Origin of the sequence: Escherichia sp. MOD1-EC6300, assembly GCF_002965045.1 — a bacterium.
Lineage (GTDB): Bacteria > Pseudomonadota > Gammaproteobacteria > Enterobacterales > Enterobacteriaceae > Escherichia > Escherichia coli_F.
The window spans coordinates 1-57,671 of the sequence record NZ_PTRH01000022.1 but is presented as its reverse complement, the minus strand read 5'-3'; the positions used below and the strand labels follow the sequence as shown (position 1 = coordinate 57,671).

General features: G+C 49.8%; 45 protein-coding genes, 1 pseudogene and 1 riboswitch (1 of these 47 running past the window's edge). Of the genes and pseudogenes, 17 read left to right on the top strand and 29 right to left on the bottom strand.

The window, feature by feature from the left end:
* Both murI and btuB read right to left on the bottom strand, forming a co-directional pair.
* Positions 1 to 213 carry the 5' end (the start) of a glutamate racemase gene (murI, locus tag BGE37_RS22640; RefSeq protein WP_088542110.1) on the bottom strand. The gene continues 645 nt to the left of window position 1, outside the view, so only the first 213 of its 858 coding nucleotides appear in the window; it begins with the start codon at positions 211 to 213; the stop codon falls past the left edge of the window.
* Positions 158 to 1,996: a TonB-dependent vitamin B12 receptor BtuB gene (gene btuB, locus BGE37_RS22635; protein ID WP_088542111.1), complete on the bottom strand. Its 1,839-nt coding sequence runs from the start codon at positions 1,994 to 1,996 to the stop codon at positions 158 to 160. Before btuB ends, murI begins: the two co-directional genes overlap by 56 nt.
* 65 nt (positions 1,997 to 2,061) lie before the next feature.
* A riboswitch (cobalamin riboswitch) is annotated at positions 2,062 to 2,251 on the bottom strand.
* A gap of 113 nt (positions 2,252 to 2,364) precedes the next feature.
* On the opposite strand from btuB, the gene trmA reads away from it, so the two are divergent.
* The gene (gene trmA / locus BGE37_RS22630) at positions 2,365 to 3,465 is read left to right on the top strand and encodes a tRNA (uridine(54)-C5)-methyltransferase TrmA (RefSeq protein ID WP_088542112.1); all 1,101 of its coding nucleotides are present in this window, start codon (positions 2,365 to 2,367) and stop codon (positions 3,463 to 3,465) included.
* A 39-nt stretch (positions 3,466 to 3,504) separates the two neighbouring features.
* Here the strand turns inward: trmA and BGE37_RS22625 are convergent, their stop codons facing one another.
* Both BGE37_RS22625 and fabR read right to left on the bottom strand, forming a co-directional pair.
* Complete coding sequence (locus tag BGE37_RS22625; RefSeq protein ID WP_000806411.1) at positions 3,505 to 3,864, bottom strand: YijD family membrane protein; 360 nt, start codon at positions 3,862 to 3,864, stop codon at positions 3,505 to 3,507.
* A complete protein-coding gene (gene fabR / locus BGE37_RS22620) occupies positions 3,864 to 4,514 on the bottom strand; it encodes an HTH-type transcriptional repressor FabR (RefSeq protein ID WP_123057348.1) in 651 nt (216 codons plus the stop codon). The genes BGE37_RS22625 and fabR overlap by 1 nt, the downstream gene beginning before the upstream one ends.
* Positions 4,515 to 4,845: 331 nt before the next feature.
* Between fabR and sthA the strand changes: the two genes are divergently transcribed.
* Complete coding sequence (gene sthA / locus BGE37_RS22610; protein ID WP_001120810.1) at positions 4,846 to 6,246, top strand: Si-specific NAD(P)(+) transhydrogenase; 1,401 nt, start codon at positions 4,846 to 4,848, stop codon at positions 6,244 to 6,246.
* Here the strand turns inward: sthA and oxyR are convergent.
* From oxyR to BGE37_RS22560, 10 genes are all read right to left on the bottom strand, one after another.
* A complete protein-coding gene (oxyR, locus tag BGE37_RS22605) occupies positions 6,229 to 7,146 on the bottom strand; it encodes a DNA-binding transcriptional regulator OxyR (protein ID WP_001025939.1) in 918 nt (305 codons plus the stop codon). The genes sthA and oxyR overlap by 18 nt on opposite strands.
* Before the next feature lie 250 nt (positions 7,147 to 7,396).
* Complete coding sequence (locus BGE37_RS22600) at positions 7,397 to 8,680, bottom strand: MFS transporter (RefSeq protein ID WP_000382176.1); 1,284 nt, start codon at positions 8,678 to 8,680, stop codon at positions 7,397 to 7,399.
* A gap of 66 nt (positions 8,681 to 8,746) precedes the next feature.
* Complete coding sequence (gene manD, locus BGE37_RS22595; protein ID WP_105288469.1) at positions 8,747 to 9,961, bottom strand: D-mannonate dehydratase ManD; 1,215 nt, start codon at positions 9,959 to 9,961, stop codon at positions 8,747 to 8,749.
* A gap of 488 nt (positions 9,962 to 10,449) precedes the next feature.
* On the bottom strand, positions 10,450 to 11,928 hold the full coding sequence (locus BGE37_RS22590) for an FGGY-family carbohydrate kinase (RefSeq protein WP_088542114.1): 1,479 nt from the start codon (positions 11,926 to 11,928) through the stop codon (positions 10,450 to 10,452).
* 16 nt (positions 11,929 to 11,944) lie between these two features.
* Entirely contained in the window at positions 11,945 to 12,808 is an 864-nt protein-coding gene (locus tag BGE37_RS22585; protein WP_001550398.1) for an L-ribulose-5-phosphate 3-epimerase, read from the bottom strand.
* Positions 12,808 to 13,854, bottom strand: a complete 1,047-nt coding sequence (locus tag BGE37_RS22580; RefSeq protein WP_032304270.1) for an ABC transporter permease — start codon at positions 13,852 to 13,854, stop codon at positions 12,808 to 12,810. Before BGE37_RS22580 ends, BGE37_RS22585 begins: the two co-directional genes overlap by 1 nt.
* A 13-nt stretch (positions 13,855 to 13,867) precedes the next feature.
* Entirely contained in the window at positions 13,868 to 14,860 is a 993-nt protein-coding gene (locus BGE37_RS22575; RefSeq protein ID WP_032304259.1) for an ABC transporter permease, read from the bottom strand.
* Positions 14,853 to 16,370 carry a sugar ABC transporter ATP-binding protein gene (locus BGE37_RS22570; protein ID WP_032304258.1) on the bottom strand — a complete coding sequence of 506 codons (1,518 nt, stop codon included), beginning with the start codon at positions 16,368 to 16,370 and terminating at the stop codon, positions 14,853 to 14,855. The genes BGE37_RS22575 and BGE37_RS22570 overlap by 8 nt, the downstream gene beginning before the upstream one ends.
* A 63-nt stretch (positions 16,371 to 16,433) precedes the next feature.
* Positions 16,434 to 17,438, bottom strand: coding sequence for a substrate-binding domain-containing protein (locus tag BGE37_RS22565; protein ID WP_032304257.1), 1,005 nt, complete (start codon positions 17,436 to 17,438; stop codon positions 16,434 to 16,436).
* 122 nt (positions 17,439 to 17,560) lie between these two features.
* Positions 17,561 to 18,370 carry a DeoR/GlpR family DNA-binding transcription regulator gene (locus BGE37_RS22560; protein ID WP_032304256.1) on the bottom strand — a complete coding sequence of 270 codons (810 nt, stop codon included), beginning with the start codon at positions 18,368 to 18,370 and terminating at the stop codon, positions 17,561 to 17,563.
* 453 nt (positions 18,371 to 18,823) lie between these two features.
* Between BGE37_RS22560 and araD the strand changes: the two genes are divergently transcribed.
* A complete protein-coding gene (gene araD / locus BGE37_RS22555) occupies positions 18,824 to 19,516 on the top strand; it encodes an L-ribulose-5-phosphate 4-epimerase (protein WP_032304255.1) in 693 nt (230 codons plus the stop codon).
* Positions 19,517 to 19,565: 49 nt separating this feature from the next.
* Here the strand turns inward: araD and argH are convergent, their stop codons facing one another.
* Genes argH through argC form a run of 3 tightly spaced genes read right to left on the bottom strand, consistent with a single transcriptional unit; the run spans position 19,566 to position 22,788 of the window.
* Positions 19,566 to 20,939 (bottom strand): argininosuccinate lyase, encoded by a 1,374-nt coding sequence (gene argH, locus BGE37_RS22550; RefSeq protein WP_032304254.1) that lies wholly within the window; start codon positions 20,937 to 20,939, stop codon positions 19,566 to 19,568.
* A gap of 60 nt (positions 20,940 to 20,999) precedes the next feature.
* A complete protein-coding gene (argB, locus tag BGE37_RS22545; protein ID WP_105288468.1) occupies positions 21,000 to 21,776 on the bottom strand; it encodes an acetylglutamate kinase in 777 nt (258 codons plus the stop codon).
* A gap of 7 nt (positions 21,777 to 21,783) precedes the next feature.
* Positions 21,784 to 22,788: an N-acetyl-gamma-glutamyl-phosphate reductase gene (argC, locus tag BGE37_RS22540; RefSeq protein ID WP_105288467.1), complete on the bottom strand. Its 1,005-nt coding sequence runs from the start codon at positions 22,786 to 22,788 to the stop codon at positions 21,784 to 21,786.
* Between the two features lie 153 nt (positions 22,789 to 22,941).
* On the opposite strand from argC, the gene argE reads away from it, so the two are divergent.
* From argE to BGE37_RS22520, 4 genes are all read left to right on the top strand, one after another.
* Positions 22,942 to 24,093: an acetylornithine deacetylase gene (gene argE / locus BGE37_RS22535; RefSeq protein WP_105288466.1), complete on the top strand. Its 1,152-nt coding sequence runs from the start codon at positions 22,942 to 22,944 to the stop codon at positions 24,091 to 24,093.
* A gap of 351 nt (positions 24,094 to 24,444) precedes the next feature.
* Entirely contained in the window at positions 24,445 to 27,096 is a 2,652-nt protein-coding gene (ppc, locus tag BGE37_RS22530) for a phosphoenolpyruvate carboxylase (RefSeq protein ID WP_105288465.1), read from the top strand.
* Between the two features lie 183 nt (positions 27,097 to 27,279).
* Complete coding sequence (locus BGE37_RS22525) at positions 27,280 to 29,013, top strand: phosphoethanolamine transferase CptA (protein ID WP_000556307.1); 1,734 nt, start codon at positions 27,280 to 27,282, stop codon at positions 29,011 to 29,013.
* 148 nt (positions 29,014 to 29,161) lie between these two features.
* Entirely contained in the window at positions 29,162 to 30,013 is an 852-nt protein-coding gene (locus BGE37_RS22520) for an AraC family transcriptional regulator (protein WP_105277511.1), read from the top strand.
* Here the strand turns inward: BGE37_RS22520 and BGE37_RS22515 are convergent.
* From BGE37_RS22515 to BGE37_RS22495, 5 genes are read right to left on the bottom strand one after another with little or no spacing between them, the layout of a single operon-like run.
* Positions 30,000 to 30,341, bottom strand: coding sequence for a PTS fructose-like transporter subunit IIB (locus BGE37_RS22515; protein ID WP_000323849.1), 342 nt, complete (start codon positions 30,339 to 30,341; stop codon positions 30,000 to 30,002). The genes BGE37_RS22520 and BGE37_RS22515 overlap by 14 nt on opposite strands.
* A gap of 1 nt (position 30,342) precedes the next feature.
* Positions 30,343 to 31,221: a [formate-C-acetyltransferase]-activating enzyme gene (locus BGE37_RS22510; RefSeq protein ID WP_105277512.1), complete on the bottom strand. Its 879-nt coding sequence runs from the start codon at positions 31,219 to 31,221 to the stop codon at positions 30,343 to 30,345.
* The gene (locus tag BGE37_RS22505; RefSeq protein ID WP_105288464.1) at positions 31,187 to 33,484 is read right to left on the bottom strand and encodes a formate C-acetyltransferase; all 2,298 of its coding nucleotides are present in this window, start codon (positions 33,482 to 33,484) and stop codon (positions 31,187 to 31,189) included. The genes BGE37_RS22510 and BGE37_RS22505 overlap by 35 nt, the downstream gene beginning before the upstream one ends.
* A gap of 50 nt (positions 33,485 to 33,534) precedes the next feature.
* On the bottom strand, positions 33,535 to 33,855 hold the full coding sequence (locus BGE37_RS22500; RefSeq protein WP_000161265.1) for a PTS fructose-like transporter subunit IIB: 321 nt from the start codon (positions 33,853 to 33,855) through the stop codon (positions 33,535 to 33,537).
* A 14-nt stretch (positions 33,856 to 33,869) separates the two neighbouring features.
* Positions 33,870 to 34,949: a PTS fructose transporter subunit EIIC gene (locus BGE37_RS22495; protein WP_105288463.1), complete on the bottom strand. Its 1,080-nt coding sequence runs from the start codon at positions 34,947 to 34,949 to the stop codon at positions 33,870 to 33,872.
* 308 nt (positions 34,950 to 35,257) lie between these two features.
* On the opposite strand from BGE37_RS22495, the gene ptsP reads away from it, so the two are divergent.
* The 4 genes from ptsP (at position 35,258) to BGE37_RS22475 (ending at position 40,438) form a co-directional block, all read left to right on the top strand.
* Positions 35,258 to 37,759: a phosphoenolpyruvate--protein phosphotransferase gene (ptsP, locus tag BGE37_RS22490; protein ID WP_105288462.1), complete on the top strand. Its 2,502-nt coding sequence runs from the start codon at positions 35,258 to 35,260 to the stop codon at positions 37,757 to 37,759.
* 11 nt (positions 37,760 to 37,770) lie between these two features.
* Positions 37,771 to 38,433: a fructose-6-phosphate aldolase gene (gene fsa / locus BGE37_RS22485; RefSeq protein WP_000424845.1), complete on the top strand. Its 663-nt coding sequence runs from the start codon at positions 37,771 to 37,773 to the stop codon at positions 38,431 to 38,433.
* 10 nt (positions 38,434 to 38,443) lie between these two features.
* Positions 38,444 to 39,547 carry a bifunctional L-1,2-propanediol dehydrogenase/glycerol dehydrogenase gene (gene gldA / locus BGE37_RS22480; protein WP_105288461.1) on the top strand — a complete coding sequence of 368 codons (1,104 nt, stop codon included), beginning with the start codon at positions 38,444 to 38,446 and terminating at the stop codon, positions 39,545 to 39,547.
* A gap of 273 nt (positions 39,548 to 39,820) precedes the next feature.
* Entirely contained in the window at positions 39,821 to 40,438 is a 618-nt protein-coding gene (locus BGE37_RS22475; RefSeq protein ID WP_105288460.1) for a DUF1287 domain-containing protein, read from the top strand.
* A gap of 24 nt (positions 40,439 to 40,462) precedes the next feature.
* Here BGE37_RS22475 and yijE read toward each other — a convergent pair whose 3' ends face one another.
* The 4 genes from yijE to BGE37_RS22455 form a co-directional block, all read right to left on the bottom strand.
* Positions 40,463 to 41,368 carry a cystine transporter YijE gene (gene yijE, locus BGE37_RS22470; protein ID WP_105288459.1) on the bottom strand — a complete coding sequence of 302 codons (906 nt, stop codon included), beginning with the start codon at positions 41,366 to 41,368 and terminating at the stop codon, positions 40,463 to 40,465.
* 93 nt (positions 41,369 to 41,461) lie between these two features.
* On the bottom strand, positions 41,462 to 43,642 hold the full coding sequence (katG, locus tag BGE37_RS22465) for a catalase/peroxidase HPI (RefSeq protein ID WP_105288458.1): 2,181 nt from the start codon (positions 43,640 to 43,642) through the stop codon (positions 41,462 to 41,464).
* A gap of 327 nt (positions 43,643 to 43,969) precedes the next feature.
* Complete coding sequence (gene metF, locus BGE37_RS22460; RefSeq protein ID WP_000007523.1) at positions 43,970 to 44,860, bottom strand: methylenetetrahydrofolate reductase; 891 nt, start codon at positions 44,858 to 44,860, stop codon at positions 43,970 to 43,972.
* A 382-nt stretch (positions 44,861 to 45,242) separates the two neighbouring features.
* The gene (locus BGE37_RS22455) at positions 45,243 to 46,796 is read right to left on the bottom strand and encodes a bifunctional metallophosphatase/5'-nucleotidase (RefSeq protein WP_105288457.1); all 1,554 of its coding nucleotides are present in this window, start codon (positions 46,794 to 46,796) and stop codon (positions 45,243 to 45,245) included.
* A gap of 132 nt (positions 46,797 to 46,928) precedes the next feature.
* On the opposite strand from BGE37_RS22455, the gene BGE37_RS22450 reads away from it, so the two are divergent.
* The 4 genes and pseudogenes from BGE37_RS22450 to BGE37_RS22435 form a co-directional block, all read left to right on the top strand.
* Positions 46,929 to 48,056: a hypothetical protein gene (locus tag BGE37_RS22450; RefSeq protein WP_000067197.1), complete on the top strand. Its 1,128-nt coding sequence runs from the start codon at positions 46,929 to 46,931 to the stop codon at positions 48,054 to 48,056.
* A 232-nt stretch (positions 48,057 to 48,288) separates the two neighbouring features.
* Positions 48,289 to 49,839 carry a bifunctional metallophosphatase/5'-nucleotidase gene (locus tag BGE37_RS22445; RefSeq protein ID WP_105272051.1) on the top strand — a complete coding sequence of 517 codons (1,551 nt, stop codon included), beginning with the start codon at positions 48,289 to 48,291 and terminating at the stop codon, positions 49,837 to 49,839.
* 40 nt (positions 49,840 to 49,879) lie between these two features.
* A complete protein-coding gene (locus tag BGE37_RS22440; RefSeq protein ID WP_105272052.1) occupies positions 49,880 to 51,499 on the top strand; it encodes a bifunctional metallophosphatase/5'-nucleotidase in 1,620 nt (539 codons plus the stop codon).
* Positions 51,500 to 51,577: 78 nt separating this feature from the next.
* A pseudogene (locus BGE37_RS22435) lies at positions 51,578 to 52,423 on the top strand (nucleoside-specific channel-forming protein Tsx); the annotation flags it as partial.
* A gap of 231 nt (positions 52,424 to 52,654) precedes the next feature.
* Here the strand turns inward: BGE37_RS22435 and metL are convergent.
* The gene (metL, locus tag BGE37_RS22430) at positions 52,655 to 55,087 is read right to left on the bottom strand and encodes a bifunctional aspartate kinase/homoserine dehydrogenase II (protein WP_000110774.1); all 2,433 of its coding nucleotides are present in this window, start codon (positions 55,085 to 55,087) and stop codon (positions 52,655 to 52,657) included.
* A 2-nt stretch (positions 55,088 to 55,089) separates the two neighbouring features.
* Positions 55,090 to 56,250 (bottom strand): cystathionine gamma-synthase, encoded by a 1,161-nt coding sequence (gene metB / locus BGE37_RS22425; RefSeq protein ID WP_105277517.1) that lies wholly within the window; start codon positions 56,248 to 56,250, stop codon positions 55,090 to 55,092.
* Between the two features lie 276 nt (positions 56,251 to 56,526).
* Here metB and metJ point away from each other — a divergent pair, with 276 nt between their 5' ends.
* Positions 56,527 to 56,844 (top strand): met regulon transcriptional regulator MetJ, encoded by a 318-nt coding sequence (gene metJ / locus BGE37_RS22420; protein ID WP_000852812.1) that lies wholly within the window; start codon positions 56,527 to 56,529, stop codon positions 56,842 to 56,844.
* Positions 56,845 to 56,903: 59 nt separating this feature from the next.
* On the top strand, positions 56,904 to 57,512 hold the full coding sequence (locus tag BGE37_RS22415; protein WP_105288456.1) for a YiiX family permuted papain-like enzyme: 609 nt from the start codon (positions 56,904 to 56,906) through the stop codon (positions 57,510 to 57,512).
* A 92-nt stretch (positions 57,513 to 57,604) separates the two neighbouring features.
* Here the strand turns inward: BGE37_RS22415 and BGE37_RS25755 are convergent.
* A partial coding sequence (locus tag BGE37_RS25755; protein ID WP_231347632.1) for a hypothetical protein occupies positions 57,605 to 57,671 on the bottom strand: 67 nt, incomplete at its 5' end.

The following is a 57,671-nucleotide window of genomic DNA, read 5'->3' as shown; positions in this document are numbered from 1 at the left end:
TCGCTCAACAATAAACTCTTCGCTTTTTTCGCCATACGGGAAAGCGACGTTATCGAAAGCATAAATGTAATGGAGATCCGGTAAGAGATGCCGGATCTCGTCATAGACCGACAACCCACCAACGCCGGAGTCAAACACCAGCACGGTGGGACGTGGTTCAGAAGGTGTAGCTGCCAGACAAGGTGTATTCCCGTCCTGCAGTTTGGTAGCCATAGACTGTCTCATAATCTTTGTCGAACAGGTTGGCTATTTTACCACGAACTGTCAGGTGAGAGGTGACCGGATACGCAACCGCAAGATCCCACACACTCAGTCCCCCCATTTTCACCCTACGGGCATTGTCAAAGTCGTAATCGTATCGCTCACCGATGTACTGATACGTAACATCCCATCCAAGCTCATAAATCTCACCGCTCAACTCATATTTTACCTGCTGTTTTGCGCGACGATAGAGTTGCTGATCAGTTTCATCATCGCGGGGGTCAACATACTGCAACGTCAAACGATGATCGACTGGACCAGTTATGAGATTACCCGTCCATTCAAGGCCCTTAATTGTCGCGGATTTGACGTTAAAATAGGTATTTTTGTTGTAGTCAATCAGATTCTGGATTTTGTAGTGATAGGTCGACAAGCGCCAGTCAACTGGACCGGTTAGGCCTTCTAATCCAGCCTCCCATTGCTTAGATTCTTCTGGCTTCAAATTAGGGTTAGAAGCAATACCGAATCGCTCTGCGCCAAATTGTTGACCAAGCGAAGGAGCCAGGAAACCTGTTCCATAGGAAAGCGTTACTTTGTAATTATCAACAAACTGCCATCCTGCCGCCGTTTGCCAAGTACCATGCCAGCCGAACTGACCATCGTGATCCTCACGACCAGAGGCTTCCAGCGTGACGTTGTCAATTTGCTGCTGCCCGGTCAGATAAAGCCCGGTGTTGTTGCGCTTATAGTTATCTGTGCCATAAGCACCGAAGGACATCAGTTTTTCCTGTTTCCAGTCCGCTCCTGCGCTGATAGCACCATGTCCAACAATGACATTGTTACCCCACTGGATATAACGTTGCTCCATATCATCAAGAGTATAACCTGACGCGTAACGTCTAGCCTGACTGCTGTAGTTGTAGTCCTTAATGCGCTGATAATTTGCAACCAGCTGAGAAGAATAGATCCCCGAATTAAAACGCAACCCCGTATCCCACGACTGCGTATAATTTTGATGCTCGTCATTGCCGCCATCATATCCCCAGTTCCCCTGGTCGTAATCAGCATTACTGGCATAACCATAACCACGGAAGTAACCATCAAACTGATCGTTAAATTTGTGCTCAATTCCGCCCCAGAACAGCTTGTTGCGATAACCATCGCGATCGCTATCTCCGCTATAGCTTGAGTATGGCTGGATGTTGAAACCTTTGGTCGTTTGATAAGCCCCTGCAGCAGTCACGACCGTGTCACCAAAACGCTGACGGTAAGTACCATCGTATTGCTGGTAACCTTTCGAACCAATACCGATATTAATCTGCGAACGCTCTTCATTCGTCATAGTAATGATGTTGACAACACCACCAATCGCGCCAGAGCCATAAACTGCCGAGCGCGGACCGCGGATATATTCGATACGCTGGACCAGCGAGACCGGGATCTGGTCAATCTCTGAGTTATTCGAAATACCAGGGCGTGCTACTGGAATGCCATCGACTAACACCAGAACGTGTTTCGCTTCAGTTCCCCGGATAAAAAGAGAAGAACTCTGCCCCATACCACCATTCTGTGCGACATCAACGCCAGGCAAGCGGCGCATCACATCCAGAACAGTTCTGGATTGCCAGCGTTCGATATCCTCACGCGTGACAATATCCGTCGGAGCCAGAACCGTATTGACCGGTTGCTGAAAACGGTTAGCAGTAACGACGAGAGTATCCGGGCTGGTATCCTGTGCCCAAGCGGAAAATGCCGTGACGGAACACGCCGTCAGCAGCGAAGCTTTTTTAATCATTGTAAAGCATCCACAATAGAAGAAGGATGCCGCAGGCTTCATCAATATTACGCGATGATGAGAACCAGATGCGACGTTAGCCGGCAGGTCTTCGGGCTTGGAGGGGTATATAAAATACTAAGAGATGATGACTTCCCACCGGATGGCAGTGTCCGCATAACGCAATCATCGCACCTTTCCTTACCGCTGCGCGTCAGCTCCAGATTTGCACTGGATTCCCTATTAACTCACAGGACCGGCGAGTGGATGCTACAGGTTGTAACAAGTTGCTGTCCAGACGTAGCTCACAAATAGGAATACATCAAGATCTGGACATCTGATGAGCAATCCCTACAATCGCCGCGTACATTTCATTTTCAGGATACATCATGACCCCCGAACACCTTCCAACAGAACAGTATGAAGCGCAGTTAGCCGAAAAAGTGGTACGTTTGCAAAGTATGATGGCGCCGTTTTCTGACCTGGTTCCGGAAGTGTTTCGCTCGCCGGTCAGTCATTACCGGATGCGTGCGGAGTTCCGCATCTGGCACGATGGCGATGACCTGTACCACATCATTTTCGATCAACAAACCAAAAGCCGCATCCGTGTAGATAGCTTCCCCGCTGCCAGTGAACTCATCAACCAGTTGATGACGGCGATGATTACGGGTGTGCGTAATAATCCCGTTCTGCGCCACAAGCTATTCCAGATTGATTACCTCACTACGTTGAGTAATCAGGCGGTGGTTTCCCTGCTGTACCATAAAAAGCTGGATGACGAATGGCGTCAGCAGGCGGAAGCTCTGCGCGATGCGTTGCGCGCACAAAATTTAAATGTGCATCTGATTGGTCGGGCAACGAAAACCAAAATCGCGCTGGACCAGGATTACATCGACGAACGTCTGCCGGTCGCAGGGAAAGAGATGATCTACCGTCAGGTAGAAAACAGCTTTACCCAGCCGAACGCGGCGATGAATATTCAGATGCTGGAATGGGCGCTGGACGTCACCAAAGGCTCAAAAGGCGATTTACTGGAGCTGTACTGCGGCAACGGTAACTTCTCATTAGCCCTGGCGCGCAATTTTGATCGGGTATTAGCCACCGAAATCGCCAAGCCTTCAGTCGCTGCCGCGCAATACAACATTGCCGCTAACCATATTGATAACGTACAAATTATTCGTATGGCGGCAGAAGAATTTACTCAGGCGATGAAGGGTGTGCGCGAGTTTAACCGCTTGCAAGGGATCGATTTAAAGAGTTATCAATGCGAAACCATTTTTGTCGACCCGCCGCGCAGCGGTCTGGACAGTGAAACCGAGAAAATGGTGCAGGCGTATCCACGTATTCTGTATATCTCCTGCAATCCGGAAACGTTATGCAAGAATCTGGAAACATTAAGCCAGACGCACAAGGTTGAACGTCTGGCTCTATTTGATCAGTTCCCCTACACGCACCATATGGAGTGCGGCGTATTACTGACCGCGAAGTAAAACCTATGCCGGATGCGCCAGCATCCGGCATGATACCGATTACTCAGCAACTTCCTGCTTACGGTTACGCATCTTCGCGCCAATCCAGAACACCATAATGACGGACAGTACTGCCGGGAAGAAGTTAGAACCGATATCCGGATATTCCGCACGAACCACAGTGCTATACAGCAGAACGCCGAGAATAAAACAGGCAGCTGCCAGACCCGGCAAGCCTACCGGCATAGTGCGATTAAGATAACGTTGATGCAGGCAGTAAACCGTCAGCACCAGGGAAATAATCGGGAATACAGAAAATGGCACAATGGAGCTAAACAGCGCTGCGAAAGTACCATTAATCGATAAGCCAGCCACCAGCGCCAGCAGCAGCGTACCTCTATCTTGATTTGCTTGTTTCATTACTCGTCCTTCACATTTCCCGGAATAATTGCGGTTTTCTCTTGTTCACGGCGATACCAGTAATAAGCCCCTTTCGAAATCATTCGCAGTTGCAGTACCAGTCGCTCTTCTAATTGCCGACGTTGTTCGATGCCGACGTCCAACGCCTCGGCCCCCGCACTGAAGACAATCGTCACCATGGCTTCGGCTTGCGCTTCAGTAAACGCACGCGGCATATGGTTTTCGAGTTCCAGATAGTCCGCAAGTTCCGCAATGAAGTGCTGAATTTCACGCGCAACGGCGGCACGAAACGCAGCGGAGGTGCCGGAGCGTTCCCGCAATAATAACCGGAAGGCGTTAGGATTATTACCGATGAACTCCATAAATGTGGAGACCGAGGTGCGGATCACACTCCCGCCTTTGGCGATACGCTGACGCGCCTGGCGCATGAGTTGGCGTAGCATTAAACCGCTCTCATCAACCATGGTCAGACCCAGTTCGTCTACGTCGCGGAAATGCCGATAAAAAGAGGTGGGAGCAATGCCCGCTTCACGCGCCACTTCACGCAAACTCAGGCTGGCGAAGCTGCGTTCAGCACTTAATTGGCTAAATGCGGCTTCCACCAACGAACGGCGGGTTTTTTCTTTTTGTTGCGCTCTTACGCCCATCACGATGTCTGAATCCTTGCCAAAAGTACTGCTGGCACTATACCAGAGAATGAACATACTGGATTGCTCCAGTGTTGTGAATGAACCGTAACGCAATAAAACATATTTACTGCAATTCTTTGGCTGGTTCTTTTACGAACATCGGAAACCTGCCGCTTAAACGGTGAGTATTGGCGATAAAAATCCAATAAAACGTTCAAGGCAAAAGTAAGAAACAGACAAAGCAAAGGCCGCTCACGATATAGCCAGATAAATGACGGGGATCAATTGGCTTACCCGCGATAAAATGTTACCATTCTGTTGCTTTTATGTATAAGAACAGGTAAGCCCTACCATGCCACATTCCTACGATTACGATGCCATAGTAATAGGTTCCGGCCCCGGCGGCGAAGGCGCTGCAATGGGCCTGGTTAAGCAAGGTGCGCGCGTCGCAGTTATCGAGCGTTATCAAAATGTTGGCGGCGGTTGCACCCACTGGGGCACCATCCCGTCGAAAGCTCTCCGTCACGCCGTCAGCCGCATTATAGAATTTAATCAAAACCCACTTTACAGCGACCATTCCCGACTGCTCCGCTCTTCTTTTGCCGATATCCTTAACCATGCCGATAACGTGATTAATCAACAAACACGTATGCGTCAGGGATTTTACGAACGTAATCACTGTGAAATATTGCAGGGGAACGCTCGCTTTGTTGACGAGCATACGTTGGCGCTGGATTGCCCGGACGGCAGCGTCGAAACACTAACCGCTGAAAAATTTGTTATTGCCTGTGGTTCTCGCCCTTATCATCCAACAGATGTTGATTTCACCCATCCACGCATTTACGACAGCGACTCAATTCTTAGCATGCACCACGAACCGCGCCATGTACTTATCTATGGTGCTGGAGTGATCGGCTGTGAATATGCGTCGATCTTCCGCGGTATGGATGTAAAAGTGGATCTGATCAACACCCGCGATCGTCTGCTGGCGTTTCTCGATCAGGAGATGTCAGATTCTCTCTCCTATCACTTCTGGAACAGTGGCGTAGTGATTCGTCACAACGAAGAGTACGAAAAGATCGAAGGCTGTGACGACGGTGTGATTATGCATCTGAAGTCGGGCAAAAAGCTGAAAGCCGACTGTCTTCTCTATGCCAACGGTCGTACCGGTAATACCGATTCGCTGGCGTTACAGAACATTGGGCTGGAAACTGACAGTCGTGGACAGCTGAAGGTCAACAGCATGTATCAGACCGCACAGCCACACGTTTACGCGGTGGGCGACGTGATTGGTTATCCGAGCCTGGCGTCGGCGGCCTATGACCAGGGGCGCATTGCCGCGCAGGCGCTGGTGAAAGGCGAAGCCACCGCACATCTGATTGAAGATATCCCTACCGGTATTTACACCATCCCGGAAATCAGCTCTGTGGGCAAAACCGAACAGCAGCTGACCGCGATGAAAGTGCCATATGAAGTGGGCCGCGCCCAGTTCAAACATCTGGCACGCGCACAAATCGTCGGCATGAACGTGGGCACGCTGAAAATTTTGTTCCATCGGGAAACAAAAGAGATTCTGGGCATTCACTGCTTTGGCGAGCGCGCTGCCGAAATTATTCATATCGGTCAGGCGATTATGGAACAGAAAGGTGGCGGCAACACTATTGAGTACTTCGTCAACACCACCTTTAACTACCCGACGATGGCGGAAGCCTATCGGGTAGCCGCGTTAAACGGTTTAAACCGCCTGTTTTAACACTTTATCGAAATGGCCATCCATTCTTGCGCGGATGGCCTCTGCCAGCTGCTCATAGCGGCTGCGCAGCGGTGAGCCCGGACGATAAACCAGGCCAATAGTGCGGCGTGGTTCCGGCTTAATACACGGCAAATAAACAACCCCATCGCGTTTGCGCTCCGGCGGCACAGCCAGTGCAGGCAGTAAAGTGATCCCGCTACCTGCCGCCACCATGTTGCGCAGAGTTTCCAGGCTGGTCGCGCGGAAGTGTGTATCTTCATCCGCCCCGGCTTCAAAGCAGAAACCCATTGCCTGATCGCGCAAACAGTGACCATCTTCCAGCATCAGCAGTTTTTCCCCTGCCAGATCGGCCATCGGTACGCATTCGCGGTTCGCCCACGGGTGATCTTCATAGATAGCCAGCAACATTGGCTCATCAAACAACGGCACTTCAATGAATGCTTCGCTCTCTTTCACCAGCGCGAGGATCACGCAATCGAGTTTGCCGCTGTCCAGTTGCGCCAGTAACTGGTGGGTCTGTGCTTCATGCAGATACATTTCCAGCTTTGGAAAGGTCTGGTGCAGCATCGGGATAATATGCGGTAACAGGTAAGGCCCAACCGTTGGAATCAAACCAATATGCAGCGGTCCGGACATCGTCTCACCCTGCTGGCTTGCCATCTCTTTAAGGACTTTCACCTCACGCAGCACGGTACGCGCCTGATCCACCAGCAGCATTCCCGCCTGGGTGAACAACACTTTACGGCTGGTCCGCTCCAGCAACATCACGCCCAGCTCATCTTCCAGCTTACGAATTTGCCCGCTAAGCGTCGGCTGGCTAACGTGGCAGGAGTCTGCCGCACGCCGAAAATGGCGGTGTTCAGCCAATGCCACCAGGTACTCAAGATCACGAATATTCATTATCCATCCTCCATCGCCACGATAGTTCATGGCGATAGGTAGAATAGCAATGAACGATTATCCCTATCAAGCATTCTGACTGATAATTGCTCACAGAAACGGAGCGGCACCTCTTTAACCCTTGAAGTCACTGCCCGTTTCGAGAGTTTCTCAACTCGAATAACTAAAGCCAACGTGAACTTTTGCGGATCTCCAGGATCCGCTTTTTTTTATTCTACAGGCCCACAGCAAGAGAGCCTGATAGTAACAGTTACTCAATCCGATCTTTGACAATAAAGAAGTAACACAGCGCCCCGGTGAATGTCACACAGGCCGCGATAACCAGCGCCAGATTAAACGAGTGCGTGGTATCCACTACCCAACCGGTTACGATCGGAGCAAAGGAAGCAAAAACAAAACTGCCAAAGTTTTGAATCCCGGCGATGGAAGCCACTTTTGTTTCTGACACCATCACCTGCACCAGTCCCCATGCAGATGTTCCCGCGAAATGCACGCAGAACAGCGCCATTGAGATAAACGCTACAGCCTGGGCTGGCGAGGAGGATTGCACGACCAGCAACGTGCCTAATGCCGACATCATCAAACCGCAGACAATAGCCGTTTTACGCGTCTTCGCCAGGTCGTAGCCTTTTTTCGCCAGCCGATCGACAACAATACCGTTAACCCACATCCCGACCGCCGCCGCGAGGAAAGGAATCGCCGCCACCCAACCGGTTTTCGCCAGACTGAAGCCTTGCTCGGCTTGTAAATAACCGGGTAACCACGCGATGTAGAGCCAACCGGTATAATTGACGCCAGAGAAACCTAAAATCATCCCCCAGGTTGTCCGATGCTTAAACAGCGCCAGCCACTCGCTAAATTGTAATTGTGGACGCGGTTTAACCGGCGCGGAGAGATAGGTCCGTTCTTCGTCGGTCAGGACAAACTGCGCCCGGTTGCGATACCACGCGTACCAACAGATCCCAACCAGAATCCCCGCCACGCCGATGATGACGAACATTGCCCGCCAGCCCCATGCCAGCTGCATCAATACAAGAGCAGGAGGCGCAATAGCCTGACCGATAACGGTAGATGAGTTAAAAATCCCCAGCGCCGTGCCGCGTTCTTTTTGCGCATACCAGTCGGTGATCGACTTTACTCCCGCAGGCATAAATGGCGCTTCGCCAATACCCAGACCGATACGCATTAAAATAAAGTGGCTAAAAGAATTAACCATTCCTGTTAATGCCTGCATTAATGACCAGAATATTAAGCCTGCGCCTAAAACTATTCGTGGGCCAAAGCGGTCTAGCAAAATACCGGAAGGGAGTTGTGAAAAACCATAAGACAGAGAAAATGCAGAAAGCAAAACGCCAAATTCTGTCGCCGATAATCCTAACTCGCCACGAATCGCTTCGCCTGCCACGCTCAATGACGAACGGTCGAGGAAATTAACGATCCCCGCCATAAATAATAAAACCAGCGTTACTGTCTGAATACGACGAATCCGTTGCGGTTTATTACCCGCAACACTGGTTGACACATCAACGTCCATTTTTAGCTCCTTGAGCGGAATTAATCGATTTGCTGACTATTCAGAAAATAATTAAGCGAACCGTTATTACCAGTTCCACAATGTGCCATCTTCCAGTCGTGCGACGGGGAGATACGCCGGGTCATACGGATATTTCGCCGCCAGTTTCTCATCGAAAGAAATACCCAGCCCCGGTTCATCGCCTGGGTGCATATAACCTTCATCGAAGCGCCAGCTGTGCGGGAAGACTTCAAGCATTTGTTCGGAATAGCCCATGTACTCCTGAACACCAAAGTTTGGCACCCAGAGGTCAAAATGCAGCGCCGCCGCATGACAAACAGGCGATAAATCTGAAGGGCCATGCGAACCGGTACGTACCTGATAAAGCGATGCAAAATCGGCAATCCGTCGCATCCCGGTAATGCCGCCTGCATGGGTAATCGTCGTGCGAATATAGTCAATCAGCTGCTCTTCGATTAACTGCTTGCAGTCCCAGATACTGTTAAACACTTCACCGACCGCAATCGGCGTCACAGTATGCTGGCGAATCAGACGAAAACATTCCTGGTTCTCGGCAGGCGTCGGATCTTCCATCCACAACAGGCGGTAATCCTCAATGCTCTTCCCAAAGCGCGCCGCTTCGATAGGAGTCAGGCGATGGTGCATGTCATGCAACAGATGTTCGTTAAAACCGAACTTATTACGCACCGCTTCAAATAACTTCGGTGTAAAATCGAGATACTTTTCTGAAGACCACAACTGCTCTTCCGGCCACAGGCCTTTGGTTGCCGGTTCATACGCCAGTCCTTTGCCCTTCGCCAGGCCATAAGTGGTTTGCATACCCGGTACACCGCACTGCACACGAATCGCCTTAAAGCCCATCTGCTGGTGCTTTGCATAGTCTTCAAGGACTTCATCAATCGTGCGCCCGGTGGTGTGGCAATAAACCATCACGCCTTCACGAGAAGCCCCACCAAGCAGTTGATACAATGGCATATTTGCCGCTTTGGCTTTGATATCCCACAACGCCATATCAATGGCAGAAATGGCCGACATCGTGACGGGGCCACGTCGCCAGTAAGCACCTTTATAAAAGAATTGCCAGATATCTTCGATACGGCTGGCATCGCGGCCAATTAATTGTGGACAAAGATGATCTTTCAGATAAGAAGCGACCGACAATTCGCGACCATTTAATGTGGCATCTCCCAATCCACAAATTCCGCTTGCAGTGGTTATTTTAAGCGTAACGAAATTACGTCCTGGGCAAGTAACAAAAACATCTGCAGCAATAATTTTCATTATTGCAATCTCCTGTGTTGTAAATAGACGCTTCAAACTTAATTTTACGCCTACTACCATACAAGAGAGAAAGGGCGATTATTCAACCGTGATCACATTAAAAATAAAAATTTCCGCCGAGGAACAAAAATATCCTCAAATCTCACCTACACTATTAACTACCATCGTTAAAACAACGTGTTAAATAATCACATAACAAATTCCTTTAAGGAAAGGAGTTATAACAACAACAAAAGATAATCATATTTTACTTAATTCAATACGTATCGATAGGTTTATTTAAAAAGGATTTTTCGGAATGAGAGATGAAAAGAAGATACACAAGCAGGAAGAAATACGATTAATATTAGTTGCGGTAAGGGTAGCCGTTCCTCCCTTCCGCAACCCATTAACCGTTGAAGTCACAGACTATTTCAGGCATTTCTCAACTCAAAATAACGACAGCCAACGTGAACTTTATGGCTCTCCAGGATCTGCTTTGTTTTCCATCAAACAACGGAGCTCAGCGCACTGGCTACCTGTTTAAAGCGAGCAAACCGTCGCCTGAGCATGTGTGCTTTTTCTACATTCGGTTCAAGACGAATCACGTTGAGCTGCGTAGCCTTCATGGCCTGTTTGAATCCAGAATAAGCCCCTCCTCCTACTGCCGCACACATTGCAGCCGCTCTACAACCTGACTGTTCAATATCGACAATTTCAAGAGGCATTTTGCTGGCATCACAAAACATCTGCATCCAGATTCTGGAATGCGTTGGCCCGCCAGAGAAACGAATCGTTTGCAATGACTTATCAATCTCAATAAGACGGTCCTGATGCAACAAATGAGAAAAGACAACGCCCTGATAAATAGCGTACACCAAATCTTCTCTTTTATGATGCCCACACAGCCCCAAAAATCCCCCGCTTAATGCCTCATGGTAATTCGAGCCAAACAACCACGGGAAAAAGAGAATATCATTCTGTTTCTCATACCCTCGTTCCACCCACTCATTAATCACCCGATAACTGTCAGGAAGACCCGGTAAAAATTGCTGCAAGAACCATGTTAAATTACTGGCTGATGTAGGGCTTCCCTCATGGGCGAAAAATGTACCTGGAATGCTAAATTTCCCCCATACATAGGGATAATCAGAAGGAATAATGCGATCAAAGATTCGCGTTGCAATTGACCAGGTGCCAGCAACCGCACTTAACGTTGTACTGTCATAGATGCCAGAAGTGAGCGCCGCACCAACGACATCAAAAACACCACCAAAAACAGGCGTTCCGGCGAGAAGCCCACATTGGCTGGCTGCTTCAGATGTCACAAACCCAGCTAAATCAGCGGAGCCAATAATATCGGGAACCTTACCCGCAACTTCCTTAATCTCAAATAGGCGAAAAAGTTCAGCATCATAAGCACTGGTATATTGATTATAAAAATTACTGCCTGAAATATTGGTTTCTTCACAAGCCAGTTTGCCAGTAAGCCGTGAACGTATGTAATCATGAACCATCAAAATGGTTCCGATGCGGCCATAATTGTCAGTCTCATGTTTTTTCAACCAATGCAATAGTGCTACAGGGTGCGATGGCCAGAGCTGTTGCAGACTACGGTGATAACTTTCGCGGTCAATTCCTTGTTCTTTCCAGCTTGCAACCAGTTGTTGTGCGCGAGAATCAGAGGAAACAATGCCGTGTCGTAAGGGCTTACCTTGCCGGTCGAGCAGGTACAAACCTTTACCATGAGCAGAAAAACTGATGCCATCAATCTGACTCGCAGTAATATTGTTATCTGACATCGACAGTGAAATGACCTGGCACGTTACCTTCCATAACGCCTCCATGTCGCGTTCGCAAAAACCAGGACATGGGCTTAACAGAGGTAACGCCTGCGAAGAGACACCTATTTCACGTCCTTCTGCCGTATAAATTCCCGCTTTGGTTTCTGTACCACCTAAATCGACACCAATAAAATACCGCTCCATGATCCCTCCTTAGTTTCTAAATATTATCCCAGCCGGCAAGGCGCATTTTCTCTTCAATCCATTGACGTGCATGAATAATTTCTAATAGAGGTTCCGTCGCTTTTTCTGTCCACATTTCTATCAGAAACGTTCCGCGATAATTAAGATTACGCAGGATCTTAAATAATTTAATAAAATCTACACACCCTTCACCAAAAGGAACGTCACGAAATTGCCCTGGAGAATCAGGCGTTACTGGGTACGTATCTTTAAGATGGATTGCGGCAATTCGATCAATCCCCTTTACCAGCTCACTTTCCAGTTCATTACCCCATGCGGTCAGATTGCCAACATCCGGATAAACGGTAAACCAAGGGGAATTAATTTTTGTATCCAGGACTTTCCATTTACTAATAGAATTAATAAATGGCGTATCCATGATCTCTACAGCACACATAACTTGTGCCGCTGCGGCCTGTTCAGCTGTCCAGGCCATCGCATCTTCAAACCAGGCGATAGTTTCTTCATTCTGCGGCTCATAATAAACGTCATAGCCTGCCAGTTGGATTGTTCGAATCCCCAAATCCTGCGCCAGGCGTAACGCCTTCAACATAATCGTACGTGCCTGCTGACGAGTATCTCTATCATGGCTACCAAATGGAAAACGCCGGTGAGCAGACAGGCACATTGTCGGAATACGGATCCCCGTTTGCTGAATGGCGCTAATAAGCTCCATACGCTCGGTGAGCGACCAGTCCAGGCGGGCGAGTCGTTCATCATTCTCATCTACCGACATCTCAACAAAATCAAAACCGCAAGATTTAGCCAGGGCTAGTTTCTCTACCCAACTGGTATTCCTGGGTAGCGCTTTTTCATAAATACCTAACGGGTGGCGTCGCATTATTTTCCCTCACGAGTGATCAATTGTTGTTGAAAGATTTTCCGGCTCTTATTCATGTCACGCTGCAACTGCCATTTTTGTTTGATGAATTTAAATGCCAGTGCGGCGATCAATGTGATCCCCCATACCGCCAGATTGAAATGCAAACTAAGTCCCAACAGACTAAGGCCGGTAGCAATAACCTGAAGCACAAGTAAGGCACAAAAAACATGACTGACTTTACCCGCCCCACCGAATGGATCTGTGCCTCCCAATACAATTGCAAGAACCGTCAAGAGCAGATAGGAATCGCCATAGCCCATACGCGCCGAATTAAATCGCGCGAGCATAATAAGACCTGCTAATACACACAACATGCTGGATATAGCATATATAGCAATTAATACGCGGTCGGTGCGAATACCGCTAAACCATGTGGCGTTAATATTACTGCCACACATATAAATCGTTTTTCCCGTACGGGTTTTGCCGAGGAACAGAGCTAAAGCAACGGTGGTGACGATAAAAATTATCATCGGTACTGGGATCCCCATGATAACTTCAGACCCAATACTGCGGACTACTGGTGGCATACCACTTAAAGCTGCCCCCTTAGTCAGGTAAATACCGATACCACTAATAATGGTCATGCTACCCAATGTGACCAAAATAGGGTGAGCGCCTATATGAGAAATAATTGACCCAGTAATAGCTCCAATGATGATGGCAATAAGCATCGCCCCGACAATAGCCAGGAAGAGCCAAAACAACTGACTACCTGTAGATGCATCTGCGGGTACATATTGAATCAACAGCCAGGCCATAAACAGGCTGGTCAGATTCGCAGTACCGATGATTGCCAGATTGAGCCCCCCGCTCAACATGGGTATAAACATCGCAAACGTGAGCAACCCAAGCTCTGGCAATTGAAATGCAATGCTCAGAAAAGTATTGCCGGTGAAAAAACGCCCCGGCATTACCAGACTAAATAACACCACCGCAATAAAACATATTGATAATAAGCCTGAACTGGTACCATCTAGTGGAAAAAATATCCGCTTGTTCATTTCGATCCTCCCGTTAGACGAAACCAACATCAGTTTCTTTACGTTTTTTGTAATGGGTCACACAAATCGCCGAGACAATAACCACTCCAATAACGATATTGACGAAATAACTCGAGATGCCAATCAAATTAAGGCCGTTTTTAAGAATACCGATAAGAAATACGCCCATAAGCGTACCAATGACCGTACCACGTCCGCCTGATAAACTGGCACCGCCCAATACCGCTGCAGCCAGCACATCCAACTCTCCGCCAACCAATGCATTCGGCACAACTTCACTCATACGATAAGCTTGCAGCATTCCACCAATTGCTGCAGCGGCACCAAGATAACCATAAGCAAACAGATAAATTAGCGACACCCGAATCCCAATACGTCTTGCTGATTCGGTATTCCCTCCCACGGCATAAAGCTGACGCCCAATATGGGTTTTGTTCATTATCATCCACGTCAGAAATGCCATTCCCAGCATAACCACTAACGGTAATCCGATCTGGTAATCTTCTCCGCCAAATTCAAAACTCAGGAAAGAACGCTGCGTAATCCACCAATCCGGTAAATCGTAAATACTGTGGCCATTAGTCAACCACATCAACATACCGAACAGTAGCGACTGCATACTAATCGTAATGATGATGGAAACGACATTAAGGTAATAAATAAGAATAGCGTTTATCAAACCAAAAATGATGCCAAGAAAAACAGCAAACACCAGACAGAAAAATGGATTTGATAGCGTTTCATTAAGCAGTAACGACGCCACAACATATTGCACAACCGAAGCTACTGCTGCAAAAGAGATATCAATTCCGCCAGTAACCAATACGACAAATAATCCGAGGGCGAAAATACCCGTTACGGCATAACTTTCCGAGAGATCGAGCAAGTTCTGTATTGATAAAAACTCATCGCTCATGATGGAAAAAAATACCAGCATGAGAACAATGACCCATCCTAACCAAGCTTCGACTGAACGAGGAAACCGCAGCCGCATAAAGCTAACCATTAATCACCTCCGCCAACTGCTGCTCGGTATAATTCGAAGGCAACAGCTCATTAATAATCTTTCCGCGCTTCATATGAAAAATACGATCGCAGTTATAATAAGCTTCTGGTGCTTCATCAGTAATTAATATCACTGAAATACCCACACCTGAAAGCCGATGAATAAGCTGGTAAATACTATCTTTTGCGCCAATATCTACACCTACCGTTGGCGCATCCAGAATTAAAACCTTAGGTCGTGTTAAAATCCATTTAGCCAGGACAACCTTTTGTTGATTGCCGCCAGATAGCGTTGAAAGTGGATTATTTGGATCGGTGACTTTAATATCCAAATCCTGGATCCACTCCTTGACTAAGGTTTCTTTTCGATTTTCATCAATAAACCCCGATGCCGTCTTTAAACGATCCAGAATCGAGAGCACCATATTATCGCTGATAGATTGGGGTAATACGGCCCCCAGTGTCAGGCGATCTTCTGAAACATATGCTATTCCCAGTTTTACCGCATGCGTGTTGTCTTTAATTGTAACGGGCTTACCTTCCAGATAAATATCACCACTATCTGGTCGAGTAATACCGAAAAGACTCAATGCTAATTCAGTTCTCCCCGCACCAAGTAAACCACACAATCCCAGAACCTCGCCCTGGTGTAGTTTTAGAGAAACATCTTCAAATTGCCCTTTTCTGCATAATTTGTTTAGTTCAAGGACTACTTTGCCTTCAACGCTATTTGGTAGCTTCTTCTGGTGGACTATAGTTTTTCCGGTCATTAACTCAGTAATATCGCCCGGAGAAAGTTGATTGGCAGCCCACGTTCCAATTATCTCTCCATCACGGATGACCGTAATCCGATCTGAAATTTCCTTAACTTCATCAAGGCGGTGGCTAACAAAAACTACGGTAATATTTTTATCGCGTAAGTAATTCACTGTGCGTAGTAATTGATTAACTTCTGTACGCGTCAATGATGCCGTTGGCTCGTCCATGATGACTAACCGGGCATCGGCAATCAGAGCCCGGCAAATCGCGACCTGTTGGCGTTGTGCAATCGGCAAATGTTGTACTAACGCATCAGGATCGAGATTGAATTGCAGCTCCTGAATTATTTTCTGCGATACATCTCGAAGTTGTTTTTTTCTGTGCAGCCCTAAATATCCCTTCAGGTTGTATTCAAAAGCGATATTTTCAGCAACAGAAAGATTTGGGAATAAAGAAAGATCCTGATATATCACCTGAATACCCAGTTCCCGAGCTTTATCAGGAGAAAGACGAGTCCAGGACTTACCATCTATAATAATTTCACTTCCCGAATCAGGGACATAAACACCACACAGCGTTTTGATCAGAGTACTTTTACCACACCCATTCGCACCAGCAAGACAATGAACCTCACCTTTATTTAAGGTAAGATTGATATTCTTTAGAGCCCTATGGCCACCGAAACTTTTCGTTAGTGACCTTAGCGTCACTAATGGTTGCTCCGCATTCTTCTCTATAATATGAGGCATCATAATATTCCTGAATACGACTAAAGGAATTCCGGGTCAAATTTGACCCGGTGATTTACGGTAAAATTACAAGCCTAGCTTCACTAAACGTCGTGTATTTTCAAGATCGAGCTTTTCTGGATTATCACTATAAATAGTGTTGTTATTAACCTTGATCTCGCCCATATCACCGATTTTTACACCGTCTTTAATAGGTTCACCGTTCATCATTGCCGTCGCAACCTGGACAAAAACCTTACCCGCAATCATAGGGTTTGAAATATATCCCCCATCAATGGCACCTTTTTCGAGTAGCTTAATTCCCTGACCTGGAGTGAAGGTTCCAAAAACGCAAATTGCATCATTTTTCTTCCGCTTATCAATAGCACGCCCCGCACCAATTGGTCCTTGTGAACCAAATGACATAATGCCTTTAAGATCTTTATATTTAGACATTAAATCGTTCGTCGTGCGCATTGAATCATCCACCGACTCAGCAACACCAAAACGATCTTCAACCAACGTCATATTTGGATAATGTTCTTTTTGATAGGCAATCGCGGCATTGGCCCAGTCATTTACCAAAGGCACAGTCAGACTGCCGACAAACATGGCGTATTTACCTTCTTCGCCCATACACTTCGCCATATCTTTCATATGATTGGCACCCATTGTCTGGGTATTTAACAACTCAAAATCCCAATCTGCATTTTTTTGATCTGGTGATTCGTGGGTAATAACTTTAATACCGGCTTCTTGTGCACGCTTAAGTACAGGTTCAAGAACCTTTGCATCGTTAGGAACAACACCAATAACATCCACTTTTCGTGCAATTAAATCTTCAATCGCCCGAACCTGTTCAGCTGGATCTGCCGTTGTAGGGCCGACCTGCCATGCATCAACCCCCAATAGTTTTCCTTCATTTTTAATGCCTTGTTCCATCACATTAAACCAGGGAATTCCACCGACTTTTACTACTACCCCCATCGTAAAAGGTTTATTCGCTTTTTGTGATGTTACAGTCTGATCAGCCCATGCAGCAGTGGAAGATAATACGGTAGCAATAAGGCAGGGTAAGATTAATTTTTTCATCGTAATTTCCTTAAGAAATAGTTCAGGTGTCAGGAAAACTCGATATAATATCGACCTGACTATTTATATAATTTATAATCCCTTAGGCATTGATTAATAATTTAGACAATAAATAACGCCTATTATTTATCAACCTCCACAATGTTTAATTGTGGAAATTGTGTTCGATACCGAGTATCTGTACAAACATTAGTCACCAGAATATCGATTTCATCCAGCGTGCATATTTTACTAAATGCATACTGTTCAAACTTAGTGGAGTCGACCAGCAATATTTTTTGTCCTGACACCTGAAGCATCACCTGTTTAAGTCTGGCATTAATTTCACTGCCATCGCGGACACCATTCCCCAGATTCAACCCCTGGCATGAAAAGAAAAAACTGTTGATTTGAAAATTTCGGATCGCACTCTCTGCAACCGGGCCATGAAAATCATCATGTCGCTCAGAATACTCACCACCGATACCAATAATTCGAACTCGATCACGGCAAGCTAACGCCTGAATTATCCGTAATGAATTTGTAACTACGGTAACATCTATATCGGGAATTTGACGAGCTAAAAACCAACAAGTACTACTGTTATCCATTAAAATACAATCACCAGGGTGAATAAATTGCAATGCGGCCTTCGCAATTCTGGCTTTTATATCAGGATTTTCTTCAGTCCGTTTACGGAATGATTCCGCACGATCGATACTATTATCTTGCCACGCATTATCGGCGAGCATAACCGGAGCGCTATCAGATGAATCCAGAGCGACCGCGCCACCAAAGCTACGGATTAACTTTTTGTTGCGCTCCAGTACCGTTAAATCCCGACGAATTGTCTCAGGAGACGCTTTAAATAATCGTGATAATTCAGTTACCCGCACAGCACCTTGTTTTTGTACATGTGCGCATATCATTTTATGGCGCTCTGCCTGCAACATAGTATCGGTCCGTTATTATCAAATTAGCATGCTTATATAATTAACTGTTCCCTCATAAAATAAAGTGATAGGAATCAAGATTCATTTTATAATTATAATCGCAAACAGGAATGGTGATCTTTATCACAAATTAAATTGAGAACACTCTACTATTTGACATTACTTTGAGATATCGGTCACTAAATAAGTCTTATTCTGCCATCTAACGAAAAATTTAAATACAAAAACAAAAATAATCGGGCATAGCAATCGCTTCCATTCATGACCGAATACGCCCGAATAAAACCGTTTATACCCACTTATCCTCTTTCGTTGCCTTCTTACATGCCTTGAATATTTTACATTTCTTATATTCAGCGTAATTTAGGAAACATAATTTATGAGCAAAAAAAGCCCAAACTCAAAAGTTAAAGTTTATTTATATAATACATACAGATTATCGTGGAGTTAAAAATGGATATGCTAAAGGAAAAAGTTCTTGCTGCGAATTTATCATTACCCCTTCATCAGTTAGTGACGTTTACCTGGGGAAATGTTAGTGGTGTTGATCGCGAAAAAGGTGTCATGGTTATTAAACCTTCTGGGGTCGAATACAGCCAAATGGGCATTGCAGATATGGTGGTAGTGGATTTACAAAGTGGTGAAGTTATTGATGGACACAGGAAACCCTCTTCAGACACCGATACTCATCTGGCGCTATACCGTGCTTTCCCGGATATTGGTGGTATCGTTCATACCCATTCCCGACACGCCACAATATGGGCTCAGGCCGGAAAAGATCTCACGGCCTTTGGGACAACCCACGCTGATTATTTCTACGGCACTATCCCCTGTACACGCCCCATGAAGGATGACGAAATTAATGGACAATATGAATATGAAACGGGGCGAGTGATTATTGAAACGTTCAGACAACGAGAAATATCTCCCGCTGACATTCCGGCTGTTTTAGTAAACAGTCATGGCCCCTTTGCCTGGGGAACTGATCCCGCGAACGCCGTGCATAACGCCGTTGTACTTGAAGAAATTGCCTATATGAATCTCTTTACACAACAACTACAGCCCCATCTTACGGCTATTCAACAGCCTCTACTGGATAAGCATTTTTTACGCAAGCATGGTGCCAATGCTTATTACGGGCAGTAACCCTCTTAGCATGGCCTGGCGTTTTGCCAAGCCATAAATCGCCTAAGACTTACTCCAACCGCGCCTGCGCAAAAGCAATCGCCTGCGCCACCTGCTGCGGTGAGACGCCGCCTTTTGCCGCACGCTTGTCGAGGCACGATTGCAGCGACAGAATCGGATAGACATCTTCGCCAATCACCTGACTGAATTTCTGCAACTCACTGAGCGGCAGATCTTCCAGCGGTTTGCCCTGACGAATGGCTTCCACCACCGCTTCACCAACAATATGGTGCGCCTCGCGGAACGGCACACCTTTCGCCACCAGGTAATCCGCCAGTTCAGTGGCGTTCGCATACCCCTGCTGCGCCGCTTCCTGGCAACGTGGGCGTTTCACCTGAATGCCGTCCAGCACCAGCGCCGCCATATGCAGGCAGTCCAGCCAGGTATCGAGCGCGTCGAATAAGCCCTCTTTGTCTTCCTGCATATCTTTGTTGTAAGCCAGCGGCAAACCTTTCAGCGTCATCATCATGCCAGTCAACGCGCCCTGAACACGACCGCATTTACCCCGAATCAGCTCCAGCGCATCCGGGTTTTTCTTCTGCGGCATTAATGATGAACCGGAAGTCACGCGATCAGAAAGCTCCACAAAACCCGCTTCGCCGGTGTTAAAGAAAATCAGATCTTCGGCAAAACGCGACAAATGCACCATACCGATAGCGGCGGCAGAAAGCAGTTCCAGCACGTGGTCGCGGTCAGAAACGCTGTCGAGACTGTTACGGGTCGCCGAGGCAAAGCCCAGCCAGCCTGCTAACTGTTCACGGTCGATTTCATAAGCCGTTCCCGCCAGTGCGCCACAGCCTAACGGGCTGACATCCAGACGCTTAAGCGCATCCTGCAAACGACTTTCATCACGCGCCAGCATCTCAACATAGGCCAGGCACCAGTGCGCGAACGTCACCGGCTGGGCGCGTTGCAGGTGAGTGTAACCAGGCATTACCGCGTCCTGATTATTCTGCGCGGTCTCGACCAGAGCGGATTGTAACTGTCGGTTAGCCGTCAGTAACTCGCTAACGGTATCTTTGCACCACAGTTTCAGGTCAGTCGCTACCTGATCATTACGGCTACGCCCGGTGTGCAGTTTTTTGCCTAACTGGCCCACTTTGTCGATCAGTTTGCCTTCTACCCAGCTATGGATATCTTCAGCGTCGCTTTCAAGAATTTGTTGTGGTCTGGCGCGAACATCTTCCAGCAGCACATTGAGCGCCTCTTCCAGTTGCACCTGTTCTTCTGCGGTTAACACGCCTACCGTTACCAGCGCTTTGGACCAGGCCACAGAGCCAACAATATCCTGCTCCGCCAGACGGTAATCAAAGCGCAGTGAGTCGTTGAATTGTTTAAACCGTTGATCTGCTGCCTGGGTAAAACGCCCGCCCCAAAGTGCCATAACTCTGTTTCCTTATTTTGAAATTCAATGCCAGAAAGCTACGTCTCCGGCCAACAAAACTTAAGCTAAAATCCGCGTACCCATCGGCATACCGTTAAACAGTGCCGGAAGCTGTTCCGCATGACGCCAGGAAGCGATATCTACCGGGCGGCCCAGCGTGCGCGCAGCATCCAGCGCCGCGTTCACTTTCACTATCATGCCGTCAGTAATAATGCCCTGCTCAATCAGTTGTTCTGCTTTCGCGGCGGTCATTTCGGCAATACGTTGCCCTTTGCCGTCGAGAATACCGCTGACATCAGAGAGCAAAATCAGATCTGCGCCCAGCGTTGCCGCCAGCGCCGTCGCCGCCTGGTCGGCATTGACGTTCATCAGTTGCCCTTCGTCTGTTACGCCAATGGAGCTGACCACCGGCAGATAACCGTTCTCCAGCAATGTGTTGATAAGCTTAGGCGAACCTGGCTGCGCCAGTCCAACATGGCCTAACTCTTCATCGAGCTGGGTCACTTTTACGCTGTCGCCGTCACCAAGAAACAGGCCTACGCCAGCAATCTGATGTTTCTTCGCCCACGCCAGCAAGGTTTTATTTGCCGTTCCCGCCAGCGCCCCGGTGATAATGTCTATCTGATCCGCAGGCGTCACCCGCAGGCCATTTTTCTTTTTCACCGGCAGATTCAGCCCTTTCATTAGTTCATCCACCACGCAGCCGCCGCCGTGAACAATCACCAGCGGACGCTGATGTGACTCACGATAATTCACCAGTGCGCTAAACAGACGTTCCAGCGCCTCTTCGCTATCCAACAGTACGCCGCCCAGTTTGATAATTAATGGATTCATCATTGCACCCTTAAATAAGAGACTGCGTTTCCGCATAGCCGAAACGAATATTGGCGCACTGTACCGCTTGTGCCGCCGCACCTTTCAGTAAGTTGTCTTCGGTCGCCACAATAATCAGATGCTCGCCCTGAACTGCAAACCCGATATCGCAAAACGGCAGCCCGACGACATTTTTCAGCGCCGGAACGCCTTTGTCATACAACCGTACCAACGGTTTATGGGCATACGCCTGCTGCAACGCTTGCGCGACTTGCGCCTGGTTTACACCATGCTTCAGGCGGCAGGTAATGGTTTCGAGAATGCCACGAGGGAAATTGCCCAGATGCGGGGTGAAAATCACGTCAGCACCGAGATGCGTGGCGATCTCCGGTTGATGGCGATGGGTAAAGACACCGTATGGTTGCAGGCTAACTTCGCAAAAGCTGTTTGAAATTGCCGCTTTACGTCCTGCACCGCTCACACCGCTGGTGGCGTTGATGACCGGCCACTGATTGAGGTCAAGGAGATCGGCGTCAATCAACGGTTTCAGCGCCAACTGCGCTGCCGTCGGATAACAGCCCGGCACCGCAATCAAGTTCGCTTCTTTTAATTTATTGCCACACCACTCCGCCAGCCCATAAGCCGCCTGATCAAGCAGTTCCGGGTATTGATGGGTAAAGCCGTAATATTTTTCATAGAAGGCGGCGTCATTAACGCGAAACGCGCCGGAAAGGTCGAACACCACACAGCCTGCTTCGAGAAATTGCGGCGCTAAATCGTGGCTAACTTCATGGGCGGTGGCGAGAAACACCACGTCCACCCCTGGGCTAAACTCGCTGATATCCGACATCGGCTGCAACGGCAGATCAACGACGCCTTTGAGCTGCGGATGCAAATCGGAGATTAACTTTCCCGCATCATTGCTTTGCGCTGAGACAGTCAAAGCGGTTATGTTCATATGCGGATGGCGATTTACATAGGTCACTAGCTCTGCGCCAGCATAACCGCTGGCACCCACAATCAGCGTATTCAACATCGGGGCTATTCACCTTCTTATGTCTGGTTGCCTGGTTAAACGTAAAACATTCACCTTACGGCTGGTGGGTTTTATTACGCTCAACGTTAGTGTATTTTTATTCACAATTAATGCATGAATATTGATACTATCATGACCAGAGGTGTGTCAACAATGAAAAACAAATTACCGCCATTTATCGAGATTTACCGCGCTCTGATTGCCACACCTTCAATAAGCGCTACGGAAGAGGCTCTCGATCAAAGCAATGCAGATTTAATCACTCTGCTGGCGGGCTGGTTTAAAAATTTGGGCTTCAATGTGGAAGTGCAGCCCGTGCCAGGAACTCGCAACAAATTTAATATGCTGGCAAGTTGCGGACAGGGTGCTGGCGGCCTGCTGCTGGCCGGTCATACTGATACCGTACCGTTTGATGATGGGCGCTGGACGCGCGATCCGTTTACGCTGACGGAACATGACGGCAAGCTTTACGGCTTAGGCACTGCCGACATGAAAGGCTTCTTTGCGTTTATCCTCGATGCGCTGCGCGACGTCGACGTCACGAAACTGAAAAAGCCGCTCTACATTCTGGCGACTGCCGATGAAGAAACCAGTATGGCCGGAGCGCGTTATTTTGCCGAAACTACCGCCCTGCGCCCGGATTGCGCCATCATTGGCGAGCCAACGTCGCTGCAACCGGTACGCGCGCATAAAGGCCACATCTCAAATGCCATTCGAATTATGGGTCAGTCGGGCCACTCCAGCGATCCGTCGCGCGGGGTTAACGCTATCGAACTGATGCACGACGCCATTGGCCATATTTTGCAATTGCGCGATAACCTGAAAGAACACTATCACTATGAAGCGTTTACCGTGCCATACCCCACGCTCAACCTCGGGCATATTCACGGCGGCGACGCCTCTAACCGAATTTGCGCTTGTTGTGAGTTGCATATGGATATTCGTCCGCTGCCTGGCATGACGCTCAATGAACTTAACGGCTTGCTCAACGACGCGCTGGCGCCGGTGAGCGAACGCTGGCCGGGTCGTCTGACGGTCGAAGAGTTGCACCCACCGATCCCAGGCTATGAATGCCCGCCAAATCATCAACTGGTTGAAGTGGTTGAGAAATTGCTCGGAGCAAAGACCGAAGTGGTTAACTACTGTACCGAAGCGCCGTTTATTCAGACATTATGCCCGACACTGGTGCTAGGCCCTGGCTCAATTAATCAGGCCCATCAACCTGATGAATACCTGGAGACGCGTTTTATCAAGCCCACCCGTGAGCTTATCACCCAGGTAATTCACCATTTCTGCTGGCATTAAAACGCAGGCTGGATAAGGCGTTTACGCCGCATCCGGCACCGTTGTCAAACGCCAGCGCCGCAATAATGTCGGATGCGATGCTTACGCATCTTATCCGACCTACACTTTTGGTGTTATGTGCGGCGAATTTTTAACATTCCCATAAGTTACGCTTATTTAAAGCGTCGTGAATTTAATGGCGTAAATTCCTGCTATTTATTCGTTTGCTGAAGCGATTTCGCAGCATTTGACGTCATCGCTTTTACGTGGCTTTATAAAAGACGACGAAAAGCAAAGCCCGAGCATATTCGCGCCAATGCGACGTGAAGGATACAGGGCTATCAAACGATAAGATGGGGTGTCTGGGGTAATATGAACGAACAATATTCCGCATTGCGTAGTAATGTCAGTATGCTCGGCAAAGTGCTGGGGGAAACCATCAAGGATGCGTTGGGAGAACACATTCTTGAACGCGTTGAAACTATCCGTAAGTTGTCCAAATCTTCACGCGCTGGCAATGATGCTAACCGCCAGGAGTTGCTCACCACTTTACAAAATTTGTCGAACGACGAGCTGCTGCCCGTTGCGCGTGCGTTTAGTCAGTTCCTGAATCTGGCTAACACCGCCGAGCAATACCATAGCATTTCGCCGAAAGGCGAAGCAGCCAACAATCCGGAAGTGATCGCCCGCACCCTGCGTAAACTGAAAAACCAGCCGGAACTGAGCGAAGACACCATCAAAAAAGCAGTGGAATCGCTGTCGCTGGAACTGGTCCTCACGGCTCACCCAACCGAAATTACCCGTCGTACGCTGATCCACAAAATGGTGGAAGTGAACGCCTGCTTAAAACAGCTCGACAACAAAGATATCGCCGACTACGAACATAACCAACTGATGCGCCGCCTGCGCCAGTTGATCGCCCAGTCATGGCATACCGATGAAATCCGTAAGCTGCGCCCAAGCCCGGTAGATGAGGCCAAATGGGGCTTTGCCGTAGTAGAAAACAGCCTGTGGCAAGGCGTACCGAATTACCTGCGCGAACTGAACGAACAACTGGAAGAGAACCTCGGCTACAAACTACCCGTCGAATTTGTTCCGGTGCGTTTTACCTCGTGGATGGGCGGCGACCGCGACGGAAACCCGAACGTCACTGCCGATATCACCCGCCACGTCCTGCTGCTCAGCCGCTGGAAAGCCACCGATCTGTTCCTGAAAGATATTCAAGTTCTGGTTTCTGAACTGTCGATGGTTGAAGCAACTCCGGAACTGCTGGCGCTGGTCGGCGAAGAAGGTGCCGCAGAACCGTATCGCTATCTGATGAAAAACCTGCGTTCCCGCTTGATGGCGACACAGGCATGGCTGGAAGCGCGCCTGAAAGGTGAAGAAGTACCAAAACCAGAGGGTCTGCTGACGCAGAACGAAGAACTGTGGGAGCCGCTCTACGCTTGCTACCAGTCCCTTCAGGCGTGTGGCATGGGTATTATTGCCAACGGCGATCTGCTCGACACCCTGCGCCGCGTGAAATGTTTCGGTGTACCGCTGGTCCGTATTGATATCCGTCAGGAGAGCACCCGTCATACCGAAGCGCTGGGCGAACTGACCCGCTACCTCGGCATCGGCGACTACGAAAGCTGGTCAGAGGCCGACAAACAGGCGTTCCTGATCCGCGAACTGAACTCCAAACGCCCTCTTCTGCCGCGTAACTGGCAACCGAGCGCCGAAACGCGCGAAGTACTTGATACCTGTCAGGTAATTGCTGAAGCACCGCAAGGTTCCATTGCCGCCTACGTGATCTCGATGGCAAAAACGCCGTCCGACGTACTGGCTGTACACCTGCTGCTGAAAGAAGCGGGTATTGGATTTGCGATGCCGGTTGCACCGCTGTTTGAAACCCTTGATGACCTGAACAACGCCAACGATGTCATGACCCAGTTGCTCAATATCGACTGGTATCGCGGCCTGATTCAGGGCAAACAGATGGTGATGATTGGCTATTCCGACTCAGCAAAAGATGCGGGGGTGATGGCGGCTTCCTGGGCGCAATATCAGGCACAGGATGCATTAATCAAAACCTGCGAAAAAGCGGGTATTGAACTGACGCTGTTCCACGGCCGCGGCGGTTCCATTGGTCGCGGCGGCGCACCTGCCCATGCGGCGCTGCTGTCACAACCGCCAGGAAGCCTGAAAGGCGGCCTGCGCGTGACCGAACAGGGCGAGATGATCCGCTTTAAATATGGTCTGCCAGAAATCACCGTTAGCAGCCTGTCGCTGTACACCGGGGCGATTCTGGAAGCCAACCTGCTGCCACCGCCGGAGCCGAAAGAGAGCTGGCGTCGCATTATGGATGAACTGTCAGTCATCTCCTGCGATCTCTACCGTGGCTACGTACGTGAAAACAAAGATTTTGTGCCGTACTTCCGCTCCGCTACGCCGGAACAAGAGCTGGGCAAACTGCCGTTGGGTTCACGTCCGGCGAAACGTCGCCCGACCGGCGGCGTCGAGTCACTGCGCGCCATTCCGTGGATTTTTGCCTGGACACAAAACCGCCTGATGCTCCCCGCCTGGCTGGGTGCAGGTACGGCGCTGCAAAAAGTGGTCGAAGATGGCAAGCAGAGCGAACTGGAAGCCATGTGCCGCGACTGGCCATTCTTCTCGACGCGTCTCGGCATGCTGGAGATGGTCTTCGCCAAAGCAGACCTGTGGCTGGCGGAATACTATGATCAACGTCTGGTAGACAAAGCATTATGGCCGTTAGGTAAAGAGTTACGTAATCTGCAAGAAGAAGACATCAAAGTGGTGCTGGCGATTGCCAACGATTCTCACCTGATGGCCGATCTGCCGTGGATTGCGGAGTCTATTCAGCTGCGAAATATTTACACCGACCCACTGAACGTATTGCAGGCCGAGTTGCTACACCGCTCCCGCCAGGCAGAAAAAGAAGGCCAGGAACCGGATCCTCGCGTCGAGCAAGCGTTAATGGTTACTATTGCCGGGATTGCGGCAGGTATGCGTAATACCGGCTAATCTTCCCCCCTCCTGCAAACCCTCGTGCTTTTGCGCGAGGGTTTTCTGAAATACTTCTGTTCTAACACCCTCGTTTTCAATATATTTCTGTCTGCATTTTATTCAAATTCTGGATATCCCTTCAGATATCCTTAAGGAATTGTCGTTACATTCGGCGATATTTTTTCAAGACAGGTTCTTACTATGCATTCCACAGAAGTCCAGGCTAAACCTCTTTTTAGCTGGAAAGCCCTGGGTTGGGCACTGCTCTACTTTTGGTTTTTCTCTACCTTGCTACAGGCCATTATTTATATCAGTGGCTATAGTGGCACCAACGGCATTCGCGACTCGCTGTTATTCAGTTCGCTGTGGTTGATCCCGGTATTCCTTTTTCCGAAGCGGATTAAAATTATTGCCGCAGTAATCGGCGTAGTGTTATGGGCGGCCTCTCTGGCGGCGCTGTGCTACTACGTCATCTACGGTCAGGAGTTCTCGCAGAGCGTTCTGTTTGTGATGTTCGAAACCAACACCAACGAAGCCAGCGAGTATTTAAGCCAGTATTTCAGCCTGAAAATTGTGCTTATCGCGCTGGCCTATACGGCGGTGGCAGTTCTGCTGTGGACACGCCTGCGCCCGGTCTATATTCCAAAGCCGTGGCGTTATGTTGTCTCTTTTGCCCTGCTTTATGGCTTGATTCTGCATCCGATCGCCATGAATACGTTTATCAAAAACAAGCCGTTTGAGAAAACGTTGGATAACCTGGCATCGCGTATGGAGCCTGCCGCACCGTGGCAATTCCTGACCGGCTATTATCAGTATCGTCAGCAACTAAACTCGCTAACAAAGCTACTGAATGAAAATAATGCCTTGCCGCCGCTGGCTAATTTCAAAGATGAATCGGGTAACGAACCGCGCACCTTAGTGCTGGTGATTGGCGAGTCGACCCAGCGTGGACGCATGAGTCTGTACGGTTATCCGCGTGAAACCACGCCGGAGCTGGATGCGCTGCATAAAACCGATCCGAATCTGACCGTGTTTAATAACGTGGTGACGTCTCGTCCGTACACCATTGAAATCCTGCAGCAGGCGCTGACTTTTGCCAATGAAAAGAACCCAGATCTGTATCTGACGCAGCCGTCGCTGATGAACATGATGAAACAGGCGGGTTATAAAACCTTCTGGATCACCAACCAGCAGACGATGACCGCCCGCAATACCATGCTGACGGTATTTTCGCGCCAGACCGACAAGCAGTACTACATGAACCAGCAACGTACGCAGAGTGCGCGTGAATACGACACCAACGTGCTGAAGCCGTTCCAGGAAGTGCTGAATGACCCTGCGCCGAAGAAACTGATCATCGTTCATCTGCTGGGTACGCATATCAAATACAAATACCGCTACCCGGAAAATCAGGGCAAGTTTGATGGCAATACCGATCATGTTCCGCCGGGACTAAGCGCAGAAGAGCTGGAGTCATATAACGATTATGATAACGCTAACCTGTATAACGATCATGTGGTTGCCAGCCTGATTAAAGACTTTAAAGCAGCAGACCCGAACGGTTTCCTGGTTTACTTCTCTGACCACGGTGAAGAGGTTTACGACACGCCACCGCACAAAACTCAGGGGCGTAATGAAGACAATCCGACGCGCCACATGTACACCATTCCGTTCTTGCTGTGGACGTCAGAAAAATGGCAGGCAACTCATCCGCGTGATTTCTCGCAGGATGTTGATCGTAAATACAGCCTGGCGGAACTGATCCACACCTGGTCAGATTTGGCGGGCTTATCTTACGACGGTTACGATCCAACCCGTTCAGTGGTGAATCCGCAGTTCAAAGAAACTACCCGCTGGATTGGTAACCCGTACAAGAAAAACGCGCTGATCGATTACGACACTCTGCCGTATGGCGATCAGGTGGGTAATCAGTAAATGACCTTTGTATCGCGTCTGGCGCTATTTGCCGGATGCGATACTGGCACAATGTTTACATCGCACTCCCATCAGGCCACACTTTTCAGGTGGCCTTTTTTCATAATGCCAGTTACTGTTTTCCCGTCTACATACCTAAGGGAATAACATGTATCACGACGTCAGCTATCTGCTCTCCCGCCTGATAAACGGCCCGCTGTCGCTGCGCCAGATTTACTTTGCCAGCAGCAACGGTCCGGCGCCCGATCTTGCGTATCAGGTCGATTTTCCACGGCTGGAAATAGTGCTGGAAGGTGAATTTGTTGATACCGGCGCTGGCGCAACGTTAGTTCCCGGCGATGTGCTGTACGTTCCCGCTGGTGGCTGGAATTTTCCACAATGGCAAGCCCCCGCCACTACCTTTAGCGTGCTGTTTGGCAAACAGCAACTCGGCTTCAGCGTCGTGCAATGGGATGGCAAACAATATCAAAATCTGGCGAAGCAACACGTCGCCCGACGCGGCCCGCGCATTGGTTCTTTTCTGCTACAAACGCTCAATGAAATGCAAATGCAGTCGCAGGAGCAGCAAACGGCCAGACTTATCGTCGCTAGCCTGCTTAGCCACTGCCGCGATTTGCTTGGCAGCCAAATCCAGACCGCCTCACGCAGCCAGGCACTATTCGAAGCTATTCGCGATTATATCGACGAACGCTATGCCTCCGCGCTTACCCGCGAATCTGTCGCACAGGCGTTCTATATTTCGCCAAATTACCTCTCGCACCTGTTTCAAAAAACGGGGGCTATTGGATTTAACGAATACCTGAATCACACGCGACTGGAACACGCTAAGACGTTATTGAAAGGCTATGACCTGAAGGTAAAAGAAGTGGCGCACGCCTGCGGCTTTGTTGACAGCAACTACTTCTGCCGTCTGTTTCGTAAAAACACCGAACGCTCGCCGTCGGAATATCGTCGGCAATACCATAGCCAACTGACAGAAAAATCGACTACTCCAGAATAAGATGGGTTTGCTGCGGCGCAGAAAGCACTTTACGCACCGCGCTCATCACCCGCTGCGGCTCACGCAGGAACGCGTAGATGCTGCATTGCACGTAGCGGCAATGTTCAAATCGCTCAGCACCGGCAAGTTCAATATCCGTAATCAACAGCGCAACATCCGCCCGGCGGATATCCTCGTCCGCTAAACGATTCTCCGTTCCCAAAGCACCCTGAGTTTCAATGCTGACGCCCCACTTCTCTAACTGGCACAACTTTTCCAGCCGTTCCGCCGCCATATAAGTATGCGCCACGCCACTGACGCAGGCGGTTACTGCCACCAGGTATGCCATTTTAACCTCCCACGGTAACCTGAAATCCGGCCCGTTCTGCCATTTCGCGCATCGTTGTCACATCGGCTGACGACGGCGCAGGCACCTCTTTCATCGACCATGTTTTCCCCAGCAGGCGGTATTTCGGTTCGCCGTACTGGTGAAACGGTAACAGATGGATCTGCCTGATATTCAGCGGGATCAGTACGTCCAGCGCCTGCTGCATATTCTCCCGACTGAGCGTGAAACCTGGGATCAGTGGCAAGCGCGGTATCACATTAACACCTTCGCTCACCAGCAAACGTAGGTTCTCCAGCACGCGCGGCAGGTTCATCTTCACCACATCCCGCGCCTGAGTTGCATCCATTATTTTTAAATCGAACAACACTTCATCGCACAATTTCGCCAGCGGTAACAGCTTGCTGGCTGGAGCGTCTCCGGCAGTTTCGATGGCGCATGACACGCCCCACAGACGAAGTCGCTGTAAAAAACGGGTAGCAAACTCCGCCTGCATTAACACTTCGCCGCCAGAAAGCGTGACGCCACCGCCGGACGCGCGAAAGAAAATGTCATCTTTCATCACTTCCCGCTCCAGCGCGTCAAGGCTGATATCGCGACCAATCCGTTCAAATGCGCCGGAGGGGCATTCATCCGCATCACGCAAACATTTTGCGCAGTGCAGGCATTTCGCCTCTCTGCGCACCGTCTGGATTTTGCCGGAGATCGACTCCGGATTAGCACACCACGGGCAAAGATGCGGGCAGCCTTTAAAAAAGACCACCGTACGAATGCCCTCGCCGTCATTCAGTGAATAACGCTGAATGTTGAAAATGCGCGCCACATCATCGCGGCGCGTTTCCACAACGTTACAGCTGATGCGCTGTCCGGCGGATGATGTCATCCTGGATCTCCTTCGACAGTTCGACAAAGAAGGCGCTGTATCCGGCAACGCGCACCACCAGCCCGGCATAATCTTGTGGGCGCTGTTGAGCTTCCCGCAACGTGTCAGCGTTCACCACGTTAAACTGAATATGCTGCAACTTAAGCTGGGTAAATGCCCGTAAGAAGTCGGCCAGTTTGCGTAATCCCGCTTCACCTTCCAGGGTCGCCGGAGTGAATTTCACGTTCAGCAATGTACCGTTAGAAAGCAGCGTGTTATCGAGCTTGCTGACTGATTTCAGTACCGCCGTTGGTCCTTGTGCATCCTGGCCCAGCATGGGAGACAAACCACCGTCTGCCAGTTGTTCCCCGGCAAAACGGCCGTCTGGCGTCGCACCAACCACCGATCCCAACGGGACGTGAGCAGAAACGGTATACGATCCCGGCGTGAAGTAGCCACCGCGCGGGTTCTGGTATTTTTCCACTTCTTTGCAGTAATGACGCAGGAGTTCGGCGCTAATGTTATCCACCTCGTCGATATCGTTACCGTATTTCTCAAAGCGGTTAATTAAGCGAGCGCGGACTTTTTCGCCTTCTGGCGTTGCGAAGTTGGCTTTTAATACCGACAGCAATTCGTCAAAACTTAAACGCTGTTGCTCAAAAACCATCCCTTTCAACGCATGGAGAGAATCGCTCAGGTTGGCGATACCGATCCCCTGTACGCCGGAGAAGTTATAACGCGCGCCGCCATCGGTAATATCGCGGCCTTTTTCCAGACAATCGCTGATAAACGACGAGAGCAGCGGTACAGGAGCCCAGTCACGGTGACCGATATCACAAATATTGCTGCCTTCAACCATCAGGGTGATGTAGTGGCTGATCTTGGCGCGGATCTGTTCCAGCAAACCTTCATAACTCAGCGTGGCATTACCTTCATTTTCATGCAGGCAGATTTCCATCACTTTCAGCAGGTTAAACATCGCGATGTCATGCAGACCATAGGTTCTGCCAGGAATAGATAACTCCACGCAACCCACTACGGAATAATCGCGCGCATCTTCCAGCGAAACTCCACGATTGAGGAACGCTGGCACCACCACTTCATCGTTGAAGATTTGCGGAATACCCGTGCCGAGGCGAATGGTTTCTGCGGTTTTCATCAGGAACGGCGTGTCGATCAAGGCGTTAGTGCGCACACCCAGGTTCGGTTGTGGTAATTGCACGCTTTGATAGGCATCGAGGCAAAGGAACGAAAGCACGTTCACCGCGCTACGTCCGTTTTCGGTTAACCCACCGAGCAGGGCGGTATAGCCGGTCGGGAAACCTGCAAAATAGCGCGCGCTGCTGGTGGAGCGTAACAGCACGATGTCGTTGCATTTCACCCATAAAGATTCGAGCAGTTCTTTCAGGAACGCCGGATCTTCGCCCTGGGTTAATGATGCCTGATAGAACGGCAACATATACTGGTCGAAGCGCCCTAAAGACAGCGAGCTGGCGTTGGATTCGTATTGCAGAATGATGTTCATGTACCAGAACAACTGGCACGCTTGCCAGAACGTCTGCGGCTTATGTTCGGCGTTATGGCGGGAGATCTCCGCGATAGTCAGCAGTTCTTCGCGACGCTGGGCATCAGTGCAGTTTGCCGCCATCGTTTCCGCCAGTTCGGCGTAACGCAAAATGTGTTTCTGCGAGGCTTCGAGCAATAACAGCGCAGCCTGATAAAAGTGATTCTCCGGCTGTTGCTGGCAATGTTGCTGCATCTGCGCCACCAGCTCACCCAGCCCGTGATTCAGCAGGCGCGGGTAATCAATAATGATGTGCCCCTGGCCTTTATCTGTCTGGTTGATACTGAAAATCTGCGTGCTGGTCGCGACTTTTACTTCATCCGTCATCTGCCCGTTGATGAAATCTTTCATCGAACGTTTTTCCCAGTATGGGAACAGTTCTTCGCGGTAGATACGTTTATCTTCTTCACTAATGGCGAAGCGGTCCTGCGGTCGCGTCGGAAATTGATCCAGCTCTTTCAGCAGCCAGTAAGGGGCCATTTCCGGCGACATAATCCCGGCGCGCGGTTTTACGGTACGGTTACCAGCAATCAGTTCTTCATCACGAATCGAAATTTCAACATGTTCAAGGATATACGCTGTTGCTTTCGCCCGGCGCAATATCACTGGTTCGCCTTCGGTTTGCCGATGGCTGGCGGTATAAAGCAGCGCCCGCTCCAGCGAGATTTCACGGGTATTAGCAAACAGTGCAGTTTTAAGGCGAGAGATACGATTCGTCATGAGGAACTCCTGTGGGGAAGCGAACCCGCCCTTGCGAGCGGGATAAGGACTTAAGCGGTTTGTGCCAGGTGAGCTTCAATTTTGCTCATAATGGCGTCAGCGCGTTTTACCGCGTCGCTGATGTTGACGCGCACAATGGTCTTGCCAGCAAAACGCTCTTCAAACTTGATGCCGATATCTTTGGTCAGAATCACCATATCGGCGCTCGCCACGTCTTCCGCAGTCAGTTCATTTTCCAGACCAATCGAGCCCTGAGTTTCTACTTTCACTTCCCAACCTTTCGCTTTCGCAGCGCTTTCAAGCGCCTCTGCCGCCATATAAGTATGGGCAACACCAGATGGACATGCGGTTACTGCAATAATTTTCGTCATGGCTCGTTCCTCAATTAATTAATTTCAAAATCCAGATCCAGGTCGTCTTCCTTCTCATCAGTCGAAGGCCCATTTTTACGCGCCAGACTTTTCAGCACGTTCACACAAACTGCTGTCACTACTGCCCCGACAGCCACTGCTGCGATATAACCCAGCTTGCCTTCAACCACAGGCAGCACAATCAGACCACCCCAGCCTGCATAGCATTGCGCACCGACCAGCGCCGCAGTCACTGCACCACAAACTGAACCGACCATGATGGAAGGAATGACACGCAGCGGATCGGCAGCGGCGAAAGGAATCGCCCCTTCAGTAACCCCAACACACCCCATCACCAACGCCGCTTTGCCGGTTTCGCGCTCTTCTGCGGAGAAATTTTTACGACCAATCAGCGTCGCCAGCCCCATCCCCAGCGGCGGGATACAAATACCCACGGCAGCAATGGCCACCACGGTATATACACCCTGAGCAACGCAAATCAGCATGAAGGCATAGGCCACTTTGTTAACCGGACCACCCATATCGAACGCCAGCATCAGACCCATGATCACCGCCAGCATGACAATGCTGCCCTGCTGCATCCCCTGTAGCCACTGAGTCAGGCTGTTGGTCAACGCACCCACCGGCTCGCCCAGTCCCCACATCATGACACCAGCGGTAATCAGTGTGCCGACGATCGGAATGATGAAGATTGGCATCACCGAGCGCAGAACTTTATGCACCGGAATTTTCTTCAGATAATGCACCACGATGCCGCCGATAATCCCTGCGATCAGCGCACCAAAGAAGCCCGCGCCAAAGCTGTTACCAACCCAGGCACCGATGGCGCACGGAGCCAGCGCAGAACGTTCTGCAATGGAATAACCGATGTACGCTGCGAGGAAAGGCACCATCAGCGTCAACCCCGCAACGCCGATATCAAACAGTTTTTTCAGATTCGGATCGGCTACGGCATCCGGCACTGCACCTTTGCCATACAACATGACGGAAACCGCCAGCAAAATACCGCCCGATACCACGAAGGGAATCATGTGTGAAACGCCCGTCATTAAATGCTGACGGGTATTTTTCAGGATCTGCACCAACTCATTCATAAGCTGCTCCCGGGCTTGTGAAAGCCCATGTCCATATTTTTGATGAAGGAAACAATAGGCAATCGCAGGCAGAGCAAACAGTGGATAAAAAGGCCATTTACTGGACTTTTGTAATATCAGTACAAAAATGCGATCCGCCTCATAACTTGCGATAACCCGGAAGCCTGCCGCAAAACGGCGTCTTGTGAGACGTGTCGCAAATTGACGGTTACATTACATTTGTCCAGCTTTTGGCAGTTTTGTCACATGGCAGGCCGTTGCCGTGCGCTCTTATCCTGTAAACAGAAAACCGTACCGGGAGAGAGGCAATGGCCCTGATTGTGGAATTTATTTGTGAGCTACCTAACGGCGTACATGCCCGTCCGGCAAGCCACGTTGAAACGCTGTGTAATACTTTTTCATCACAAATTGAGTGGCATAACCTGCGCACTGACCGCAAGGGCAACGCCAAAAGCGCCCTTGCGCTGATTGGCACCGATACGCTGGTGGGCGATAGCTGCCAGTTACTGATTTCCGGGGCCGATGAACAGGAAGCGCATCAGCGTTTAAGCCAATGGCTGCGCGATGAATTTCCCCACTGCGACGCGCCGCTGGCGGAAATAAAATCTGACGAACTGGAGCCGCTGCCGGTATCATTAACCAACCTGAATCCGCGTATTATCCGCGCCCGCACCGTATGCAGTGGTAGCGCAGGCGGCATTCTGACGCCAATCTCTTCTTTAGATCTCAACGCGCTGGGTAACCTCCCCGCAACCAACGGCGTTGACGCCGAGCAATCCGCGCTGGAAAACGGCCTGACGCTGGTACTGAAAAATATTGAGTTTCGTCTGCTGGATAGCGACGGTGCTACCAGCGCGATTCTGGAAGCTCACCGCTCCCTGGCTGGCGATACTTCCCTGCGCGAACATTTACTGGCAGGCGTCAGCGCCGGATTAAGCTGCGCCGAAGCAATTGTCGCCAGTGCGAATCACTTTTGCGAAGAGTTCGCCCGTTCCAGCAGCAGCTACCTGCAAGAACGCGCGCTGGATGTGCGCGATGTCTGCTTCCAGTTACTCCAGCAAATCTACGGCGAGAAACGCTTTCCGGCACCGGGCAAGCTGACGCAGCCCGCCATTTGTATGGCGGATGAACTGACCCCTAGCCAGTTCCTCGAACTGGATAAAAATCACCTCAAAGGATTGTTGCTCAAAAGTGGCGGCACTACCTCACACACGGTGATCCTTGCCCGTTCGTTCAACATTCCGACGCTGGTTGGTGTGGATATTGATGCCCTTACTCCGTGGCAGCATCAAACGATTTATATCGACGGCAACGCTGGGGCGATTGTGGTTGATCCTGGAGAAGCCGTAGCCCGTTATTATCAGCAAGAAGCCCGCGTACAGAACGCCCTTCGTGAGCAACAGCGTGTCTGGCTGACCCAACAAGCCCGTACCGCTGACGGTATCCGCATTGAAATTGCCGCTAACATCGCTCACTCCGTCGAAGCGCAGGCCGCATTCGGCAATGGTGCGGAAGGCGTTGGTTTGTTCCGCACTGAAATGCTCTATATGGATCGCACCAGTGCACCGGGCGAAAGCGAGCTGTACAACATTTTTTGTCAGGCGCTGGAGTCCGCCAACGGACGCAGCATTATTGTGCGCACTATGGATATTGGCGGTGACAAACCCGTTGATTATCTGAATATTCCCGCAGAGGCAAACCCGTTCCTCGGTTATCGCGCCGTACGTATTTATGAAGAGTACGCCTCGTTGTTTACCACGCAGCTACGATCGATCCTGCGCGCCTCCGCTCATGGCAGCCTGAAAATCATGATCCCGATGATCTCTTCAATGGAAGAGATCTTATGGGTGAAAGAAAAACTGGCGGAAGCTAAACAGCAGCTGCGTAACGAACACATTCCGTTTGATGAGAAGATCCAGCTCGGTATCATGCTTGAGGTGCCGTCAGTAATGTTCATCATCGATCAATGCTGTGAAGAGATTGATTTCTTTAGTATTGGTAGTAATGATCTGACGCAATATCTGCTGGCAGTGGATCGCGATAACGCTAAGGTAACTCGTCACTACAACAGCCTGAATCCGGCATTCTTACGAGCGCTTGATTACGCCGTGCAGGCAGTGCATCGCCAGGGCAAATGGATTGGTCTGTGCGGTGAACTGGGGGCGAAAGGTTCCGTGCTGCCGTTGCTGGTCGGTTTAGGGCTGGATGAGTTGAGCATGAGTGCACCGTCAATTCCGGCGGCGAAAGCGCGGATGGCGCAACTTGATAGCCGCGAATGCCGCCAGTTACTCAACCAGGCAATGGCCTGCCGTACTTCGCTGGAAGTGGAACACCTGCTGGCACAATTCCGCATGACGCAACAGGACGCACCGTTGGTCACCGCCGAGTGCATCACGCTGGAAAGCGACTGGCGCAGCAAAGAAGAAGTGCTCAAAGGCATGACCGATAACCTGCTGCTGGCGGGCCGCTGCCGCTATCCGCGTAAACTGGAAGCCGACTTGTGGGCGCGCGAGGCCGTTTTCTCTACCGGTCTGGGCTTTAGTTTTGCCATTCCACACAGCAAATCAGAACACATTGAGCAGTCCACCATCAGCGTGGCGCGTCTGCAAGCGCCAGTGCGCTGGGGCGATGATGAAGCACAATTCATCATTATGTTAACCCTTAACAAACACGCTGCCGGCGATCAGCATATGCGCATTTTCTCGCGCCTCGCTCGCCGCATCATGCACGAAGAATTCCGTAACGCGCTGGTTAACGCCGCCTCTGCCGACGCTATCGCCAGCCTGCTGCAACATGAACTGGAACTGTAAAAGGAAACATCATGGAACTGTATCTGGACACCGCTAACGTCGCAGAAGTCGAACGTCTGGCACGCATATTCCCGATTGCCGGGGTAACAACTAACCCGAGCATTATCGCGGCCAGCAAGGAGTCCATCTGGGAAGTACTGCCGCGTTTGCAAAAAGCGATTGGTGATGAGGGTATTTTGTTTGCTCAGACCATGAGTCGTGACGCGCAGGGGATGGTGGAAGAAGCGAAGCGCCTGCGCGACGCCATTCCGGGCATCGTGGTGAAAATCCCGGTGACTTCCGAAGGTCTGGCCGCCATTAAGATGCTGAAAAAAGAGGGTATTACTACACTTGGCACCGCTGTATATAGCGCCGCACAAGGGTTATTAGCCGCGCTGGCAGGGGCAAAATATGTTGCTCCGTATGTTAACCGCGTCGACGCCCAGGGCGGTGACGGCATTCGTACGGTTCAGGAGCTGCAAGCGCTGTTGGAAATGCACGCGCCAGAAAGCATGGTGCTGGCTGCCAGCTTTAAAACACCGCGTCAGGCGCTGGATTGTTTGCTGGCAGGATGTGAGTCCATCACCCTACCCTTAGATGTAGCGCAACAAATGCTCAACACTCCTGCGGTAGAGTCGGCTATAGAGAAGTTTGAGCACGACTGGAATGCCGCATTTGGCACTACTCATCTCTAAAGGAGCAATTATGGACCGCATTATTCAATCACCGGGTAAATACATCCAGGGCGCAGATGTCATTAATCGTCTGGGCGAGTACCTGAAGCCGCTGGCAGAACGCTGGTTAGTGGTGGGTGACAAATTTGTTTTAGGTTTTGCTCAATCCACTGTCGAGAAAAGCTTTAAAGATGCTGGACTGGTAGTAGAAATTGCGCCGTTTGGCGGTGAATGTTCGCAAAATGAGATCGACCGTCTGCGTGGCATCGCGGAGACTGCGCAGTGTGGCGCAATTCTCGGTATCGGTGGCGGAAAAACCCTCGATACTGCCAAAGCACTGGCACATTTCATGGGTGTTCCGGTAGCGATCGCACCGACTATTGCCTCTACCGACGCGCCGTGCAGCGCGCTGTCTGTTATCTACACCGATGATGGTGAGTTTGACCGCTATTTGCTGTTGCCAAATAACCCGAATATGGTCATTGTCGACACCAAAATCGTCGCGGGCGCACCTGCACGTCTGTTAGCGGCGGGTATCGGCGATGCGCTGGCGACCTGGTTTGAAGCGCGTGCTTGCTCTCGTAGCGGTGCGACCACAATGGCGGGCGGTGAGTGTACTCAGGCAGCGCTGGCGCTGGCTGAACTGTGCTACAACACGCTGCTGGAAGAAGGCGAAAAAGCGATGCTTGCCGCCGAACAGCATGTAGTAACTCCAGCACTGGAACGCGTGATTGAAGCGAACACCTATTTGAGCGGCGTTGGCTTTGAAAGCGGTGGGCTGGCGGCGGCGCACGCGGTGCATAACGGCCTGACTGCAATCCCTGATGCCCATCACTATTATCACGGTGAAAAAGTGGCATTCGGTACGCTGACCCAGCTGGTTCTGGAAAATGCGCCGGTGGAAGAAATCGAAACCGTAGCTGCACTTAGCCATGCGGTAGGTTTGCCAATAACGCTCGCTCAACTGGATATTAAAGAAGATGTCCCGGCGAAAATGCGAATTGTGGCAGAAGCGGCATGTGCAGAAGGTGAAACCATCCACAACATGCCTGGCGGCGCGACGCCAGATCAGGTTTACGCCGCACTGCTGGTAGCTGACCAATACGGGCAGCGTTTCCTGCAAGAGTGGGAATAACCTATGCCAAACTCCCGGCTTGTCCGGGAGTTTGAACGCAAAACTGCCTGATGCGCTACGCTTATCAGGCCTACGCAATCTCTGCAATATATTGAATTTTCGTGCTTTTGTAGGCCAGATAAGGCGTTCACGCCGCATCCGGCACTCTGTGCCAGTAATCTGAAACTCCCACGTTGTTCGGGAGTTTTTTATCCGCTTCTGGACATTTTCTCCACAGAACAATCGTTAGCCCTGAAGGTCGAATCTGTGAATATTTTTTCACGGACGAAACAGATGAAAGCTTCACTGGCGTTGTTCAGTCTTCTGACGGTATTTACCAGTTACTCCTTAAAATCTCCCGCTGTTCCACCAACCGTGGTACAAATCCAGGCCAACACCAATCTTGCCATCGCAGACGGTGCCAGACAGCAAATTGGCAGCACGCTATTTTACGATCCGGCGTATGTGCAGCTTACTTATCCTGGCGGTGATGTCCCACAAGAACGCGGTGTATGTTCCGATGTGGTGATCCGTGCTCTGCGCAGCCAGAAGGTCGATTTGCAGAAACTGGTTCACGAAGATATGGCGAAGAATTTTGCCGATTATCCGCAAAAGTGGCAGTTAAAGCGCCCGGACAGCAACATCGATCACCGTCGGGTGCCTAATCTGGAAACCTGGTTTACCCGCCACGATAAAACGCGCCCCACCAGCAAAAACGCCAGTGACTACCAAGCGGGCGATATTGTCTCCTGGCGATTAGATAATGGGCTGGCACATATTGGGGTGGTTTCAGATGGCTTCGCCCGCGACGGTACGCCGCTGGTGATACATAACATTGGCGCAGGCGCGCAGGAAGAAGACGTGCTGTTTAGTTGGCAGATGGTGGGGCACTATCGGTATTTTGCTAAATGAGCGCTCGCCCCACCTGTAAAAAATTCAGATCCTTTTTACGCTGACGGCTTCTTTTTTCTTACGGCTCACCAGCGCCAGTGCCAGCACAATCAGCACAATACCGCTGCCTTCAACCGCGCCGGGATTTTCACCGAGCAGCCACCAGGAAAAGAGTACGCCGCAAACAGGAACTGCTAACGTGCTTAGGCTGGCGATACTGGCGGGTAAGTTTTTCAATACAAACAGCCATAAACTCCAGGCCAGCGCTGTCGCCAGAATCGCACTGTAGGCCAGCGCCCAGAACACGGTGGGCTGCCAGTCAATTTCACGTTGCGGCACCAGCCAAGCGACTACGCTCATCACCAGCGCCGCATACAGCATCTGCCAGGATGTTAGCGACAATAAATCCACGCGCGGATGGCGGGCATACAGACGTTTAGCAACAATCGCGCTCGCCCCCCAACTCACACCGGAGAGGATTGCCAGCATGGCACTTTTCATCGAAGATAAATCGAGTTGCCACGGCTGCAACACCAAAAATAAGCCGAAAGCGGCAATGAGAATCGCGAAATATTGCCCGCGTCGCAGGCGTTCACCGAGAAACAACGCGGCGAAAATCACCACCCAGAATGGCATGGTATAGCTCAGGATTGCCACCTTCCCTGCTCCGCCGCTCACCAGCGCCCACTGCGCCAGGCCAACCATCCCGCAGGTTTGTAACAGGGCAATGGCTAAGGTGTATTTAAAGGGCGTCGGGCGCATGCCGCGACCGCGTAATAAAAGGACGATGAATAAAACGAGAGCGCCGAAAATGCAGCGTAAAGCGGTAAAGTCGAAGGCACCGATGTAGCTGGTGACTTGCTTCATGAAAATCCAGCTATAACTCCAGATAAGTGTGAGCACAACCAGGCCACTGATTGCCAGTGGGTTGCTCTTTCCTGCGGCAGACATGAGAGATCCAGTGTGTAGTTTTCCTGTGGACACTATACGCCGGTAAAGAAACTTCAGCGACTGCCTGAAAGACAGTCGCTGAAGAAGGTCAGATTACAGCAGGTCGAAACGGTCGAGGTTCATCACTTTCACCCATGCCGCCACGAAGTCTTTAACAAATTTCTCGTGGGCATCGCTGCTGGCGTAAACTTCCGCCACCGCACGCAGGACTGAGTTAGAACCAAAGACCAGATCCGCACGGCTGGCCGTGTATTTCACTTCGCCGGTTTCACGGTCACGGCCTTCGAACAGCTCTTTCGATTCGTCGGTCGCTTTCCACTCGTAACGCATATCCAGCAAGTTCACGAAGAAGTCATTGCTCAATACACCAACGCGGTCAGTGAAGACGCCATTTTTGCTGCCATCGAAGTTGGCACCCAGTACGCGCATCCCGCCCACCAGCGCGGTCATTTCCGGCGCGGTCAGAGTCAGTTGCTGTGCTTTATCAATCAGCAGTGACTCAGTGGTGGAAACATCCAGACGAGCGCGGTAGTTACGGAAACCGTCAGCAATCGGCTCCAACAGCTCAAACATTTCAATGTCAGTTTGATCCTGACGCGCATCAACGCGGCCCGGCGTAAACGGTACATGAATGCTCAAACCTGCGGCGCTTGCGGCTTTCTCAACGCCAACCACACCTGCCAGCACGATGATATCCGCCAGCGAAGCTTTGCCAGACTCTTTCTGAATTTTCTCCAGAACTGGCAGAGCACGAACGGCTGCGGCGTTCACATCCCAGTCGCGCTGCGGCATTAATGCCAGACGCGCACCGTTGGCACCACCACGTTTGTCGCCACCACGGAAGGTTGAAGCAGACGCCCAGGCCACCGACACCAGCTCACTAACAGACAGACCAGAATCCGCAATCGCGAATTTCAGATCGATAATGTCCTGCTCGGTCGGGTTATAGATCGCCTGCGGCAGCGGATCTTGCCAGATCAGATCTTCTTTCGGTACTTCCGGCCCGATGTAGCGAGATTTCGGCCCCATATCCCTGTGCGTCAGTTTGAACCAGGCACGGGCAAAAGCTTCGTTGAACGCCTGCGGATCGTTGAGGAAGCGACGAGAGATCTTCTCGAACTCAGGATCAAAACGCAGCGTCAGGTCGGTGACCAGCATTGTCGGTTTACGTTTCTTCGACGGATCGAACGGATCCGGGATAATTTCCGGTGCGTCTACCGCTTCGAACTGGATTGCGCCAGCCGGGCTGCGAGTCTGTACCCACTCATATTTGAACAGGTTCTCGAAGAAATAGTTGCTCCACTGGGTCGGTGTCTGGGTCCAGACCACTTCCAGACCAGAGGTGATGGCATCTGCGCCAACGCCGCTGCCGTAAGTGCTCGCCCAGCCTAAACCTTGTTCTTCAATCGGTGCAGCTTCTGGATCAGGACCTACGTTAGAAGTCGGACCGGCACCGTGGGTTTTACCCAGCGTATGACCACCCGCAATCAGCGCCACGGTTTCTTCGTCGTTCATACCCATGTTGCCGAAGGTCGCGCGGATAGCCGCAGCCGCAGAGAGCGGTTCACCGCTGTGATCCGGGCCTTCTGGGTTAACGTAAATCAGGCCCATCTCGGTTGCGCCCAGCGGTGCTTTCGCCAGCGCTTCCGGATGACGGTGAGTCAGCCAGGCTTTTTCATCACCCCAGTTAACGTCCAGATCCGGTTCCCAGACGTCTTCACGACCGGCACCAAAACCGAAGGTACGGAAGCCGGAGTTTTCCAGCGCCACGTTACCCGCGAGGATAAACAGGTCTGCCCAAGAGATTTTCTGACCATATTTCTGTTTGATTGGCCACAGCAGGCGACGCGCTTTATCGAGGCTTACGTTATCCGGCCAGGAGTTCAGCGGTGCAAAACGTTGCTGACCACGACCCGCGCCGCCGCGTCCGTCGATGGAACGGTAAGTACCCGCGCCGTGCCAGGCCATACGAATAAACAGACCGGCGTAGCTGCCCCAGTCGGCAGGCCACCACGGCTGAGATTCTGTCAGCAGGGCTTTCAGATCTTTTTTCAGGCCGTAGTAATCTAATTTGCTGAATTCTTTGCGGTAGTCAAAGTCCTCACCCAGCGGGTTAGAACGATTAGAATGTTGGTTTAACAGGTCAACACGGAGTTGATTTGGCCACCAGTCGCGCGTGGTTGTGCCCCCACCCGCGCTCTGGTCGTGACCGCCCTGATGGAACGGGCATTTGCCAGTGGCTGTCGTGTTATGGATATCGTCTGACGTGCTCATCAATGTGCTCCCCTCTACAGTGTTACCGTTACGATACACAGCGTTAGAGAGAAGTTATAATTGAATTAATCCACGGATGCGATAGTTGAGATCTTACATATTGTTGGTTAAAGAGATGTAGATCAAATTGATCGTAATTAAGACTTTTTGATTATGTCCGATTTCGGACAAATGCTTTATAAAAAAGGTTTTAGCTTCGTATTCTTCAAGAAATGAGGGAGAAAACAAGGCTGACTACCTTATTTTCTCACTCGCATTTCGAGGCAGCATTTTGTGCTCTGTTTAAAATTTGTGATCACAGTGTGATTTTCACAAAAGGCACACTATTTATAAACCAGGACGAACACCCAGCGTATGGCAAATCGCATAACTCATTTCAGCGCGGTTAAGCGTATAGAAGTGGAAATCTTTCACTCCTTCACGGCTTAAAATCTTCACCATATCCATGGCAATATTCGCGCCCACCAGCTTGCGGGTTTCAGCGTCGTCATCCAGGCCGTCGAACATTTGCGCCATCCACGCCGGAATACGCACGTTAGTCATGTCGGCAAATTTCTTCGCCTGTTTAAAGTTCGAAACCGGCAAAATGCCCGGAATGATTTCCACATCAATGCCTGCCGAGACGCAGCGATCGCGAAAACGCAGGTAGCTTTCAACATCGAAGAAGAACTGAGTAATGGCGCGGTTGGCTCCGGCATCCACTTTTCGTTTCAGATTAAGCAAATCTGCCTGGGCGCTTTTCGCTTCCGGATGCACTTCCGGATACGCCGCCACGGAGATATCGAAATCCGCCACTTCTTTTAACAACGTCACCAGGTCAGAAGCATACATTTCTGGCTTACCACTTCCCGGCGGCAGGTCGCCACGCAGCGCCACGATATGGCGAATACCGTTGTTCCAGTAGTCGCGTGCAATGGTGCGCAGCTCGTCGGGCGTCGCATCAATACAGGTAAGATGTGGTGCTGCTTCCAGACCAGTGCGATCTTTAATGCCTTTAATAATGCTGTGCGTACGGTCACGCTCGCCGGAGTTTGCGCCATAGGTCACCGACACAAACTTCGGTTTCAGACTGCTAAGGCGATCGATGGAGTTCCACAGGGTCTGCTCCATTTCACTGGTACGCGGCGGGAAAAACTCGAACGAAACGTTAATCTGCCCCTGGACTTCTGCCAGACTCTGATTCAGGGCATCCCGCTGGCTGGCGTGAAAAAAGCTCATACCTTACCTCATCAATCGCTTGTAGTTATATGTTGTGTTGTGCACATCTATCCGTTTAGACGTCCAGATGTAAAGATGAAGGAAAAGCTGAAGGGCGTCAACCGAAAAATGACCAATGATGGTGAGGAAAAATCAGGGAAGATGAAAAAAACTCATCTTAATTAGAGGTAATAAAGAGATTTCTTTATAGCGCAATCAACCTCACTCGTTTTGACTGATATACAGGCAACACAACGGCACCTGTTCTCATTCGAAAAACAACGCCCTGCCACCGGATGGTGATGCTAAAGCATCTGATTCGGCCTGCGCTCTCGTGTAGGCCGAATACAGAATCTGCGAAATCAACGGGTAACAAACAGTAGAGTCAACTCAGTGCGTACTTTTACTTAATATCTTTCACGCGCATACCGTTGATCTGTTCATCCGTGATGGTATTACCCGCTTTAAAGTAATCAACCACCGCGTGATAAACGTAATAACCGCCCGTCGTATTGCGCGCTTTACCCTCGGTAAACGCGGTAAAACCATCTCCACCATCAGCAAGGAAACTCTGAGTGGCAATGTGGTAAACCGTCGCATCTTCAATCGGTTTGCCATTCAGAGTCAGCGAGATAACCCGCTGACCAACCGGCTTGCTGCTGTCGTACTTCATTTCCAGGCCTTTCGATACCTGTAAAACGCCATTACTCAAACTTGCGCCGTGTTCCATCAAACCGCGTAATTGTTTACCCGTGAGTTCCATCGTCACCAGTTCGTTGGGGAACGGGAAGGTACTGATGACGCCACCCATCGTAATTGCACCCGCCGGGATCTCATTGCGAATCCCACCAGAGTTGGTTAACGCCAACTGGGTATTTTTACCCGCCGCTACCAGTAAAGCGTCCGCCGCCAGGTTCCCCAGGGATGCCGATTCACCATAGGCACGTTTTAATTCAACTGGCGATTGCGCCACCGTTTGCTGCACGACTTCATCCAGCTTTTTATTCCAACTATCAATCACCTGTTTTGTTTGCGCATCGGGCTTCCACTCGTCGGCGTAAAGGGTTTTAAGCTCGAAGTTTTTCACCGTAAAAGTGTGCGGTTTCTCTTTGAAGTCGAGAACCAGTTTACCCACATCAATCCCTCCGCTGTCAGTGGAAAGGATGAGCGTATTGCCGACTTTAATCGGTTCCGGCGTACCCACATGTGCATGTCCGGTGATCAAAATATCCAGCCCTTTCACCTGACTTGCCGTCTGTATATCTTTATCCAGCGCGCGACGCACATCTGTGCCTCCCATACTGGACTGGCGGGCCGGAACACCTTCGTGAATCAGGGCGACGGTCAAATCAACCTTGCCTTTGAGTTCATCGATATAACGTTGTAACCACTTAATTTCATCACGCGCTTCAATACCCACTCGCGTGGCAGCGGATACCGTGTCATTAAAGGCAAATACTCCGTGCAAACCAATCACACCAATTTTCACGCCGTCTTTTTCAATAATGGTATATGGCTTATCCCAGAATGATTTACTGCTGTTCTGATAAAAAATATTACCCTGCACAATCGGGAATTTTGCCTGACTCAACTGTAATAGGGTGTTGTCCCAGCCGTGATCAAATTCATGATTCCCTATAGTGACCGCATCGAACGGCATGGTATTCATAATATCGATAATCGCCTTGCCTTTAGTCAGGCTGCTGATATACGGCCCGGTAAAATAGTCACCCGCATCAAAAAACCAGGTCGCTTTGTTTTTAGCTTTTTCTTGTTTAACAAGCGTAGTGATATTTGCCCAGCCGCCAATATCCCGTTTACCGTCAGCAATCCACGGCACTTTATAAGGCTCTACATGTGCATGGAGGTCGTTGGTATAAATAATGGTGACATCTTTGGCGCAGGCCCAAAACGGCAGTGTTAATGCGATACCCGCAGCAAGCATTTTAATTTTCATAAACAATCCCTTCCAGTGAGATAAAGGATTGCTACATTACGTTCTGAAAGGCTTTTTTATGTGAGAATACTCACATCCAGAGGCGATAACTGTAGGACAAAATCAACGACCTTATGAAATCGTTGGTGATATATGTCAAATCTGTTTGCGATTAATGTCTGTAAAACGTTCGGTTGTCGAAATTTGGGATTGGCCTCATCGGAAGATTACAGTTGGCCAGACTATAAACTGGGTTTTCCGGCACTGCACTGCCAGGCATGCGGAAGTTACCCCCCTTTGTTTGATGAACAACAATTTCGTGACTGGTTGTCAGTTCACATGACTGCGTGTGCCATAGAAACAGGGCATTTTTGTCCATCATGCTATTGTAAAGAAAAGATTTTTTATGGCCACAACCCGCAGGGAACACAACGCGTTCAATGCCGTTCATGCAAAAAAGTCTGGACTCCGAAACAGCAGCCAGCAAGAGAAATTACGTATCCCCAGTCCATTGAAACCGTTCAACTGTTCATGCCCTTTCAAGGAGCCAGCGCAGTACAAAAGCTCTATGTTTTAGTCAGTCTTGACGCCACTCGTGGCAACATCCTTCATCTCTCCACGAATTATACGCAACATCAGACAGGAGACAGTCTGCGGTACAGTTACAGAGGCAATACAGAACCAACTGAGCACCATAGCGATATTGTGCAGAGGGTAGATATGCGTGAAGCGCAATTCTTGCGCCGGAGCCAGTTCGATGAAATTCAGTATGGCAGTGCTGTGCTCAAGCGCAACGGCAAGGGAGCCATACTACGCCCGGTTATCACGGCACACGGGCATTTCAGAATACTGAAAATCCGCTTTCCACATGTCAAAACGCATATCATTTCACACGAATGTTTTCTGAGAGGCGCAATTATTACAGCCTGGGCAGATCAGTTCCGCCAACAACAAGGCGAACTTTGGTTCGTAGAAGAAGAAATCAGCGACCGTAACGCTGATATTCCCTGGCATTTTCAGGGAACGACATACCATGGTTGGTGGCAAAATCAGTGGCAACGCTGGGGGCAGGGGAATAACAGCAAGATGGTCTGCCTGCTCACAGGAGTCTCCTTAGAAAGGGGCGCAAATGTTTCTCTGGCAACCAGTCGTTGCTTTATCACATGGCTGACAGACCAACACGACTTTACCCAAAGCGCGTTATTATCCGCAGGTCGCGTAACGAAAATGCTGACCTCACTGGCGTTAAAATACAATGAATCGCTCACTCCATCTTGTTAGTCAATACACTCGACAAACGACCATAAATTAATGGGATCACTATTTCTCATTTAATTAAATATATGAATGTATGACTGAAAAATATAATCACAGTCAATGTTTAATTAATAACATTATTTGTTACTAAGATCACATAATACTTTCCTGACCTATGCTCTTATAAAAATAAGACACGGTGTTCCTTTTATTTAAATAATTCAACCAATGTAACAACCCCTATCAAGGAGGGATGATGAGAACTGTATTTACGACTTTATCAGTCATATTCAGCGTGATGTTTTCTCACAGTATACTAGCTCAGGACGTTACTATTTATTATACGAATGATATTCACGCACATGTCAATCCGGCAAAAATTCCCGCTGTTGATAAGAACAGACTTGTAGGTGGTATGGCTAATATTGCAGGCATCGTTAATGAAGCGAAGAAAAAAAACAAAGATGTCTTTTTCTTTGATGCAGGCGACTATTTTACCGGTCCGTATATCAGTACCCTGACCAAAGGTGAAGCTATTATTGATATCATGAACACCATGCCCTTTGATGCGGTGTCCGTTGGTAATCACGAGTTCGATCACGGCGTGCCCAATATGGTATCTCAGTTATCAAAAGCAAAATTCCCCATTCTGCTGGGAAATATTTACTACACCGATACAAATAGACCAGTTTGGGATCATCCGTGGACCATTATCGAAAAAGATGGTTTAAAGATTGGTGTGATTGGATTGCATGGTGCATTCGCTTTCTATGATACAGTCGCGGCAAAAGCACGTGAAGGCGTAGAAGCCAGAGACGAAATTAAATATTTAAATAAAGCACTTGCAGAATTAAAAGGTAAAGTCGACATTACCGTTTTGCTAATTCACGAAGGTGTTCCGGCGCGTCAATCAAGCTTTGGTAGTAAAGATGTGGAGCGGCTACTACAGGCAGATATTGAGACAGCTAAAAAAGTGAATGGTGTTGATGTCTTAATTACCGGTCACGCACATGTCGGAACACCGCAACCAATAAAAGTTAATAACACATTAATTGTATCTACCGATGCATACGGCACCGACATCGGAAAACTTGTGCTTGATTACAATCCGAAAACAAAGAAAATTGATAGTTATAATGGTGAGTTAATCACCATCTTTGCAGATCAATTTAAACCTGACACCATCGTTCAAAATACTATCGATAAATGGAGCGTAAAGCTTAACAAAATCACACAGGAAGTTGTCGGCCATTCTCCCGTAGTTTTAACACGTGAGTATGGCAGTTCTTCTTCTACCGGTAACCTTATTCTGGATGCAATGATGGAAAAAGCACCTGATGCCATTGCCGGATTTCAAAATAGCGGTGGGATGCGAGCTGATTTTCCTAAAGGTGATATCACACTGGGAGATGTTATTAGCACATTCCCCTTTAATAATGACCTCATCGAGATGGATTTGACGGGCCGCGATCTCAAATCATTGATGACGCATGCAACCAATCTAACTAACGGTGTGTTACAGGTTTCAAAAAGCGTTGCGGTTGTCTATGACAGCAAAAAACCACTCAACCAGCGGTTAATCTCTTTCACCATTAACGGCAAACCCGTGGAAGATAATCAAACATATCGTATTGCCACGCACTCCTTTTGTGCCAGTGGTGGTGACGGTTTTGAAGCATTTTTGAATGGAAAAAATGTGAAGACGATACCGGGAACAACCTCGGCGGAATCTATCATCGATTATTTCAAAAATCATAAACCTGTCACCCCAGACTTAACTAAACGAGTCATGGACGTCGCCAAATAAAATATCATTTATCAGTCTATTTATTTAACAAGGAATGCGAATGAAAACAGTGCAGCGTACTTTACTTGCCGCAACATTGCTGACTATTTTTTCGGTTTCAGTCATGGCGCAGGATGTCACGATTATTTATACAAATGATCTTCACGCTCATGTGGATTCTTATAAAGTGCCGTATATCGCAGACGGAAAACGCGACATTGGCGGCTTTGCCAATATATCTACTTTAGTAAAACAAGAGAAAGCGAAAAATAAAGCCACCTTTTATTTTGATGCTGGAGACTATTTCACCGGCCCTTATATCAGCAGTCTGACAAAGGGCGAAGCAATAATTGACATTATGAATACCATGCCTTTTGACGCAGTATCAATCGGTAATCATGAGTTTGACCATGGCTGGGATAATGCCCTGCGACAATTAAGCAAAGCGAATTTTCCTGTTTTATTGGGCAATGTTTATCATAAAGAGAGTGAGAAACCCTTCTGGAACAAGCCCTACACCATCCTGGAAAAAGATGGCATCAAGATTGGTATTATTGGGCTACACGGCGTATTTGCATTTAATGATACGGTCTCGGAGCTCTCTCTCCAGGGACTCGATAATGACAATAATAACCGCTTTGATAAATCTTCCGAGACCCTTAAGAATCAGGGGATTGAAGCACGTGATGAAGTGAAGTATTTGCAGCATTATATCGACGAGTTACGTGATAAGGTTGACCTCACTGTGGCGCTGGTTCATGAAGGCGTTCCGGCGCGTCAGTCCAGCATTGGCAATACAGATGTTAGACGCGCTCTTGATAAAGATATTCAAACCGCTAGCAAGGTGAAAGGATTGGATATTCTGATTACCGGGCATGCCCACGTCGGAACGCCAGAACCAATCAAAGTCGGCAACACCTTAATCCTTTCAACTGATAGTGGCGGTATCGATATTGGTAAATTAGTCCTTGATGTCAACCCTACAGCTCGTACCCATAAAATGAAGAGCTTTGAGCTGAAAACAGTTTATGCCGATGAATGGATACCCGATCCAACGACACAAAAAGTTATCAATGGCTGGAATAAAAAACTGGCGGATATTGTACGCCAACCAGTGGGTGAATCATCGATTGCATTAACTCGCGCCTATGGTGAGTCATCGCAACTAGGCAACCTGTTTACCGATGCAATGCTTGTCGCTGCTCCGACTGCACAGATTGCATTGATAAACTCCGGCAGCTTACGTGCGGATATAAATGCAGGCACGATTACCTTTGGCGACATTACCAGTACATTCCCCTTCAAGAATGAACTTACTGAAATGGATCTCAGCGGTAAGGATCTGCGTAACCTACTGGAACACGGGGCATCGCTTACCAATGGCATCCTGCAAATGTCAAAAGGCGCAGAAATGCGCTATACCCCGCAGAAACCAGTAGGTCAGCGCATAGTATCTTTTAAAATTAATGGTGAAGAGATCGTTGATACGAATATTTACCATGTTGCAACAACGACTTTCCTTGCACTGGGGGGCGATGGTTTTCTGGCATTCAAAGAAGGGAAAAATGTTCAGGTCCGCGCCGGAAATAACATGTCCGATGTCGTGATCGATTATTTGAAGAAAGGCCACAAGATTACGCCTGCACAGGTAAATGAAATGCGGGTGGACGTTAGCAAATAATAAAAAAATTATAATGCCATTCATTCACTGAATGGCATTATTTTTCTCTAAATCAACAATAGATAATGAGATATATTTATGTGTATAAAAAAGCACGGGATAGCTTTATCGATTCTATTAATACCTTGCATTGGAAACGCTCAGGAAATTAAAAGTGAGGAAGGCTGGTTACATCAAAGCTTGAATGTCATTGGTCGCACAGACTCTCGCTTTGGCCCAAGGCTGACTAACGACCTCTACCCTGAATATACTGTAGCAGGAAGAAAAGACTGGTTTGATTTTTATGGTTATGTTGATCTACCAAAATTCTTTGGCGTCGGCAGTCACTATGATGTTGGGATCTGGGATGAGGGCTCACCACTATTTACGGAAATAGAACCTCGGTTTTCCATTGACAAATTGACCGGATTAAATCTTGCGTTCGGCCCTTTTAAAGAATGGTTCATTGCAAACAACTATGTCTATGATATGGGTGACAACCAGTCATCCCGGCAAAGTACATGGTATATGGGGCTTGGTACAGATATCGACACGGGTCTACCAATTAAGCTTTCTGCCAATATATACGCCAAGTATCAGTGGCAAAACTATGGTGCCGCTAATGAAAATGAATGGGACGGATATCGATTCAAAATAAAATATAGCATTCCTCTTACCCATTTATTCGGAGGGCGATTGGTATACAATAGTTTTACTAACTTTGATTTTGGCTCCGATCTTGCGGACAAATCACACAATAATAAACGAACCAGTAATGCTATTGCTTCAAGCCATATCCTTTCCCTGCTATATGAACACTGGAAATTTGCATTTACACTACGTTATTTTCACAACGGTGGACAATGGAATGCTGGGGAGAAAGTTAACTTCGGAGATGGTCCATTTGAATTAAAAAACACAGGATGGGGAACCTATACTACTATTGGTTATCAATTTTAAATCAGGTGATGTTTTAGATATTTTTACTTAATGCCATTTTGTAATTGTCATAAATAACTTCACCATTCACACTGTGAATTCATCGCTCAACACAAAAGCCCCCTTATTACCGGGGCACTGACCAAAGGCAAAATGACAATCAATCACCACCTCCGCAGGAGGTGGTTTAGAGGTGACAACAAAAGCTGGCAACTGCCAGCTTTTGTTCAATAATCACTACAACAACTGCGCCAGACGGTTAATATCCGACTGAATCGCCCCGGCGGTGACGTCGCGCCCTGCGCCTGGCCCACGGATCACCAGCGGGTTGTCGCGATACCAGCGGCTTTCGATGGCAAAGACGTTATCGCACGGTAGTAGTGATGCCAGCGGATGGTCTTCTCGCACCGCTTCCACGCCTACTCGCGCTTTGCCGTTAGCATCGAAACGCGCCACGTAGCGCAACACCAGCCCCATTTCACGGGCCGCTTCCAACCGTTGTACCATCTGCTCATTAAGTTCATCGCCATTTTCAAAGAAATGGTCGATGCTGCCACCTTCGCAATGGGTTGGCACCAGTGATTCAACACGCACCTGGTCCGGTTCAATGTTGTAACCCGCTTCACGCGCCAGAATCACCAGCTTGCGCATCACGTCTTTGCCGGAGAGGTCATCACGCGGGTCAGGTTCAGTTAAGCCCTGCTGCCACGCCTGATCCACCAGCTCGGTAAACGGCACGCTACCGTCGAATTGCAGGAACAGCCAGGAGAGCGTGCCGGAGAAGATCCCGCTGATCGACAAAATAGTGTCGCCGCTGTCGATCAGATCGCGCACGGTATGGTTGATCGGCAAACCTGCGCCGACGGTGGCGTTGTATAGCCAGTGACGCCCGGTTTTTTCGAACGCGTCGTGGATCTGTCGATATTTATTGCTGTCGCTGGCTCCCGCCAGTTTGTTGGCACTGATGACGTGGAAACCGTGGCTGGCGAAATCGAGATACTGATCAGCAAGCTGCTGGCTGGCAGTAACGTCCAGCACAACTAAATCATCATACGGATGGGCACGCATCCACAGGAACAGCGACTCTTCATCCTGTTCGACGGCTTCATCATTAAAGAAGGCTAGCGCACGGCTGGCGTCCAGCCCGTCATAGCTCAACAGGCTGCGACGGCTGTCCACCACGCCTGCCAGCACAAATTCAAAGCCGGTGCGCGCCGAGAGTGTACTCTGCTCACGGGCGAACAGTTCCAGCCAGCGGGAACCGATATTGCCCTTACCGAACAATACCAGGCCGATGCGTTTTTCTGCGCGGAAGACGGACTGATGCAGCCCCTGAATCAGGCTTTCGGTCGGGCCGGTGCGCAGTACTGCCACCAGGCTGATGCCGTCATCGGACTGCCAGGTAAACTCGACCGGCTGGCCTTTCAGTTGCTGCCAGAAGCGGTGGCAATGCAGCGGGTTACGGGTGACGCCCGCCCCAACCATCGCCACCAGCGCCAGCCCCTGACGCAGACGCAGTTCGCCGGGTAATCCTGCTTCGTCGAGGATTTTCAGCGCACTGTCGGCCACTTCCGAGGTGTAGCAAAATTGCAGCAACTGGCGATCGTTATGCACGCCAACTGCCAGTGGGCGCACCTGAGCACGTTTCAGGATTTGGTCGATCTCTTTATGCGCCAGTTTAAAATCCTGACTGGCGGGCACCTGAAACTCAATCAAACAGACATCATCGTGGCTGGTGACAATACGCGCGCCAGTACCTGAGGCCAGCACGCGTTCAATGCGCGTGGAACCTTGATCCGGCGTGTAGCTACAGCGCAGCTGCAGGTCGATTTCGCTGCCAGAAACTGGCTGTAAAGTACGGGCGTGAAGAACGGGGGCCGCCAGACGCGCCAGTTCGCTGGCTTCATCCAGACGCAGCAACGGCAGCAGGCAGGCGTCTTTCACTTTACGCGGGTCGGCGCTATATACCCCGGCGACATCGCTCCAGATGGTTACGCGGGAAACTCCCGCCAGCGCACCGATTTGTGTCGCGGAATAGTCGGAACCGTTACGCCCCAGCAGCACCGTTTCACCGGCGTTGTTACGGCTGATAAACCCGGTCACCACCAGACGTTTGCCCGGATGTTGTACCAGTAGCTGTTGCAGCAACGGGTAAGAAAGCCCTTCATCAACCTGCGGCTGCGCGGCGCGTTCAGCGCGTAAAAACTCGCGGGCATCAAGCCAGGCCGCTGGCAGCCCTTGTTGATTAAGTACCGCAGACATCAGGCGCGCCGACCACACTTCACCGTGGCCCACCACTTCCGCATACACCGCATCGTTAATACCGCTGTCGAGCAGCGCCGCCAGGCGTTCCAGATCGCTGACAAAAGCGCTAATGAGGCTATCGGCTTCTTCAGCGGGTAGCAGGCCGCTAATCAGATCGCACTGATAGCGACGCAGCGTTTGTTGAACCTGATGCGCAGAGAGACGATCGGTCTGGCTTAGTTTCAACCAGTTAATCAACTGGTTAGTGGTGCTACCGGCGGCGGAAACCACCATCATATCGTCAGGCTGAGAGTACTCCGCCATAATGCCCGCGACACGCAAATAACACTTCACATCAGCCAGACTACTGCCACCAAATTTATGCAGTTGACGACCTTTCGCCCCTGCCTGCGCAATCACACTCATTTTTACCCCTTGTTTGCAGCCCGGAAGCCATTTTCCAGGTCGGCAATTAAATCTTCGCCATCTTCAATACCGGTGGAGATACGCAGCAGCGTCTCGGAGATCCCGGCGGCAGCACGCGCTTCTGGTGCCATGCCTGCATGTGTCATGGTTGCGGCGTGAGAGATTAAACTTTCCACTCCCCCTAATGATTCCGCCAGCGTAAACAACGACACCCCGCCCAGGAAACGACGCAGCGTCTGCTCATCGCCATCCAGTTCAAAACTCAACATTGCGCCAAAGCCTTTTTGCTGGCGCGCGGCAATTTCATGCCCCTGATTTTCCGGCAGCGACGGGTGATACAGTTTTTTCACTAACGGCTGGGTTTGCAGATATTTCACTATCGCCTGCGCGTTGCGCTGCGCCAGCTCCATACGCGGCACCAGCGTTCGCAAACCGCGCAGCAACAAATAACTGTCAAACGCGCCGCCCGTCACGCCAATATTGTTTGCCCACCAGGCCAGTTCGGTGACAACGTCCGGGTCTTTAGCAATCACCACGCCAGCCACTACATCTGAGTGACCGTTCAGATATTTCGTACATGAATGCAACACCAGATCGGCACCTAATGCCAGTGGATTTTGTAATGCCGGGCTTAAGAAGGTGTTATCCACCACGCTCACCGCCCCAACTTCCCTTGCCAGATGGCAGATTTTCGCAATATCCACGACGCGTAACAATGGATTACTGGGGCTTTCTACCAGTACCAGTTTGGGTTTTTCTGCCAGCGCCGCCCGTAATGCCTGTTCATCGCCCTGATCAACAAACAACACGCGATAGCAACCACGTTTCGCCAGGCTGTCGAACAGGCGATAGCTGCCGCCATAGCAGTCGTGCGGCGCAACCAGCAGATCGCCAGGTTTCAAAAAGACGGTCGTTACCAGGTGGATCGCGGACATGCCGGTATTAGTAAGTACTGCACCAGCACCGCCTTCCAGTTCAGCCAGCGCACGCTGAACCACATCGCGCGTTGGGTTGCCGCGACGCGAGTAATCATGCGCGCGCGGTTCATTAAATCCGGTAAAGTTATAGGTGCTGGAAAGATGGATTGGAGGGACAACGCAACCATACTGTTCGTCGTCATTTAACCCGCTACGCACTGCGATGGTGGCCTGTTTACGCGTCATGTGATGAAGTTCCCTGGGCTTGGTCGGTGAAATGTCAGGCACCAGAGTAAACATTGTGTTAATGGACGTCAATACATCTGGACATCTAAACTTCTTTGCGTATAGATTGAGCAAATCCCAAATAGCCGTTAAAATTATATGCATTATCACGCCGACAGGTGCATTACACGATGTCACGGTAACGCCTGTACGGTAAACTATGCGGGTTTACGGTCAGTACCCACATAAATTGTGTGGTCTGGTCTCAATTTATTGACGAAGAGGATTAAGTATCTCATGGCTGAATGGAGCGGCGAATATATCAGCCCATACGCTGAGCACGGCAAGAAGAGTGAACAAGTCAAAAAGATTACGGTTTCCATTCCTCTTAAGGTGTTAAAAATCCTCACCGATGAACGCACGCGTCGTCAGGTGAACAACCTGCGTCACGCTACCAACAGCGAGCTGCTGTGCGAAGCGTTTCTGCATGCCTTTACCGGGCAACCTCTGCCGGATGATGCCGACCTGCGTAAAGAGCGCAGTGACGAAATCCCGGAAGCGGCAAAAGAGATCATGCGTGAGATGGGGATTAACCCGGAAACGTGGGAATACTAAAGCGGAAAAGAGCGGCGCGGAGTTAACCAGCCGCTTTTTTCATACATGGACGTTTAACTATGAAATACAGGCTACTGATCCTCAGCCTGCTGGTTTCTGTGCCTGCCCTTGCCTGGCAGCCGGAAACTGGCGACATCATCTTTCAGATCTCTCGCTCATCGCAAAGTAAAGCAATCCAACTGGCGACCCATTCCGATTACAGCCACACCGGTATGCTGGTGATGCGTAACAAAAAGCCCTACGTTTTTGAAGCGGTCGGCCCGGTGAAATACACCCCGCTCAAGCAGTGGATCGCCCATGGTGAAAAGGGCAAATACGTTGTTCGCCGCGTTGAAGGCGGACTGAGTGTTGAACAACAGCAAAAACTGGCGCAAACGGCAAAACGTTATCTCGGAAAACCGTACGATTTCAGCTTCTCATGGAGCGACGATCGCCAGTACTGTTCGGAAGTGGTGTGGAAGGTTTACCAGAATGCGCTGGGGATGCGCGTGGGTGAACAGCAAAAACTGAAAGAGTTCGATCTCAGCAACCCGCTGGTTCAGGCGAAGCTCAAAGAACGTTACGGGAAAAATATTCCGCTTGAGGAAACGGTGGTCTCGCCACAAGCCGTTTTCGATGCACCACAACTCACCACAGTCGCCAAAGAATGGCCGCTGTTTTCGTGGTAATGGATGATGAAAAAAATAATTCCCGCCGTAGTCTGTTTGTTGCTTTGTAGTTGCACGACCTTTCCGCAAGCTGTCGCTCCGGCAGGGAAAGATTACGAAAGCCCGCTCCCCGCAAGGACTGACGCCAGATACTTTCTGTCCATGGCTGCTTTTCGCATC

What these genes read in the sequence shown, in the direction of transcription:
- btuB (WP_088542111.1), bottom strand. Translation starts at nt 1,996, where the DNA reads ATGATTAAAAAAGCTTCGCTGCTGACGGCGTGTTCCGTCACGGCATTT.
- trmA (WP_088542112.1), top strand. Translation starts at nt 2,365, where the DNA reads ATGACCCCCGAACACCTTCCAACAGAACAGTATGAAGCGCAGTTAGCC.
- BGE37_RS22625 (WP_000806411.1), bottom strand. Translation starts at nt 3,864, where the DNA reads ATGAAACAAGCAAATCAAGATAGAGGTACGCTGCTGCTGGCGCTGGTG.
- sthA (WP_001120810.1), top strand. Translation starts at nt 4,846, where the DNA reads ATGCCACATTCCTACGATTACGATGCCATAGTAATAGGTTCCGGCCCC.
- oxyR (WP_001025939.1), bottom strand. Translation starts at nt 7,146, where the DNA reads ATGAATATTCGTGATCTTGAGTACCTGGTGGCATTGGCTGAACACCGC.
- BGE37_RS22600 (WP_000382176.1), bottom strand. Translation starts at nt 8,680, where the DNA reads ATGGACGTTGATGTGTCAACCAGTGTTGCGGGTAATAAACCGCAACGG.
- manD (WP_105288469.1), bottom strand. Translation starts at nt 9,961, where the DNA reads ATGAAAATTATTGCTGCAGATGTTTTTGTTACTTGCCCAGGACGTAAT.
- BGE37_RS22590 (WP_088542114.1), bottom strand. Translation starts at nt 11,928, where the DNA reads ATGGAGCGGTATTTTATTGGTGTCGATTTAGGTGGTACAGAAACCAAA.
- BGE37_RS22585 (WP_001550398.1), bottom strand. Translation starts at nt 12,808, where the DNA reads ATGCGACGCCACCCGTTAGGTATTTATGAAAAAGCGCTACCCAGGAAT.
- BGE37_RS22580 (WP_032304270.1), bottom strand. Translation starts at nt 13,854, where the DNA reads ATGAACAAGCGGATATTTTTTCCACTAGATGGTACCAGTTCAGGCTTA.
- BGE37_RS22575 (WP_032304259.1), bottom strand. Translation starts at nt 14,860, where the DNA reads ATGGTTAGCTTTATGCGGCTGCGGTTTCCTCGTTCAGTCGAAGCTTGG.
- BGE37_RS22570 (WP_032304258.1), bottom strand. Translation starts at nt 16,370, where the DNA reads ATGATGCCTCATATTATAGAGAAGAATGCGGAGCAACCATTAGTGACG.
- BGE37_RS22565 (WP_032304257.1), bottom strand. Translation starts at nt 17,438, where the DNA reads ATGAAAAAATTAATCTTACCCTGCCTTATTGCTACCGTATTATCTTCC.
- BGE37_RS22560 (WP_032304256.1), bottom strand. Translation starts at nt 18,370, where the DNA reads ATGTTGCAGGCAGAGCGCCATAAAATGATATGCGCACATGTACAAAAA.
- araD (WP_032304255.1), top strand. Translation starts at nt 18,824, where the DNA reads ATGGATATGCTAAAGGAAAAAGTTCTTGCTGCGAATTTATCATTACCC.
- argH (WP_032304254.1), bottom strand. Translation starts at nt 20,939, where the DNA reads ATGGCACTTTGGGGCGGGCGTTTTACCCAGGCAGCAGATCAACGGTTT.
- argB (WP_105288468.1), bottom strand. Translation starts at nt 21,776, where the DNA reads ATGATGAATCCATTAATTATCAAACTGGGCGGCGTACTGTTGGATAGC.
- argC (WP_105288467.1), bottom strand. Translation starts at nt 22,788, where the DNA reads ATGTTGAATACGCTGATTGTGGGTGCCAGCGGTTATGCTGGCGCAGAG.
- argE (WP_105288466.1), top strand. Translation starts at nt 22,942, where the DNA reads ATGAAAAACAAATTACCGCCATTTATCGAGATTTACCGCGCTCTGATT.
- ppc (WP_105288465.1), top strand. Translation starts at nt 24,445, where the DNA reads ATGAACGAACAATATTCCGCATTGCGTAGTAATGTCAGTATGCTCGGC.
- BGE37_RS22525 (WP_000556307.1), top strand. Translation starts at nt 27,280, where the DNA reads ATGCATTCCACAGAAGTCCAGGCTAAACCTCTTTTTAGCTGGAAAGCC.
- BGE37_RS22520 (WP_105277511.1), top strand. Translation starts at nt 29,162, where the DNA reads ATGTATCACGACGTCAGCTATCTGCTCTCCCGCCTGATAAACGGCCCG.
- BGE37_RS22515 (WP_000323849.1), bottom strand. Translation starts at nt 30,341, where the DNA reads ATGGCATACCTGGTGGCAGTAACCGCCTGCGTCAGTGGCGTGGCGCAT.
- BGE37_RS22510 (WP_105277512.1), bottom strand. Translation starts at nt 31,221, where the DNA reads ATGACATCATCCGCCGGACAGCGCATCAGCTGTAACGTTGTGGAAACG.
- BGE37_RS22505 (WP_105288464.1), bottom strand. Translation starts at nt 33,484, where the DNA reads ATGACGAATCGTATCTCTCGCCTTAAAACTGCACTGTTTGCTAATACC.
- BGE37_RS22500 (WP_000161265.1), bottom strand. Translation starts at nt 33,855, where the DNA reads ATGACGAAAATTATTGCAGTAACCGCATGTCCATCTGGTGTTGCCCAT.
- BGE37_RS22495 (WP_105288463.1), bottom strand. Translation starts at nt 34,949, where the DNA reads ATGAATGAGTTGGTGCAGATCCTGAAAAATACCCGTCAGCATTTAATG.
- ptsP (WP_105288462.1), top strand. Translation starts at nt 35,258, where the DNA reads ATGGCCCTGATTGTGGAATTTATTTGTGAGCTACCTAACGGCGTACAT.
- fsa (WP_000424845.1), top strand. Translation starts at nt 37,771, where the DNA reads ATGGAACTGTATCTGGACACCGCTAACGTCGCAGAAGTCGAACGTCTG.
- gldA (WP_105288461.1), top strand. Translation starts at nt 38,444, where the DNA reads ATGGACCGCATTATTCAATCACCGGGTAAATACATCCAGGGCGCAGAT.
- BGE37_RS22475 (WP_105288460.1), top strand. Translation starts at nt 39,821, where the DNA reads ATGAAAGCTTCACTGGCGTTGTTCAGTCTTCTGACGGTATTTACCAGT.
- yijE (WP_105288459.1), bottom strand. Translation starts at nt 41,368, where the DNA reads ATGTCTGCCGCAGGAAAGAGCAACCCACTGGCAATCAGTGGCCTGGTT.
- katG (WP_105288458.1), bottom strand. Translation starts at nt 43,642, where the DNA reads ATGAGCACGTCAGACGATATCCATAACACGACAGCCACTGGCAAATGC.
- metF (WP_000007523.1), bottom strand. Translation starts at nt 44,860, where the DNA reads ATGAGCTTTTTTCACGCCAGCCAGCGGGATGCCCTGAATCAGAGTCTG.
- BGE37_RS22455 (WP_105288457.1), bottom strand. Translation starts at nt 46,796, where the DNA reads ATGAAAATTAAAATGCTTGCTGCGGGTATCGCATTAACACTGCCGTTT.
- BGE37_RS22450 (WP_000067197.1), top strand. Translation starts at nt 46,929, where the DNA reads ATGTCAAATCTGTTTGCGATTAATGTCTGTAAAACGTTCGGTTGTCGA.
- BGE37_RS22445 (WP_105272051.1), top strand. Translation starts at nt 48,289, where the DNA reads ATGAGAACTGTATTTACGACTTTATCAGTCATATTCAGCGTGATGTTT.
- BGE37_RS22440 (WP_105272052.1), top strand. Translation starts at nt 49,880, where the DNA reads ATGAAAACAGTGCAGCGTACTTTACTTGCCGCAACATTGCTGACTATT.
- metL (WP_000110774.1), bottom strand. Translation starts at nt 55,087, where the DNA reads ATGAGTGTGATTGCGCAGGCAGGGGCGAAAGGTCGTCAACTGCATAAA.
- metB (WP_105277517.1), bottom strand. Translation starts at nt 56,250, where the DNA reads ATGACGCGTAAACAGGCCACCATCGCAGTGCGTAGCGGGTTAAATGAC.
- metJ (WP_000852812.1), top strand. Translation starts at nt 56,527, where the DNA reads ATGGCTGAATGGAGCGGCGAATATATCAGCCCATACGCTGAGCACGGC.
- BGE37_RS22415 (WP_105288456.1), top strand. Translation starts at nt 56,904, where the DNA reads ATGAAATACAGGCTACTGATCCTCAGCCTGCTGGTTTCTGTGCCTGCC.